Genomic DNA, 57671 nt, shown 5'->3' with positions numbered 1-57671 from the left:
ACGCCAATCTTCGCACTCTGCTCCTTTATACCCGCTTCCATGGCATTGAACCATGGAATTCCTCCGATTTTGACGACGATGCCAACCTTGCCTGCAGCATCCTGTGCCGTTGCCGCGAATACACCAGCAAACGATATTGATGCCACGAGCGCTGCAAATAGAATTTTCCTCATTGTTTCCTCCTCCAGCGTTCCAGATGGAACAATCCGGCGGGTCACGATGCGACCCGCATTGACCTGTCAGTATTCTTTGTCCGATGCTGAAATAACGCCTCCCAACGCCGTATCTTCGAGCACGCTATCAATCTGCGCAATCGATATTTCTTTCTTGCACAATCGATAGTGCAGTGGATAATGAACGCTTTTCGTATTTCGTCAAGAGTTTTTTGCGGCTAGGAGTTCGGCAGGAGAATTTGATGAAGAATCAACTCAGAAAAAAAGCGACCATTTACGATCTGTCTGTTCTTTCAGGGAGTTCGCCATCAACGGTCAGTGCGGTCCTGAACGGTACGTGGCAAAAGCGGCGCATCAAACAGAGCACAGCCGAACATATTCAGGGTCTTGCCAAGGAACACCAGTATACGGCCAACCTTCAGGCCCGTGGTCTTCGAAGTTCCCGCTCTGGCCTGGTCGGGCTGCTTTTGCCGGTACACGACAATCGCTATTTTTCCTCTATGGCCCAAACTTTCGAGGCGTATGTTCGCAGCAGGGGGCAATGTCCGGTTGTGGTCAGTGCACGTCGTGATCCGGAAGAAGAGCGCCAGACAGTCGAAACATTGATCGCCTACTCTATCGATGAACTGATCATTGCCGGTGCCACAGACCCGGACGGTATTCATACCGTTTGCGAAGCGGCCGGTCTTAAACACATCAATATCGACCTGCCTGGCAGCAAAGTGCCCTCAGTCATTAGTGACAATTATGAGGGGGCCCGAATGCTGACCACCGCCATTATCGATCGAGTGAGCCCGGACCGCCCTCTCAGGCCGGATGAGTTATGTCTTTTCGGCGGGCGCAATGATTTCGCCAGCCGCGAGCGCATACGCGGCTTTCGCTCGGTGAAGCAGGAGTTTATGGGAAAAGATCCCGCGCAATGCATTCAGCCGACAGGCTATTCGCCAACCATGACAGAGAAAGCTTTCGAAGCCTTTTACCAGCGGGAAGGGAAACTCCCCCGCGCCCTCTTTATCAACTCATCAATTAACTTCGAAGGCTTGTTACGCTTTATGGCCAAACACCCGGATGAACCGGTCTCGGACATTGTCGTCGGTTGCTATGATTACGATCCGTTCGGTTCGTTCATGTCGTTTCCGGTATTCATGATCAGACAGGATGTGGAAAGCATGATCGCCAAGGCATTCAGCCTTCTGGATGAAGGGCTTCACACACCTCAGGTGTATCTCGTGGCGCCAAAACTGGTACCTCCCCGCACCGCACTGGTCGGCCCACTGGATGCTATCAAGGATATCGAATAGTTTCCCTGGCCAGACTCAGAACACGGTTCAAAAAATTGAGACAGAACCAATTATGGCCGTTAGCAGTTCAAATGAACGCGCTGTGCTGCTGTTTATCGATAAACTTGTCAGAGCTGCATATGTCCTGCTGAACTCTTCGAGGTGCCCCTCCGGAAATCGAATTCTAATTCGGAAAGCAGATTAGCAAACCATTCCTTCTTGGACGCAGGTGGCCGTTTTATTGTCCGTTCCATTGATGCCGCAGCGTAATTGCATGCGCGGTCAGCTCACAGGGATAATGTCGATGGTTCTCTTCCGGTCACTTGTATGGGGTCTTGCCGCTATTGCTCTATCTATTTTTTCCACTGCATCCAACGCCGCTGAAATTTCTGAATTGCGCATAGACTGGGCCACTTACAATCCGGTTGGTCTTCTTCTCAAGAAGCAAGGTATTCTCGAAAAAGAGTTTGAAAAGGACGGGATTAAAATCCGTTGGGTTCAGTCAGCCGGTTCCAATAAGGCTCTGGAGTTCCTGAATGCGGGTTCCATTGACTTCGGCTCGACGGCCGGTGCCGCAGCACTTCTCGGCCGGATCAATAGCAATCCCGTGAAGTCCGTTTACGTCTATTCGAGGCCTGAATGGACAGCGCTGGTTACACGTCCCGATACCGGTATTGACAAAGTCGCTGATCTCAAGGGCAAGCGTATCGCGGTAACACGTGGCACAGATCCGCATATATTTCTCGAACGCGCTCTGGCAGACGCTGGCCTCACTGAAAAGGACGTTACGCTGGTACTTCTTCAGCATGCGGACGGCAGACTGGCACTTCAACGCGGCGATGTGGACGCCTGGGCCGGACTCGATCCACTGATGGCCGCAGCAGAGGTGGAAGACGGTGCAAAGCTCTTCTACCGGAAACCTGAGAATAACACTTGGGGCGTTTTGAATACCAGCGAAGATTTTGCAGCGGAGCATCCAGCAATCGTCAACCGCGTGATCGCTGCATATGAAAAGGCACGCGCTGAGGCAATTGCTCATCCCGATGAATTGAAGGCGGTGCTGATCGAAGCTACCAAGCTGCCCGAAGGTGTCATCGACAAACAGATCGAACGAACAGATATCAGCCACTCCCGCATCGGAAGCGAACAAAATGAAACAATCGTTTCTGCTGGGCTTGCTTTGCAGAAAGCTGGTGTCATCGCGGCGGATGTTGACGTAAAGGCCACCACCGACAAGCTGATCGATGTCAGTTTTGCGCCGGCAAGCCAATAACCAAAGACCGGCAATGATTGTAACGGACATCAGCTTGCGGGAGGATGCGAAACACCCACCCGGGATCGCATCTATTCCCAGATTACGTCTGCGGTCCATTTGGCTTGGCATTATTCTACCGCTTTTTCTGGCTCTCCTGTGGGAGGCGAGCGTTCGAGCCGGCCTAGTGGTGGGGCGGTTAATGCCACCGCCCTCGCGTATCATTACTACCCTTTGGAATCTCTGGCAAAGTGGCGAGCTTACAACGCACATTATCGCAACGACGTTACGTGTCCTGTCAGGTTTTGCACTGGGAGCAGTCATTGGGACATTGTTTGGAGCACTAACAGGCTATTCCCTGCTTGTGCGCCGCCTTCTCGATCCCTCATTACAAGCACTACGCGCAATTCCTTCCATCGCTTGGGTGCCGTTGTTCATTCTATGGCTCGGGATTTTCGAACAATCCAAGATCGCTCTCATCGCAGTTGGCGTCTTCTTTCCGGTCTATCTTGGAGTCAGTGGCGCGGTACTTTCGGTCGACCGCAAGATCGTCGAGGTAGGTCGCATATTCCGACTAAACGGCTTTGAGCTTGTGCGACGCATTCTTCTGCCGGCAGTACTGCCGAGCTATGTAATAGCACTGCGCTCAGGTTTGGGACTTGGTTGGATGTTCGTTGTGGCTGCCGAGTTCATGGGTGCTTCGGAAGGTCTGGGTTATCTGCTCGTGGATGGCCAGCAGCTTGGCAAGCCAGATCAAATTCTTGCTGCAATCATTACCTTCGCAGTTATCGGCAAATTGTCAGACAGTCTGCTTGCGTCCGCTGTTGCGCCCTTCCTGCGTTGGGAAGACCGTTTCGGGCGGGAGGTCTAGGCGTATGCTTCAGGTCAACACGATCGGCAAGATTTATCAAAATGGCACTCACGCGCTGGCTGACATAACGCTCCAGGTCGAAGACGGAGAAATTCTCGGCATTATTGGTGGGTCAGGCTGCGGCAAGAGCACTATCCTGCGGCTGATTTCCGGACTGGACCGTGCAACGCAAGGGACAATCAGCGTTGATGGCGTCACAATTGTCGAGCCACACCCCTATATCGGCCTGGTCTTTCAAGAGCCACGACTGCTCCCATGGTTAAGCGTCTCTGATAATATTGGATTTGGGTTGAACGAACCGGACAACGTACTGAAAAAGCAGCGAATCGACGAAGCACTCGAAAAGGTGGGGCTTTCACGCTATGGCACACGCTGGCCCAAGGAGCTGTCAGGCGGCCAGGCACAACGGGTAGCGCTCGCACGGGCGCTGGTAACACGCCCGCGTGTTCTTCTGCTGGACGAGCCATTTTCAGCGCTTGATGCCTTCACTCGCGCCGAGCTTCAGGAACACGTTCTTGACCTGTGGAACGAAAGCCGGCCAACACTTGTGCTCGTCACGCATGACATTGAAGAGGCACTTTTTCTCGCAGATCGCGTTGCAGTCATGCGCCCACACCCTGGCCGCATCGCGGAGACATTTGATATTGCGTTGCCGCGTCGGAGGGACCGAACCTCCCCCGAATTTGAAGAGGCGAAACGCAATATTCTTCGCTCACTCAATACCACGCTGACTTCGCACAAGATTGCTGCCCAATAGGATTATTATGACCATCACCATTTCAGACAAAATCAAAGTCCTGTGGTTTCTTCCCACGCATGGTGACAGCCGTTATCTCGGCACATCCGACGGCGGAAGAGCTGTAGACCTTCCTTATCTGCAGCAGGTTGCGCAAGCTGCGGATACACTGGGTTACTATGGTGTGCTGCTGCCCACGGGCCGCAGTTGTGAAGATAGCTGGGTCGTTGCCTCCGCATTGGCCCCGTTAACCAAACAGCTGCGCTTTCTGGTTGCTGTACGTCCCGGCTTGCAGTCACCCACTTTGGCCGCCCGCATGACGGCGACACTGGATCGCATATCCGAAGGCCGGCTGCTTATCAATGTCGTCACTGGCGGCGATCCTGTGGAGAACAAGGGTGACGGCATTTTTCTCTCTCACGATGAACGCTACGAAGTCACGCGTGAGTTTCTGGATATCTACAAGGCTGTTTTACGCGGCGAGACAGTGGAGTTCACGGGAAAACATTTCAAAATAGAGGACGGCCGTCTGCTGTTTCCTCCTCATCAGACACCGTATCCCCCACTTTATTTTGGAGGCTCATCCGAAGCCGCAAACACCGTTGCCGCCGAGCAGATTGACAAGTATCTCACCTGGGGAGAGCCACCAGCTGCGGTTGCCGAAAAGATCAGTAACGTTAATGCGCTGGCGGAAAAGGCCGGGCGCAACATCAGCTTCGGTATTCGCCTGCATGTGATCGTGAGGGAGACCAATGAAGAGGCATGGGCCGCAGCCGACAAGCTGATCAGCAAGCTTGACGACAACACTATTGCCGCGGCGCAAAAGGTGTTTGCCCGTATGGACTCCGTCGGTCAGTCACGCATGAGCCAACTGCACGGTGGTCGCCGCGATCAACTCGAAGTCAGCCCCAATCTGTGGGCTGGTGTGGGTCTTGTGCGCGGCGGAGCGGGAACCGCTTTGGTTGGCGATGCGGCGACGGTGGCAGAGCGCATCGATGAATATCGCCGCATTGGTATCGATACCTTTATTCTTTCAGGTTATCCTCATCTGGAAGAAGCATATCGCTTTGGAGAACTCGTGCTGCCAAACCTGCCGCTGGATCATGAGATCCGCACAAGCGCTACTTTGGTTAATATGGGACCGTTCGGTGAAACCGTCGCTGGAGATCATCGTCCAGCCAGCCTGCGGACAAATCAATCGTGATACCTCGGCCTGTCGTTGCAATTATTGGCGGAGGGTTCTCCGGAACGGCTATCGCATATCATCTGGCGAAACAGACTTCACCGAACGACATCGAGATTATCATTATCGAGCCAAGGGAAAGACTTGGCGGCGGTCTCGCTTACTCCAGTATTGATCCAGCGCATCGGATCAATGTACCTGCCTCCAAAATGACGATGGTATCGGCTGAGCCCGATCATTTTGCCCGTTGGCTTGCCATGGACGCAGCAAGCGCTGAAGATGCTCTGGCCCGAACCGCGACAGGCGACGCCTTCCCACAACGGTCAGTCTTTGGGCGGTACGTCTATGATCACATCGAGCCCTTTCTAAAATCCGGACAGATTCAGCACGTAAGGGACAAGGCAAGGGAAGCTATACTTGCGGGAGAACGCTATAGCATCGTTCTCGGTGACGGAACGACTCTGGATGCAGATATCATTGTCATTGCGACGACACATCCGCTGCCTGCCGTGCCAACTGCTTTGCAGCATCTCGCAGGCACTCCGCAATTTGTCGCAGATCCCTATGCGCCGAACGCGCTGGACACAATCAAACCCGAGCAAGAAGTTCTGATCGTCGGAACGGGCCTGACCGCAGCCGATATTATTGCTTCGCTGGACAGGCGCGGTCATCATGGCCGGATCACTGCCCTTTCGCGCCATGGCTATCGTTCCCGCGGGCATGCGTCAGCAGTAAATGACTCATTCGGATCATTCGGTAAAGACATCACCGCGCGGACACTTCTGCGAAACGTAAGGCAAACATTGGCGTGCGCCAAGAATGAAGGATTAAGCTGGCATCCAGTCCTCGACGCTTTACGCGATCAGGCACCATCCATCTGGGGCTCTTTGCCGGCGGCAGAACGGCGGCGACTGGTCCGGCATCTGCGTTCATTGTGGGATGTGCATCGTTTCCGGATTGCCCCGCAGGTGGAAGCAGTGCTGGACCAGCGTCTGCAAGAAGGCACCCTGTCCATTCTTTCCGCTTCTCTGCATTCAGCTTTCGTTGATAAAGACCGCTTTAACGTCAGCTACCGGCAACGTCGTGGCACTCACATTGAGACTGCAGACTTTGACGCTGTTGTCATCACGACTGGTCCTGCCCACGCGGCAATCGCCCGGGGAAGCCCATTGATTGCGTCCCTGTTCGAACAGGGTCTACTCAGTACCGACCCAATCGGTCTAGGGTTGCATACTGCTGGAACCGGTCAGGCTATTGGTATCAAAGACGAGACCGCTGAAACACTCTACGTCGGTGGTCCATTGGCACGCGGTACTTTTGGCGAATTGATGGGAGTGCCGGAAGTTACGCGCTATGCCGAGTTCCTTGCAGAAGCAATCAAGGGCCGGATTAGTCACCTGCTTTCACGACAGGACAGGCAGTCTGATAATCTCCAAACCGTCTGCACGGGTTGTCGCGCGCAGGGACCTGAAGCGCTTGGCATCAGGCGAGCAAAATCACTGTTGAAATAAACCATCGCTCCCAGGCGATTGCGGTCATGGTCGGGCATCACTATGTTGGTCGCCCGATCATGATTTATGGATAGCCCGTGACTGTTACCAATACTGCCCGCATCGCCCGCCTTATTGCCGCAGAAATCAATGCCCGCCCCGAACAAGCAACTGCAGCAATCGAATTATTGGACGGGGGTGCAACGGTACCCTTCATTGCACGATACCGCAAGGAAGTGACCGGCGGTCTTGATGATACTCAACTGCGCATTCTTGATGAGCGGTTGATTTATCTTCGTGAACTTGAAGCGCGCCGTGACACGATCATTAATGAAATAGGTAGCCAAGGGAAACTTACGCCCGAATTGGAAGGAAAGATTGCCGGAGCAATCACTAAAGCTGAATTGGAAGATATATACCTGCCATATAAGCCCAAAAGGCGGACAAAGGCAGAAATTGCACGCGAAAAAGGGCTCGGTCCTCTGGCGGAAGCAATCCTGTCAGACCGGCGGACAATTCCGCTTGAACTTGCAAAGAATTTCATCAGCGCAGAGGTCACGGACACGAAAGCGGCGCTGGATGGCGCGCGTGACATCCTCGTTGAAAAGTTTTCGGAGAATGGCGATCTTGTTGGTCGCTTGCGAAACTATATGAAAGATCGAGCCGTCCTGCGCGCTAAAGTCATAGACGGAAAGCAAGAGGCCGGCGCCAAGTTCTCAGATTATTTCAACCATTTCGAACGCTGGGCCACGACACCCAGCCATCGCGCACTTGCCATGTTGCGCGGCCGGAATGAAGAAATCCTCTCCCTTGATATCGAGATAGACGCCGATGACACGGCTGCGATCAAACCAGTCGAACGGATGATTGCGGAAGCATACTCGATTGCTGGAAATAGCGCCGCCGGCAGCTGGCTGATGGATGTCGTGCGTTGGACATGGCGTATCCGACTTTCCCTTAATCTGTCGGTCGATTTGATGACCGCATTGCGTGAACGTTCCGAGGAAGAAGCAATTCGCGTATTTGCCCGGAACCTCAAAGATCTGCTGCTGGCGGCACCTGCTGGCTCACGAGCAACGATGGGTCTTGACCCCGGCATCCGTACAGGCGTGAAAGTTGCTGTCATTGATGGCACCGGCAAGCTGCTCGATACGACAACCGTATATCCGTTTCCGCCACGTAACGACGTGAGAGGTACGCAAGCAGAACTGGCAAAGCTCATCGCAAAACATAAGGTCCAGCTGATTGCCATAGGCAACGGCACGGGCAGTCGTGAAACCGAAAAACTCGTTGCAGATATGCTTGGCGACATGCCAACGCCAAAGCCATTGAAAGTTATTGTAAGTGAGGCAGGCGCTTCCGTTTACTCAGCTTCCGCAACTGCAGCGGCCGAGTTTCCGACGCTTGATGTGTCATTGCGTGGAGCAGTATCTATTGCCCGACGTTTGCAGGATCCACTGGCCGAGCTGGTCAAAATCGAACCAAAGTCCATCGGTGTCGGCCAATACCAGCACGATGTCGATCAATATCGCCTTGCCCGTTCACTTGAAGGCGTCGTCGAAGATGCGGTGAACGCTGTCGGTGTTGACCTCAACACTGCATCCGCACCTTTGTTGGCACGTATCTCTGGTTTGGGGACATCTTTGGCAGAGGCCATTATTGCTCATCGCGACGAAATCGGCCCATTCAAAACGCGCCGCGAGCTATTGAAGTTGCCCGTCTCGGGCCTCGCGCTTTTGAACAATGCGCGGGATTTTTGCGTATAAGCGATGGGAGTGAGCCCCTTGACGCATCTGCAGTTCACCCTGAGGCTTATGGCGTTGCAAAGAAGATCGTTAGTGCTTGCGGGCGGGATGTACGTACGCTGATGAATGATAGTGCCGCTCTGAAAGCACTTGACCCACGGCTCTTTGTTGATGAACGGTTCGGCCTGCCGACAGTTCGCGATATCATTGCCGAGTTGGAAAAACCCGGACGCGACCCCAGACCAGAGTTTAAGACAGCTGCATTTGCGGATGGCATCGACAACATCAAGGACCTGAAACCTGGCATGTTGCTTGAAGGAACTGTCACCAATGTGGCTGCCTTTGGTGCGTTCGTTGATATTGGCGTGCACCAGGATGGTCTCGTTCACCTTTCTCAACTGGCGGATCGCTTTGTGAAAGATGCTCATGAGGTGGTCAAAGCCGGAGATGTTGTCAAAGTTCGCGTCGTTGAGGTTGATCCAAAACGCAATCGCATTAGTCTGACTATGCGTAAAGATGGCGGTGGTAATGATGCGCCTCGTCCCGCGCGCAGTGCAGAAAGTATGCCCCGACCGCGCGTACCATCGCCTGCTCCGAAGCCTGCGGCAACTGCGCCACAGGGGGCATTTGGAGCCGCTTTGGCGGATGCAATGCGCAAGAAATAGATCGGCGCAACCTCGAAACAGGGAGCGAGCAGTAATGCCTAAGCTCGACATTGACGCATTGCCTGTTCTGAAAGGAACCGGCTATCGTAAAGACACGGTAACGGCCACCACATGATAAATGAGTCTGACGTGACAGCCGTCTATCTGGAGGTAGGATCACGCAAGTCTCAGAATCTCATAACGTGCCCTGATATCGATATGATAAGCTCCAACGCCGACGGCCGTTTTGGGCACAAGGACGGCATACCCTATTAAATGTAATGACCTTGATCGTCATCCCCGGGCATTATCGATTGAAGGAGTGTTTCGCGCGCTGATTTTAAATGTGCGCGACAAGCCTTGTTCACCTTCGCCAGATCGCGCGAGCGTAAAGCCTCAATGTAAGCCAAATGTTCCTCAAGTGCACGCGTGTTGCGCTGTTGCGCATGCAGCTTGTTCCACTGATAATGATAATGAAACACAATCGCGATGACATCGTAAAAATCATCAACGAACCGGTTACGGGAAGCTGAATGGATCAATCTGTGAAATCGTTCATCCAGTTCCGAAAATTCAGTATAACGGCTGTCGATTTCTCTCAGGAGAGCCAGGTGCTCAACTTCCAGACTGTCCAGCTTCTCGCGTGCCGGATGGTCCTCTGGTAATTTGGTGAATGCAACCGCTGATTTGAGTTCGAATACCTCGCGAATTTCAAAAAGCTCAAGTGCAAATGCGCGGGTAAATCCTTTTAGTATCCAATGACTATTCTTACGCTTTTCAATTAAACCAAAACGACTGAATCGTATTAGAAATTCTCGAACGCTAGAGGTACCGACACCAATATCACGTGCCAGCTCCAGTTCATTTATTTGCATTCCCGGCTGCGCGCCGCCGGCAAGAATACGTTTCATGAAACTTCGTTCGATAATTTCGGCAAGAGAATCCGTTTGGTCTTCCGGGAAGTAATCTTTCTGCCTGGGATTACGAAGAACCTTCTTGCCCTGATTTCCGAGTTCGACAAGCCCTACCCCCGCCATTGTTTTCAAGATCGTTCTGACAGTCGTGCGGCTGATGCCCAATTTTGCACCTAGTTCAGCTTCGGACGGAAGAAACGCTCCACTCGTCAATAGACCGAGGCACTTATTGTAGCCTTCCTTGAAAACCGTATTTTGCTTTGACATCCCATTCCTTGGCGTGAATGTTTAGTGCTCCATGAACATTTACACACAAGAACAATTGACTGAAAAGGTTTTTTGTCGATAAAAGACTGGAGGACTTTGCGTATCTGGGAGGAGCGCTTTGGAAACCCGCAAAATAGGCACTACTCCGCTGGCTGTGACGCAATTTGGATTCGGCGGCGCAGCAATTGGCGGTCTTTATAGAGATTGCCCTCGTGATGATGCCATTGCAGTATTGCAGGCCGCATGGGATGCAGGGCTGCGCTATTTTGATACCGCCCCATTCTACGGTTTTGGCCTTTCTGAACGTCGCACAGGGGATTTTCTACGCTCGAAGCCTCGCGACACTTATGTTCTGTCGACTAAAGTTGGCCGTTTGTTGCGACCGGTACCCGACGACCAGATCCCTGATCATTCCTATGTCAATCCCCTGCCTTTCACGGTAGACTATGACTACAGCTATGACGGGATCATGCGGTCGTTTGAATTCAGTTTTGCCCGGCTTGGCCTGAATCGAATAGACATTCTCTACGTGCACGACATTGGGGCCTATACTCACGGTGCCGAGAAAAATGCTGTCTACCAGCGCCAACTCCTTGACAGTGGCCTGAAGGCACTGGACGAATTGAAATCGTCGGATGCTATCACCGCTTATGGTCTTGGAGTGAACGAAGTCGACGTATGCATGGATGTGATCGCCCATGGCGCGATAGATTGCATTCTTCTGGCAGGGCGATATTCCCTTTTAGACCGATCAGCAGAACGGGGCTTGCTTGAAGCATGCCGCAAAAAGCAAATCTCGCTGGTTATAGGTGGCGTGTTTAATTCCGGTATATTGGCAACTGGCCCCGTACCCAGTGCTAATTTTGACTACGGGCCTGCTTCGGAAGACATACTCCAGCGCGTGAGAGCCATGGAGGCTATTGCCAAATCGCACTCCATCCCTCTCGCTGCTGCAGCAATACAATTTCCTTTGCGCGAGCCGGCAGTTGCGAATGTTCTCATCGGGACAGCCAAAGCCGCCAGCCTTACCCGAAATATGGACCTTTTGAACGTGGCTGTTCCAGATGCTTTTTTTGCTGAAGTGGAACAGTTTACGATCAAATAGACCTTCTAAAAAGCGGGGTTGAGTGCGCCACAATCCAGCTGGAAACAAAACAAGAAAGGCGCTTGGAGAGGAACATGGAAATGATTTCTGTTGGAAAGTGCTTCAATCGTAGAATTTTGCTCGGTCTTGCCGGTGGCGCCATCATTGCTGGCGCAATCGGAGTTGCACCTGTACAGGCGCAGGAAGTAACCATCCCGATTATCGTCAAGGATACGACATCTTTTTATTGGCAGATTGTACTTGCCGGTGCACGAAAGGCGGGCAAAGATCTCGGCGTCAAGGTTCCAGAACTCGGCGCGCAAGCAGAGTCGGATATAAACGGACAAATTTCCATCCTGGAGAATGCAGTCTCTGGCGCACCTGCCGCAATCGTTATTTCACCGACGGAGTTCAAGGCACTTGGCAAACCCATTGATGAGGCCGCGAAATCGGTCAAGATCATTGGCATTGATTCCGCAGCGGACTCAACGGCGTTTACATCGTTCCTCACGACAGACAATGTTGAAGGAGGACGTGTTGCAGCCGATGGTCTGGCAGCAGCAATCACCGAAGAATATGGCAAGGCCGAGGGTGACGTTGCCATAATTACAGCTCTGCCCGGGGTGGGTTCACTCGACCAACGGGCCAAGGGCTTTAAAGAACAACTTGCTGCAAAATATCCCGGATTGAAACTGGTAGCGGATAAGGTGGCTGATGGTCAGGCTACGACCGGCCTGAATATCACGACAGATTTGATCACTGCCAATCCTGATCTTCGCGGCATCTTTGCTTCCAATCTGATTATGGGTCAGGGTGCCGGTCAGGCAATAGCCGAAAACAAGGCTCAGGACAAGATCAAGGTCATAGCCTTTGACAGTGATGAGAAACTGGTGAAATTCCTGAGTGACGGTGTGCTCTATGCCCTCGTCGTTCAGGATCCGTTTCGCATGGGTTATGATGGTGTGAAAACCGCGCTCGCTGCATCAAAGGGTGAAAACGTCGAGACAAATGTCGACACCGGTGCCAATCTGATTACGAAAGCGAACATGGGCGAGCCGCGTGCGCAGGAGTTGCTAAACCCGAAACTTGATTAATCGGGATTATGCCCTCAATCAAAGAGGCTGTCATGACCAATCAGGATCTTGCATCGCAATCCGGTAACTGGACAAATGCAACTGCTACGATCATGGCAGCCGACATGCCTATCCTTGAGCTCAAGGGGCTGGAAAAGCAGTACTTTGGTACCCATGCGCTCAAGCCGACTGAGCTTGCGTTCAAGTCTGGCGAAATTCACGCCATTGTTGGGGAAAATGGAGCGGGAAAGTCCACACTTATCAAGCTCCTGACAGGAGTGATCCCGCGAACAGGTGGCGATGTCTATTGGCGCGGCGAACCAGTCGCTTTAAGCACACCTGTCGAAGCAATAAAGCATGGCATCAATGCCGTGCATCAAGAGGTTGTGCTTTGCCCACATCTGAGCGTGGCGGCCAACATTTTTTTGGGGGAAGAGCATCTGCGTTTCGGCTTGCTGCGGCACCGCAATATGGTGCGGGAAGCGCAGAAGATACTCGACAACCTTGGCTTCGATCTTCCTGCTCATGCCATGCTTGGAGACCTGACGATTGGCCAACAGCAATTAATTGCAACGGCCCGCGCTGCGACGAGAGGAGCACGGTTTCTCATATTTGATGAACCAACCGCCTACCTCACCCGCAAAGAGGGTATGCAACTTTTTGCTCTGATCCGGCGCATGCAGGCCGATGGTGTGACGATCGTTTATATCAGCCATCGAATGGAAGAAGTCTTTGAACTGGCGGATCGAGTATCTGTCTTGAGAGACGGAACATTGGTGGGAACGCGAGAGATTGCAGAAACCGACGAGAACGAACTGATCGCGATGATGATCAACCGGTCGATTGAACAGATTTATCACAAGGATAAATTTGAGTTCGGCAAGCCAATTCTGGAAACCCGCAATTTATCTGGAGAAGGCTTCGAAAATATTTCGCTCACTGTGCGAGAGGGTGAGATTATCGGGCTTTACGGCTTGATCGGTGCCGGGCGCAGCGAGTTTGTTACCACTGTCTTTGGGCGGCATCCAAAGTCCTCCGGTTCTATTTTATGGAAAGGTGAGGAAATCAATATTCGTCGCGAGAATGATGCCATCAAACTCGGTATTGCGCTTGCGCCGGAGAGCCGCCGGGACCAAGGCCTTTGTCTGTCATTGCCCGTAAGCCTCAATCTCAATTTGCCGGTTTATTCGAAGCTTGGCCATGGCGGAATTATCTCAAAGTCCAAAGAATCGAGTCAAGCTGACCGCCAGATTGCCAACCTTCGGATAAAGACATCAACACGCAGTGCAACTGCCGCAAGTCTATCCGGCGGTAACCAGCAAAAAATTGTCATTGGCAAATGGCTCAATCACGGTGCCAAGCTTTTCATTTTTGACGAGCCAACAGTCGGCGTCGATGTTGGCACCAAGGCGGAGATATATCGCCTCTTCTCTTCGTTGCTATCAAAGGGCGCGGGGATCATTCTGATCTCGTCCTATCTGCCGGAAGTCTACGAGTTAGCCGACACTCTGCATGTTTTCCGGCGTGGTGAGATGGTAGCCACCCATCAATTTAAATCCGCGAGCCATGAAGACATTTTGACGAGAGCGTTAGGTTCGGCTCCGGCCAACCCAATTCAGCCGGAGAATCCAGACTATGAGTGAAACAAAGGAACCTGTCATTTCACCCAAGAAGCGTTACAATATTCTCTTCGGGCTGACATTGTTTGCACTCCTGCTTTTACTCTGGCTGATACTTGGTCTGTCGACGACAACATTCTGGACTGCAAACAACATTGCCAATTTATTGCGTCAAGGTGCAATGATTGCGATCCTCGCCGTTGGCCAAACCTTCGTTATCATCACTGGCGGTATAGATCTTTCCGTCGGAGCAATCGCGGGTTTCACCAGCACCATTGTTGCCCTGCTTTTAGCCAACGGGTTTCCAATCTGGGCGGCCATACTCATAACACTCGGCATTGGTCTTTGCATCGGCCTCTTCCATGGTTTTGGCATTGTAAAAATGGGGTTGCCGCCGTTTATCATCACACTGGCCACGCTTACCTCACTGCGCGGTATTGGCCTGTTGATTACGAATGGCGCAACCATTTCAATCAACAATGACGACTTCACCAATTTCTCGCGCAATGACTTTCTGGGCGTACCCAACCTGTTCTGGATGGTCATCCTCATCGGCATCCCTGCCTACATTCTGCTCCAGCACACACGTTGGGGCAGATACCTGTTTTCCGTGGGCTCAAATGCCGAAGCGTCCCGGCTCTCCGGTGTAAATGTGAACCGCACGATCTATCTCGCCTATACTCTCTCCGCGCTCTGCGCGTCCTTTGTTGGTATTTTGCTCGCCACACGTATTGGCGTCGGCAACCCGACGCAGGCCGAAGGCTGGGAGTTGCAGGCCATTGCATCCTCGGTAATTGGCGGCACAAGCCTCTTTGGAGCTGTCGGATCAGTCCAAGGACCTTTACTTGGAGCTTTCATCCTTGCAACCATCAACAATGGCGCGAATCTGCTTAATGTGAACTCGTTCTGGCAACGTGTGATTACGGGCGCACTCATCATTGTTATCGTTTATTTCGATCAGTTGCGCCGCCGAAGGAAATAAGGTCGATCCCGCCACATTCATCTGCTTGAATGCGAACACGGACGCATCAGGAGACGCTTATGCCTTACGAACTATATTACTGGGATGGATTGCAAGGACGTGGTGAGTTTATCCGCCTTGCACTGGAGGAAGCTGGGGCTGACTATGTCGACGTGGCTCGTTCAGATGATCCCGGACAGGGTATCAGCGCCATGATGAGGATACTAAAAAGCAAGAGCGAACCATATCCACCTTTTGCCCCGCCGTTTCTGAAAGATGGTGATCTGATCATATCGCACGTAGCGAACATCCTTTTTTATCTGGGACCCAAACTCAACCTTGCGCCCGAGGATGAAGCACTGCGTTTGATCGCCAATGGACTACAACTGACGATCACAGATTTCATTGCGGAAGTGCATGACACTCACCATCCCATTGCGACAACTCAGTATTACGAAGATCAGAAGGAGGCGGCAAAACTGCGCTCCAAAGACTTCATTGAGCACCGCATGCCAAAATTTCTGGATTATTTTGAACGCATCCTTCATCAAAAGCCCGATGGTTCCGCCCATGCAGTCGGCAGAACATTGAGCTATGTGGATCTATCACTGTTTCAGATTATCGAAGGCCTTCGCTACGCTTTCCCGCGTGCTACAGCAAATCTGGCCAAAGACTATCCCGCATTGCAGGCTGTACACGATACGGTGAAACATCGAGATAATATCAAAGCCTATCTCGCCTCGGATCGCAGGCTCGATTTCAACACATCGGGCATTTTCAGGCATTACCCCGAGCTTGATCAAGACGCGTAATAGCGTCCCTCTTACAGTTTCTTCTGATTTCCTCTGGACATGAGTGATCTAAGAGGCTCCATTAGCCTGATCAAATTCATCGGAGGAAATCATGGATCATTGTTTCATGAAGGCAGGTGTATTTGCCGCAACGCTCGGACTTCTTGTAACTCCGCCGGCAACCCTTTGGGCAGCATCCCCAGAGCCCGTTGCAGCAGAACACGGTATGGTTGTCACAACCCAGCATCTCGCATCAGAAGTTGGCATAGACGTACTGAAGAACGGCGGGAATGCAATCGATGCCGCGGTTGCGGTTGGATATGCATTGGCTGTTGTCTATCCCGCCGCGGGAAATATCGGTGGTGGGGGTTTTATGACAATCCGCCTCAAAGACGGCAAGACCACATTCCTTGATTTCCGCGAAAGAGCGCCACTTGCAGCAACCAGGACAATGTACCTCGACGATCAAGGCAATATTGTTAAAGGGCGGAGCACAGACGGCTATATGGCTGTCGGCGTACCTGGATCTGTAGCTGGCTTCGAAATGGCACGGGACAAGTATGGTACGAAATCTCGTGAAGAGCTCCTCAGTCCCGCTATACGCTTCGCCCGCGACGGGTTTGTGCTTGATCAAGGTGACGTTGCTTCGCTGCAGAACGGCACCAAAAAATTAGCCCAAGACCCGGCCGCGTCTGCGATATTCCTGAAACCGGATGCAAAACCTTATGCGATTGGCGAAACGCTGATTCAAGCTGATCTGGCTGCAGCGCTCAACGCGATTTCGGAAAAAGGCCCCGATGCATTCTATAAGGGCACAATTGCTGATGCCATCGTCAAGGCGAGCGAGACGGGCGGCGGTGTTCTGGCTAAGTCCGATTTCGAACAGTACAAAGCACGCGAACTTGAACCGGTAAAATGCAATTATCGCGGTTATGAAATTGTTTCTTCACCGCCGCCAAGTTCAGGTGGTGTGATTATATGTGAAATCCTGAATATTCTTGAAGGATACCCTCTCGGATACCTTGGCTATGGTTCCGCGGAAACGGTCCATGCAATGACAGAAGCAATGCGGTATGCCTATGTTGACCGCAATTCCGCACTCGGCGATCCGGATTTCGTCGATAATCCTGTGACCAAGCTGCTGGACAAGCAATACGCCAAAGATATCCGCGACAAGATAAGTCCCTACAAGGCCGGAGTATCGAAAGAACTGACGCCGAAGGGCTTCGGTGAAAGCACCGAGACAACACACTATTCAATTGTCGATGATGAAGGTAACGCCGTTGCAGTCACCTATACGCTGAATGGTTCATTCGGCGCCGGAGTGGTTGCCGCCGGTACGGGTATCCTGCTGAACAATGAGATGGATGATTTCACCTCAAAGCCCGGCGCTCCCAACCTTTACGGTCTGGTGCAAGGTGAAGCCAACGCGATACAACCGAAAAAGACACCACTTTCATCAATGAGCCCAACGATCGTTTCCAAAGACGGCAAGCCCTTTATGGTCATCGGGAGCCCGGGTGGCGCACGCATCATCACCATTACGCTTGAAGCGATCATCAACGTGATCGACCACGGAATGGACATTCAGGAAGCAATCGACGCGCCACGCATCCACCATCAGTGGATGCCCGACCGCATCTTTACCGAGCCCTATGCACTTTCCGGTGATACGATGAAAATTCTCACCGAAATGGGCCACGACGTTGGCATAGACAAGGATTGGCCTGTATGGGGTCAGGCTGCGGGTATTCTTGTCGGAGGCAAAAGTCTTGATGAGATTACGCAAGGTGGTGGTGCTCGATACAATGGCGCAATGGATAGTCGCTCGGGTTCCGGCCTAGCCAAGGGTTATTGAATCCGGCGACAGATTGAAACCGCCCAGACGCTCACGCAATTGGCTTATCGTTGTGATATCGGCATTTGCAAAAGCAAACCTCAGGAATGGGGTTTGCTCAACTCCGAAATATTCTCCGGGAATAGCAAGTACCCCTACTCGCTTTGCCAATTGTTCTGCCACCTCTGCCGAGACCCTACCCTCGAATGGATGCCTGACAAAGGCAAAGTATGCGCCGACTGACTCAAGCTTCCATCCGTTCAAGCCGTCCATGACTTGATGAAGAGCCTTTGCCCGTGCCTCAATCTCCAAACGGTTTCGGGCCCGCCATTCGGCCAGTTCCGGCAACGCGCGCGCAACAGCGGCTTGAGGCGCTCGCGGTGGACAAATTTGTAAATTATCCATGATCTTGGCAATTTCGTTGACCACCGCTTCACCTGCGGTTATCACGCCCAACCGGTGACCCGGAATGCACAAAGACTTGGAAAAGCTATAGAGCTGGATGAGATTGCCCTGCCAGTCCACATTTGAAAACAAACCATGTGGTGCGCCTGCACCGTCAGGCAAAAAATCACGATACGTCTCGTCAAGAATGAGCCAAATACCCAGTTCCCTGCATAGATCAAAAATCGATTGCAACCGGTTGGCGGGATAAATTGCACCGGTAGGATTATTTGGTGTGACCAATGCCAGTGCCCGGACATCCTGTGTCATCGCTGCATGGATCGCATCCGTTGTGGGAACAAAACCTTCCGAGGCATCGCATCTGACTGTTCGCGTGTTGATTCCGAGCATGGACAAAGTTGTCTCATGATTGAAATAGAATGGATCGGTCACAAGAACAGTACTGCCGGCGGCGGCTGTAACCATGGACGCACAGACGAACGCCTGATTGCACCCTGAAGTAATATGAACATTGCCAGTGCCGATTGCTGCATCGTACAACTCTGACACGTGCGCGGCATAAGTCTGGCGTAGAACTGTTTCACCCTCAATTGGCCCATAATTTGTGTAAGCCAGTGATGACGCAGCTTCGCCAAGCCACTGCAGCATGTTTACATGCGCCGGGTAGCCGGGTACCGCCTGTGACAAATCAATCAACTCACCCCGACTTCCATCGTAAGATTTTCCCCAAGCTTGGACCGCAGGTATCGGCGGAGATGCGAGGTTGGTTACGAGCGGATTAAGCGTGGCAGCAGTCATGGTTCAGGTCCTGTATCGCATCTTCGGGTCTATCAGTCTCTTAGTCGTCAATCGGATTGAAGTCATCTGTGACTATTTCGCATGACTTGTTCACAGAATGGCAATTGATTTCCCTGCCGCTTTAGGGTGTGCTGCAGCCCAACCATTGATATAAATATTCGGGAAGTAGCGTTATGCCATCGTGGGACAAGAACAAGCTGGACGAATTACGCGCCAAGTACGGTGAAGGCCATGGCGGCGAACTGTTCGACGCACGATTTCGAAAAGTAGCAGACAAGATATTCTCCAAAAGCGGCACCCGTCTTGCTCCTTATGCAGGGATACCGACTTTTCTCGCGGCCCCTTATATGCCGGTTGACCCAGCCAATCCGGACTTCGGCAATCTGCAGGTCGCCATTGTTGGCGTGCCAATGGACCTTGGCGTAACCAACCGCCCTGGCTCGCGTTTCGGTCCTCGCGCTGTTCGTACGATTGAACGTATCGGCCCTTATAATCATGTTTTGGATTGTGCGCCGGTGTTCGATCTGCGTGTTGCCGACATCGGCGACGTACCTTTTGCCAGCCGCTACAGGTTGGAGCAAAGCCACGACGATATTGAGCGACGGTTCAACCAGATAATCGATGCTGATGTTGTCCCGCTGGCAGTCGGCGGCGATCATTCGATCAGCCACCCCATCCTGAAAGCAGTTGGCAAAAACGGCCCCGTCGGCATGATCCACATTGATGCGCATTGCGATACCGGGGGAGCTTTCGACCAAACTAAATTCCATCACGGAGGCCCTTTCCGCAATGCTGTTCTGGACGGTGTTCTTGACCCAACGCGAACAATTCAGATCGGTATTCGTGGCTCCGCCGAATACTTATGGGAGTTTTCCTACGAGTCCGGCATGACGGTGATCCATGCGGAGGAGGTCACGGGCCTGGGTATTCCAGCGATCATCGAAAAAGCCAAGGCAGTTATCGGCGACGGCCCGGCATATCTGTCCTTTGACATCGACAGCCTTGATCCAAGCTTTGCTCCGGGCACCGGCACTCCGGAAGTTGGTGGACTGACAACCCGTGAGGTGCTTGAGCTTATTCGCGGCCTCAAAGGTATCAATCTCGTAGGGGGCGATGTGGTCGAAGTTGCGCCACAATATGACTCGACCACAAATACCGCCCATGCGGGCGCGCAAGTTCTATTCGAAATTCTCAGCCTCATGGTTTTCAGCCCGTTTGTGCAGGCGCAAGGAAATAAAAGAGCATAATGAACGAAACTATCGAGACTGATGTTCTCATCATCGGTGCGGGTATTGCCGGTGTGGGTGCCGCCGCCGCGTTGGCTGGTACCCACCGTGTTGTGATCGTCGAGCGGGAGAGCCAGCCGGGCTATCATTCGACTGGTCGTTCGGCTGCAATCTTTATTCCCAACTATGGAAATGATGTTATTCGTGGCCTCAATCGGGCTAGTGCGCCGATGTTTCACAACCGCGATACCAGTTTTTTTCCAGAGCCACTTCTAACGTTGCGTGGCTCTTTGACCGTCGCCGATGACGATGGCGTCGAGACCTGTGAAGAGTTCGTTCGCAATGGCACAGGTGTCGAGGCTATTTCCATCGATCAAGCTCTGTCCATGCTTCCCATTCTCAGTCGCGATTATGTAAAGGCGGCCGCCTATCAGGAAGACGCGCAAGACATCGATGTCAATGCGCTGCATCAAGGTTGGCTGCGCAAGGCCTCTTCGCAGGGCGTCAAACTTTTCACCAACACGGATGTAATCAGCGCCAAACGGATCGCCGGGGCCTGGCAGATCGAAACGTCCGGGAAGATTTTTAGCGCACGCATTGTCGTCAATGCCGCTGGCGCATGGGCTGATCAGACGGCGGCAATGTTTGGTGCGAAGCCGCTCGACCTGATACCACTACGCCGCTCGATTGCAGTGCTGCCCGCACCTGACGGCCATGACACCCGTAGCTGGCCACTCGTCGATGACATCAATGAGGCCTGGTACATGAAACCTGATGGCGGGCGAATGTTCGTTTCACCTGCCGATGAGATTCCTGTCGAACCACATGATGCCTATGTGGACGACATGATTCTTGCCGAAGGTCTTTATCGCTTTGAACAAGCCGTCACCATACCGGTTAATCGAGTGGAACGGAGTTGGGCTGGTTTGCGCACTTTTGCTCCCGACAGGACGCCCGTTGCCGGTTTTGATGGCGCGGTGGATGGCTTCTTCTGGCTTGCCGGACAAGGTGGCTATGGTATCCAGACTTCTCCTGCGCTGTCGGCGCTCGCGGCAGCCCTCATCAGTGGACGTAGCCCCGATCCTGCCGTTGAGCCCCTTCTCTCGCGGCTATCACCAGTTCGCTTTTCATGATCCATCAAGAAGTGGCTGGCCAGCAAAATTGGCAGCCTGACTTTCAAGCTCGGATTTAATGAAATTGCTCAACACCTTGATGCGCGGTGTACTGACGATATCCTCATGGCAAATCAGCCAGTAATCGCGATTGAGATGCAGCTCTTTTGGAAGAACCGCTCTCAGTTCCGGATAATTGCAGGCAATATAGTAGGGCAAGATGCAGAGGCCAAAACCGGTTCGAGCTGCGCTGAGTTGGGCAAAAATGCTGGAGCTTTGATAGGATGCGCGTAAGCCGGGAAGTATCTCCCGCATATAATCAAGGCCGGGTGTGAAAATCATATCTTCAATGTAGCCGACGAATCTGTGTTCCGAGAGATCTGCCTGTTTTTTGATCGCTGGATGTCGCGCCAGATAATCCGCTGAACCGTAGACAAAAAGCCGATAAGGCATGAGCTTCTCCTGATGATAGCGTCCTGTACGACTGGCATTAAGGGTTATTGATAAATCTGCTTCTCGCCTCGACAACGAGACGATCTGCTGAATTGTCACCATCTCCACCGAAAGGCCGGGATAGGATTGTGTCATTAGCGGCAGGCGATCAGCCAAAAAGAAGTTGGCGAACCCCTCCAATATACTCAATCGGACAACACCGCTGAGTGAGACTGTCCCCCCCGATGCTTCGTTTTGAAAACGCTCGGCCTCGCGTTCCATGACTTCCGCAGGCTCAATAAGTTTTTCCCCAAGCGCGGTAATGATATACCCACGAGGGTTCCTTTCGAATAAGCGTGCCGATAATGCCTCCTCCAATCGGTCAATCCTTCGTGAAACTGTCACGTGATTGGTGCGCAAACGCCGTGCTGCTGTGGTTAATTGACCGGTGCGGGCAACGGCGAGGAAGTACTGCAAATCGTCCCAGGTAAATTGCCGCATGGTTGATAATCCTTGAATGTACATTTTTGTACTTAATATGTGCAAAATTAGGTGCTTGTGTACTGATTTGTCAATGTTAGACTTTTTTAAACAACATGGTTGCCGGTCAGGAGAAACAGCGCGATCATGGGAAGAACAATGTTCAGCTGAGATAAAGCTGGATTGAGGGAGGAGACTAACACGCGAGAAGCGGATTCATCCGCTTGATCGCGATGGGCATCTATCAACTGCATCAATTTTATCAATGGCGGTTCATCGTCCGATGTTCAGCCAAGCGACTAATCTTTGGGAGGAGACACGAATGAAGCTTTTAAGCGTAGTAACCGCAGCTCTAATGGCTGCCACAGTAATCCCGGCAGCGAGTGCCGAGATTTCCGATGGCAAGGTCAAGATCGGCATCCTTAACGACCAGTCCGGCGTGTACGCAGACTTCGGCGGAAAGTGGTCGTTCGAGGCGGCTAAAATGGCAGCAGAAGACTTTGGCGGCAAAGTGCTTGATGCACCGATTGAGGTCATATCTGCTGATCACCAGAACAAACCGGATATCGCCTCCAATATTGCCCGTCAGTGGTATGACACAGAACAGGTCGATTCCATTATGGAGTTGACCACATCTTCGGTTGCGCTGGCTGTTCAGGGTATCTCCAAAGAAAAGAAGAAGATCGATCTTGTTACCGGCGCTGCAACTGCAGAACTGACAGGTAAACAGTGCTCACCCTATGGCTTCCATTGGGCATATGACACACATGCGTTGGCTGTTGGTACAGGCGGCGCACTCGTTGGCGCCGGCGGTGATACATGGTTCTTCCTGACTGCTGATTATGCGTTTGGCTACTCTTTGGAAGAGCAGACAAGCCAATATGTGACTTCCAGGGGCGGCAAGATCGTCGGCTCGGTTCGCCATCCGCTGGCAACCAGCGATTACTCATCATTCCTGTTACAGGCGCAGTCATCCGGAGCCAAGGTTATCGGGCTCGCCAATGCTGGCCTGGACACCGCAAACGCGATCAAGCAGGCTGCGGAGTTTGGCATTGTTGCTGGCGGCCAGCGCCTCGCAGCGCTGCTCTTTACCCTCGCCGAGGTTCATGGCCTTGGCCTTGAGGCAGCACAGGGACTAACCCTGACGGAAAGCTTTTACTGGGATCGCGACGATGAATCGCGCGCCTTCGGCAAGAAGTTTTTTGACCGCACAGGCCGCATGCCAAACATGATTCAGGCTGCGACCTATTCCGGCGTCACCCAGTATTTAAAAGCCATCCAGCAGGCTGGAACCGATGACACTGAAAAGGTCGCCGCGGCCATGCATGAAATGCCTGTAGATGACGTCTTCGGGCGAGGTGCAAAGGTTGGCGCCAACGGTCGTTTGATCAGCGATGTCTATCTGATGGAAGTCAAGAAGCCGGACGAAAGCAAGGCTCCCTGGGATTACTACAAGGTTCTTGCTACTGTTCCCGGTGAAGAAGCTTATATAAAGCCAGCTGATAGCGGCTGCGATCTGGTAAAGCAGTAAGCATGATCAGTCCGGGTGACACTGCGTTCGGGGGAGGAAAAACCTCTCCCGACACCACGACAGACAAGACAGGGCAAGTTGTCCTGTCTGCCCGTGGTCTACGCCGCGATTTCGGCGGCTTCGTCGCCGTCAATAATGTTGACCTTGATGTCCATCACGCCAAAGTCCACGCATTGATCGGACCCAATGGCGCGGGCAAGACCACGGTCTTCAATCTGTTGACAAAGTTTCTGCAGCCATCCAGTGGCACTATCACACTGCTTGATCAGGATATTACCAGGATTGATCCTGCACGTGTTGCGCGCATGGGGCTAGTGCGCTCCTTTCAGATATCGGCGGTTTTTCCGCATCTTACAGTGCTCGACAATGTCCGCGTAGCTCTTCAAAGACCAGGAAATCTTTCAACGCAGTTCTGGCTTCCCATGAGTGCGCTCAACCGCCTCAATGAACGCGCAGAGCAGTTGATAGAAACAGTCGGACTGCAGGACGCACGCAACAAGCTTGCTGCCGATCTTTCTTACGGCCGCAAACGCGTACTGGAAATAGCAACGACACTGGCGCTTGATCCGAAAGTGCTTCTGCTCGATGAGCCTATGGCCGGTATGGGGCACGAGGACGTTCATATCGTTTCGGACATCATTCGAGAGGTCGCAAGGGACCGTGCGATCCTGATGGTCGAGCATAATCTGAAGGTTGTGGCCGATCTTTGTGATCAAGTTACAGTTCTTCAGCGCGGCGAGATTTTGACTTCCGGCGATTACAAGACTGTCAGCCAGGATGAACGCGTTCGCGTCGCCTATATGGGAACCGAGCATGAGTGAGCCGCTTCTTTCAGTCCGCAATCTGAACGCCTGGTACGGTGAAGGTCATGCGCTGCATGGCATCGACCTTGACATTCATCAGGGCGAGACCGTTACGTTGCTCGGTCGGAACGGCGTAGGCAAGACGACCACTTTACGTTCGATCATGGGCATTATCCGCAAGCGTACAGGAACAATCATCTTTGACGGCAAAGACATGATGCGCGTACCGCTGCATCGTGCAGCGCAAGCAGGTATTGGCTTTGTGCCCGAAGAACGCGGTATCTTCGCAACACTTTCAGTTGACGAGAATCTCAATCTACCACCCGTCGTTGCCAAGGGCGGAATGTCGATCGAGGAGATTTACGATCTTTTTCCCAACCTGAAAGAGCGTCGCAATAGTCCTGGCACCAAGCTTTCCGGCGGTGAACAACAAATGTTGGCGATCGCGCGTATCCTTCGTACCGGTGTTAAACTGATCCTTTTGGACGAGCCCACCGAAGGTCTTGCGCCAGTTATCATCCAGCGGATTGGCGAAGTACTTATTGCGTTGAAAAAGCGGGGAATGACGGTTCTGCTGGTTGAGCAGAACTTCCGTTTTGCCAGCAAGGTAGCCGACCGTTTCTATGTGGTCGACCATGGCAAGATTATCGACAATTTCCCGGTTCACGAATTACCCGACCGCATGACCATGCTCAACGAAGCATTGGGGGTTTGAGAAATGACCATGATTTTTGGCGTTCCGCTACAAGCTTTTCTCGGGCAGTTATTGATTGGACTGATCAATGGCTCGTTTTATGCCATGCTCAGCTTGGGGCTAGCCATCATTTTCGGGCTTCTGCGCGTTATTAATTTTGCCCATGGCGCACAGTATATGATCGGCGCTTTTGTCGGGTACCTGCTTCTTGCAGAGCTTGGAATTGGTTATTGGCCGGCATTGATACTTGCTCCTTTGATTGTCGGGCTTGCCGGTGCTTTCATAGAGCGCGTTGCACTTTCGCGGCTTTACAATCTGGACCATCTATACGGTCTGCTATTCACCTTTGGCCTGGCACTCGTTCTCGAGGGTACGTTCCGCTACTATTACGGTGCCGCCGGACAGCCTTATGCAGTTCCTGGCGCCCTGGCGGGCGGTTATAATCTCGGTTTTATGTTCCTGCCGAAATATCGAGGTTTCGTCGTTCTCGCATCTCTCGTTGTTTGCCTCGGCACCTGGCTGTTGATTGAAAAGACAAGGCTTGGATCTCAGCTTCGGGCAGCAACAGAAAATCCAACCCTGGTCCGGGCCTTTGGCATCAACGTGCCGCTCCTGCTTACCTTTACCTACGGGCTTGGTGCGGGCCTTGCCGGCTTGGCCGGAATACTGGCAGCCCCTATTTATCAGGTCAGCCCGCTGATGGGATCAAACCTGATCATTATTGTATTCGCGGTTGTTGTCGTTGGCGGCATGGGCTCAATCCTCGGTGCCATCGTCACCGGATACATGCTCGGGATTCTCGAGGGGCTGACAAAGGTCTTCTACCCGGAGGCATCCAACATCGTCATCTTTGTAATCATGGCTATCGTTCTGCTTGTTCGTCCTGCAGGCCTGTTTGGAAAGGATGCGTGACATGGTGCAAGCGGATACAATAATCTCCTCAAAAAGAGGCATTCTCAATCTGGAACTGATGCTCATCCTTTCAGGGATACTGCTATTGGTACTGGCGCCGTTCTATTTCTACCCGGTCTTTCTCATGAAGGTCCTGTGTTTTGCGCTTTTCGCCTGTGCTTTCAATCTCCTTCTTGGCTATACGGGCATTCTTTCTTTCGGCCATGCGGCCTTCTTTGGCGGTGCGGCCTACTTCACCGCGCACTCGGTGAAGGAGTGGGGCCTTTCTCCGGAGCTCGGCATTCTTGTCGGTGTGGCAGGTGCGGCAGTTTTAGGACTTATCATCGGCTTCTTCGCCATTCGTCGACAGGGTATCTATTCGACGATGATCACTCTTGCGCTTTCGCAGATGTTTTTCTTCTTCTGCCTGCAGGCATCGTTCACTCACGGGGAAGATGGCATACAGGGAGTGCCGCGTGGCCATCTCTTCGGCTTCATCGACTTGAACCAGTCTTTGAACATGTATTTCTTTGTGTTGGCTGTGTTTTTGATCGGGATGTTCATCATCTGGCGTATTATCAATTCGCCATTCGGCATGATCCTGAAATCCGTCCGTGAAAATGAACCCCGCGCAATCTCCCTTGGCTATTCGGTAGCCCGATACAAGTTGGCGGCCTTTGTCATGTCGGCTGCTCTTACGGGACTTGCAGGCGGGGTAAAGGCGATCGTATTCCAGTTCGCAACGCTGACCGATGTCAGCTGGCAGATGTCCGGTGAAGTTGTCCTGATGACGCTGCTGGGAGGGATAGGTACGCTGGTTGGTCCGGTATTTGGCGCTGCCCTCATTTCAGCGCTTGAAAACTATCTGGCAACGTCCGAATTTCCCGTCACAGTCATAACCGGCATTATCTTCATGATCTGCGTGCTCGTTTTCCGCCGCGGAATTATCGGTGAGCTTTATGCTTCGCGTTTCGGCAAGAAGCTTGAAAGCACACCGGAAAGCTAATCATGAACGACGTCTATGACTACGTCATCGTCGGTGCAGGCACTGCGGGATGCACACTTGCGAACCGGCTATCGGAAAACAGGGATGTCTCCGTGCTGTTGCTGGAGGCTGGCGGGAAAGACAACTATCATTGGATCCATATTCCGGTAGGTTATCTCTACTGCATTTCCAATCCACGAACCGATTGGTGTTTTACAACCGAGGCGGAGGCAGGACTGAATGGTCGGGCGCTCGCCTATCCACGCGGCAAAGTGCTTGGCGGATGCTCATCCATCAACGGCATGATCTATATGCGCGGTCAGGCGCGGGACTACGATCTCTGGCGCCAGGACGGCTGCACAGGCTGGGGATGGGATGACGTTCTTCCCTACTTCAAAAAATCCGAAGATTATTATCTTGGTGCCGACGAGTTCCACGGCTCAGGCGGTGAATGGCGGGTGGAGGAAGCCCGTCTGCACTGGGATATTCTCGATGCATTCAGGGATGCTGCGGAAGCCGCAGGAATACCGCGCACCGATGATTTCAATCGAGGCGATAATGAAGGCTCCTCTTACTTCAAGGTCAATCAGAAGCGTGGGATTCGCTGGAATACCTCCAAGGCCTTTCTTCGACCAGCAAAGAACCGCCCTAACCTTACAATACAGACCGGAGCCCATGTTCGTAAGCTCGTTCTCGAAGGATTGAAGGTCAAAGGCGTCGAGCTGGATCAGACCGGATCTGTTCGCACGGTGCAGGCCCGGCGCGAAGTCATTCTCTCTGCTGGGTCGATTGGCTCTCCGCAAATCCTGGAACTATCCGGCATAGGGCGTGGTGATATCTTGCAAGCGGCAGGGATTAAACCTGTTTTGGAACGACGTAACGTCGGTGAAAACTTGCAGGATCATCTACAGCTTCGCTGCGCATACAAAGTAACAGGTATTCCCACCCTGAATGAGAAAGCCAATCGATTGATTGGCAAGGCATCGATTGCACTGGAATATCTCGTTCGCCAGTCGGGGCCCATGTCCATGGCGCCAAGTCAGCTTGGAGTCTTCACCCGTTCGGATCCCTCGTTTGCGACTGCCAATCTACAGTATCATGTTCAGCCGCTTTCACTGGAAAAATTCGGCGAAAACGTTCACGCGTTTCCTGCGTTTACTGCGAGCGTTTGCAATCTGCGCCCTGACAGTCGCGGCACGGTTCACATTAAATCGGCAGATCATCGAGCCCAGCCTGCGATACAGCCCAATTATCTGACCACAGAGAGCGACCGGCAGGTTGCTGCTGACTCTATCCGCATCACCCGCAACATCGTCGCACAGAAACCATTGCAGAAATACCGGCCCGAAGAGTTCAAGCCCGGACCGCAATACGAAACTGATGCAGAGCTTTTCGAGGCGGCGGGCGCCATTGGCACAACGATTTTTCATCCGGCAGGTACATGCCGTATGGGGGCTGATCCAGATTCTGTCGTTGACCCGCAACTGCGCGTGCGCGGCATTGAAGGTCTTCGGATTGCAGATGCTTCCATCATGCCTTCGATTACGTCAGGCAATACCAATTCGCCTACCATCATGATCGCGGAAAAGGCGGCCGATATGATCCTGCACGGCCAGGAACGCGCCTTAGCGTCCGCCCTTGCTCAGTAACCAGATCAGATAGGGCCCCGATATCAGCGACGCAAACAGCCCGAGCGGCAGCTGATAGGGAAATGCAACCATACGCGCGAGCCAATCTGAAAGGATCATCAGCCCCGCACCTATCAGCATGGCTCCGGCAAGCCCCGTCAATGGCCTGTGCAAGCCGATGAGGCGAGCCAGATGGGGAGCAATCAATCCCACGAAACTCAACGGACCGACAAAAAGTGACGCAACTGCGGTAAGGCAAGCGGAAAGCACGATCAATATGCCACGGCTTGCGCGGATCGGCAGGCCAGTCTCCAAACCAATCGGGCGGCCCAACGGCAGCATGTCCAGCCATCGTGTGGTGAGGATCAAGGGCAGCACGAGAACGACAAGTGCAACCAATGCCATCCACACTTCTTCCGGCAGTCGCTCATTTGCTGAACCGCTCACCCATGCCAGCAATATGAAAGCCTGCGTGGTTCCCGTTGCAATGATGGCCGTCAGGATCGCGCTGCACAACGCCCCCATGGCGATACCCGAGAGCAGAAGCCTTTCCGGCCCGAAACCGCTGCGAACAGACATTGCCAGCATGAACACCAATACAGTGATTGCGCCTGTCATCGCACCCGCCAGCAATACGGCCTGCCCCGGCGCCGGCAACAACATCAGCGGCACGGCAATGCCGACACCTGCACCTGTACCCACGCCGAGAATTTCAGGGCTCGCAAGCGGATTGGCGGTAACGCGCTGCATCACCTGCCCTGCCGCAGCAAGCATTGCACCGGCGGCAGCAGCGATAATCGTCCGCGGCCAGCGCCATTGCAGAAGATCCGCGAATAACTCTTGCCGGGCCAAAGTCCATCCGTCCGGACCACGTCCAAGGACAAGCGCTATCCAGACTGCGCAAAGCGTCAGTGCTGCCAACACAGCCAGCAACACGCGAGGCGAGCCTGCACGCGGTGATGGCGCAGGCTTGGCATTGAGTGAAGGCCATTCAAACATCCGCAGTCTCGGCAGCAGCCATAAAAGCAGTGGGCCACCGAGCAGGGCAGTTGCTGCACCTGTCGGAATACGCTCGCCCCCCGATCCGGCTGCAAGTTGTACGAAACCGTCAGCCAGCCACAGGAGGATGGCACCAATAACAGGAGCGGTGACGAGCATCTGGCTTTGCGTGCGAGCGCCTGTGAGTCTGGCCAGGGCCGGTGCCGCCAGACCAACAAAACCGATGATACCTATTTCGGCAGTTACGCTCGTTGCGAGCCATACCGCCAGACCTATCACCAGGAAGCGCGTTGCGTGCAGCGCCACACCGAGATTCTTTGCACTTGCATCGTCAAGACCAAGAATTGACAGGGGGCGTAGCAGTATGATCGACGCCAACGCGGCCAGAACCAGCTTCCAGCTGATACCCAAAACAGGTTCCCAACTTTGCTGCGCCAGCGATCCGCCACCCCAGATAAAGAGCGAAAACATATATTCGCCATTAGCGAGGATGAGCGCTGCGCTGGCTGCGGTTGCTGTCAGCGAAACCATCATACCTGCCAGCACAACCGAGACAGGTTCAAGTCCACGCTGCCATGTCAGTGACAAAATGAGAATCACAGCGACAAGACCGCCAGTCAGGGCAACGGCTTCGCGCCCATTGCCCATCAGTGCCGGAAAATACAGCATCGCGATCGCCATCGCCAATTGCGCACCGGCCGAGATTCCGAGGGTTGAGGGTTCGGCCAGGGGATTTCGCAGTACGCGTTGCAGCAGCAGGCCTGAAAACCCGAGAGCTGCTCCGCAAAAAATAGCCATTGCACTGCGTGGGAGTATGGAATCCATCAGGATGACGTGATGCAAACTTGCAAATTCAGGTGCGATGCCCGAAGCAAGCCCAATCTGATTGGATATCTGCCGGGCAAAGAGCAATGCCGCAACAAGCAGCAGCCCGGCCCAGAGCAGCAGACCCCGACTGATGACTCTGCCCTCAGCCATTACTGTCACCGCCTGAAAACAGTGGCGCTTCTGTCAACAGCCGGGCAAAGCGTCTTGCAGCCGGCAATCCGCCGAAATGATTGACCGGATCCAGCGTCGCAACCCTGCCCGCTTTTACGGCAGGCAATGCATTCCACAACGCGCTTTTTGACAGAACTTTTTCAGCTTCCGGTGGAACAGGACCGAGAATGACGACAGACGCCTCCGGGACACGCGCCAAAGCCTCCATACCAACCGGTGCAGCGGCAGAATAGCTGCTCTTGTCAGCCCAGGCATTGGTGAAACCAAGACGGATGGCGACATCCCCGAACATGCTGTCGTTTCCAAAAGCGCGAAAATGACGAGCGTCACCTATATTGATGATGAAGATCGGTCGCTCCGTATGAGATGCCGATCGCATGCGTAATTCGCCTAGCATTGTTGCTGTCTCCGCTACATAGGTCGCAGCTTGCGCAGAACGGCCGAGTCTGGCTCCCAGACCCAATGCAACCTGTTCCGCAAGACCGTATGGCGGGGTTCCCGGCTCGTAGACCGTCATGGAGAACACCGGCGCCACTCTTTCCAGACTTGCGCGCCGGTACTCGTAAAAATTGGAACTGAGAATGATATCAGGCGCTGCCATGCGCAACATTTCAAAATTTGGTGTGCCCCGCAGGCCAAGATCTGCGACGCTTTCAGGCACGTCCGGTTCTACCGCGATCAAGCGAAACTGAATGAGTTCTGTTGCCGCAACCGGAATAATTCCAATTGCGAGCGCTATTTCAAGCATTGCCCAATCCACAACAGCGACACGCTTTTCTTGCGCCCGCGCTGTTCCGGCTGGCAGCAAAGCTACCATGGACAGGGCGAGCGCTGTGCGTCGGTTAATATGGCGACAGTCGACAGTCATGAAAAAACGTTATCTGAAAACAGATCACCAGGTACCCGGTGATCTGGAGAAAATAGTTACGACAAAGCGCCTACCATGTGACATGAGCCTTGATGAGTGCCTTCCGACCTTCGCCATAAGAGCAGACGTTTACGCCCTGGCAGCCGGAAACGAATTCCTTGTTGAAGACATTGGTAACATTCAGGTCCACGCCCCAATTATCTTTCTTATAGCCCAATTTCAAATCCAACAGAGCCACATCGGGAACCTTGAGAGTATTTTTTGCATCGGCGTAGCTTGCACCAACATACCGCACGCCTGCACCAAGTGCCAAACCTTCAAGCTTTCCGGTTGGCACGGTGTATTGAGCGAATAGCGAAGCTTGAGTTTCGGGGAGAAGAAAAGGACGTTTCCCGACAATACTTTTGTCTTCGTCTTCCTTTACCTTGAGATCGTAAGCGGTAAAGGCCGCGGTTACTTTCCATGCTTCATTGATATTAGCCTGAGCCTCTATCTCAAATCCACGCGAATTGACTTCACCGATCTGCGTTTCCTGCAAAAAGCCCCCAGTTACAACATTCTTTTTTGTAAGATCAAAAAGCGATGCAGTAATAAGGCCGTCAAACCACTCAGGACGATACTTAACACCAACTTCATACTGTTCGCCCGTCTCCGGCTTCTGAAAACTCCTGTCTCCGTTAAACCCAAGCAGAGGACTGAAGAAGGTCGCAACACTGGCATATGGTGTCAGTCCATTGTCGAATTCGTAAGACACGCCTACACGTCCGCTAAAGCGACCATCACCCTCGTCAATAACTTCAGTACCTTTTGATTCAGTCTTCACATAATCATAGCGACCGTTCAGAGTTACCAGCCAGCCATCGCCAAAACGGAGCTGATCTTGTGCATAAATGCCTACTTGATGCTGCTTCAGTACCCGATCGGCGTATGGCGCACGCATCGGGACTTGCGGCTTGCCGTAAACCGGGTTGCCAGCGCTGATCGGAGTTCCATCCCCTGACTGCTGCACCTCATCGATATTAAAAAATTTATACTCTGCACCGAAAAGCAGCGTGTGATCGATTGCGCCTGTCGCAACCGTGCCTTCAAGTTGATTGTCGATCAGAAAGTTATCAACAACCGTATGATGTCTGAAATTGATGCGTGTCAGCTTATCACTCAAATCATCTGGCTGTGGATTATAGCCAGAGGTTCCCTCATCGTTGTCATTGTCCAGCCCATGAGTGTAGCCCGACGCGTAAAGTGAATGTTCGCGAACATCGGAATGACCGTAGCGGGCATTCTGACGAAACGTCCAGTCATTGTCGAATGTGTGTTCGAATTCGTAGCCGATTGCAGCTTGCTCGCGATCGTAGTCATCAATTGACGGCTCGGTAAAGTTGGATTTGCGGTCAATTTTACCGTATCCATTTGACTCGACTGTCCCGTAATAGGGCAGGAAGCTGCCGCCATCATGTGTTCCATCAAGATGGGTGTAGTTGGCGATAATCGTCAGCTTGGTCGCATCGTCCGGCTTCCAGGTGATGCTCGGATTGATAACACCTCGAAATTCATCCGAGAAATCAGTGTAATTGTCACCGCCGCCTATCTTGCCGTTAATACGATAATCGACAGCATCTGACGCCTTGTCGCCAATATCAAAGCCAAGATAACCGTTACCATAGCTGTTGACACCGGATTCGACATAACGCAGACGTTCACCATTCGGACGTTTGTTTATATAATTAACAATTCCACCAGGATTGCTGCCACCGTAAAGTACAGATGCCGGTCCTTTGAGGACTTCAATGCGTTCAATCCCGTAAGAGTCTATCAGGAACCCGCCGAAGCCGGTGCTGAAGTTCTGCAGACCATCAAGATAAGTTCCCTTCTGCGTGGCATCAAAGCCGCGAATATAAATCCAGTTGGTATCATTATCGACACCGAATGGCTGCGCGAAGACGCCGGCTGTATAGCGCAATGCTTCGTCGATCTTCTGTGCACCTTGCGCATCGATCTGGTCACGTCCGACGACTGAAACAGCCTGGGGTATGTCTTCGATCGGTGTACTCGTTTTGGAACCGGTCGCGGTACGCTCCGGTACAAAGCCTCTAACGGGTCCGGTCGCTGTTGCCTCGGCTCCACTGCCTTCAATGACAATTTCATTCAGGCGGATTGATGGGTCGGCGGTTTGCGCATTGACCGATGTCAGCGACATCAATGCTGCCGTGCTGCCGAGCAATAACAGAAATGTTGATCGATATGTCCCGCGCATGTAATTACCCCTTGCAACGCCCCGTCGAGCGCGACCCTGCAGGTGGGAGAACCATGCAATTGCCGCGCACTTTATAAGTTGAGTTCATATATCAACTTATAAACGCTGGATTGACGATTTCGGCTGTTTTTTGAACGATTTTGGTCTGTTATTCAGTTAGCGTGTTCGCGCTGCCACACTGCGGGAGTGACTCCGACTACCCGTTTGAACACACGTGTCAGATGCGCCTGATCTGAAAAGCCTGCTGTTGACGCGATTCTTGTCAGTGATGATCCGGATTTGCCGAGCAGCAGCTGTACTTTCCTGATGCGAGCGCTCATTTGCCACTGATGCGGCGCTACACCTGTTGACGCCTTGAATGCGTGGCTGAAATAAGACTGCGAAAGGCCAAGCAAATCAGCAAGTTCCTGCAACCGTATGTTCCGCAGACAATGCTCTTCAATATGGCTGGTAACAGTACGCAGTTGCCTGGGTGACAATTGGCTCCTGTGACGTTTCTTGACTTCGCCGATTTGAAAAAGCTCGACAAAAAGCGCCATCGCCAGACCATCTCCATAGAGGGCATGGAGCGGTCTTTCGCTGACGCATTCGTCTGCGATCAGACGGGCCATGGCGGCAATTTTCTCGTTGGAAAACATGACCCGTGGAATCGACAATCTGTCACCAATCAGCTCATCCGCAAAACTGCGGCGCAAGGTGGCAATATCAAAATGCAGATCGAGATGCCGAAGATATTGTACATTTTCCAGATGGCCCCAAATAGGCAGGCCCGCCGGGATATAACTCATTGAATGCGGCGTACAGGCGTGACTTGTCCAGCGTAGCGCCGGATCAAGCGACACGTTGAAATTCCCGGATCCTGCCTTGTCAAGGATTACGAAAAGGCGTGGATCCTCTGAAACATATTGACCATTTGCATCAGGGGCACATTTGACCGACCAGACATCGGCAATCACTCCATTCCAAGAGCGCCATTTCAGCTCTTCGATGAGTGAAACACCTTCAATCCTGCTTGTCATACGTGGATGGAATGTCATTCCGCTCCCCTTTACTCCTCTGCTACGCCCCGCCGCCAATAGGAGACGACCAAATGCTGCCTTCGCTCAAGTTTCAGATCCTTGCGCACATAGTTCCGGATAGCCTTGAACCCGTTAAACTCGCAACCTGACCACACAAATATCCGCTCGTCATTTGATGGGAACCGGACGGTTTTCACTGCATCTTGCAGCAAAGTAGTCGTTCCAGCCTCAGCGCCATTGCGATGCAACCATTGGAGGTCCAGGCTACATTGCGAATTAAAACTCTGTTCCTCTGCACGACTGTCGACCTCTATGCGGGCAACAACCTTCGCGTCGCGAGGCAGACGTTCGATGATGCGACCAATTGCGGGTAATGCCGTCTCATCACCTGCGAGCAGATACCACTCAGCTTCACCGGCATCGCCGCCACCCGGGCCTGTCATACCGACTATATCACCCTCGATAGCGCCCAGCGCCCATTCGGACCCCGGTGTGCCATGATGAGTCACCACGTCGATATCAACTTCCCCGGCTTCAGGATCGATCTTTCGAATGGTATAGACACGAGGCGTCAATTTCATTTCGCCCTGCGGCCAGATGGGACGGCCATCCTCACCGGTCACGGGCCATTGGGGTGCATCGATATCTGCTGGTGGAATAAGAATGCGAACATGCATGCCACCATAGGAAAATCTGTGCATATTCTTGCCGCGCAAACGCACCCGCCTCATGTTTGGCGAAATGTTTTCCGCCGAAAGAACGCGCATTTCCCGAAAATAGGGCAACAGGCTTCCCGCTGCTCCGTGCCCGGCCCAGATAATCTTTGGTTCCTCTTTGCGCGCAAATTCAATCACGTGATCAGCGATTGCGTACTTCATATACGCAAGTCCGGTCTCATCATCGCTTTCTGCACGAAGGAAAAGACACTTGTCATCAGCTTCGATTATAGCTGTGCCATAGCCGAGCTCGATCTGACCCGTACGTTCCGTCCGCACAACGTCGCCATGCTCGGCAAAATGATCTGCCAACTTGTTGAAATAATGCAGCGGCGTCGAAAGGTCGACGCGGGCCGTTGCACTCAACCGGGTATACTGCATTATAGCTCCTGCCTGGGACCCGGGATTGAAGGCCATTCACGGGATATACGTAACTAACCCATAATAATATGACATATCAAGTCATATTATATACACCATTCTTCTACCCCGAACCGGGTATTCTGGTCACTCTTGCACGGTTTCACATTTCTTGAAATGTGCCGGGCCGTTAGCCGGGAGAAACGAGGATATAAATTATTTTAATCTTGAAACTTCATGCTTGAAATAATTGACGGCTGTGTCATGCTGCTTGTTATTAAGGTGAAAAATTGCGGTCGCCGATAGCAGACCAACGCATATCCGGAATCTCTGTCACCCTTAGGAGAGGTAAAGCAATGCACGATATGCCTCTATCCCAAATCGCCTCGTACGCAGGCAGCAAAGAACGATTGCGTTTGTGGATTCGACTCTTGCGCGTGTCGAGAACAATAGAGAACGAGCTTCGCCTGCGGCTGAAATCTGAATTCGACATGACCCTGCCTCGCTTCGACGTGATGGCCGCACTCAATCGCAAGCCGGACGGGCTGCTGATGAGTGATCTTTCCCGCTTCCTGTTGGTTTCCAATGGCAACGTTACTGTGATCGTCGACAGGCTGGTGACAGATGGCCTGGTGGTCAGATCGAGCCGCGAGGGTGATCGCCGCACATCGATAGTTACACTGACCGATGCGGGCATGACCTTGTTCCGGCAGATCGCGACAGAACATGAAAAATGGGTGAATGAGTTGCTTGGCAGTATCGGTGACGAAGAGGCGCGTCACCTGGCAGGCATGCTCAAATCCTTTCGCAGCAACTGGGAAACATAAACAGGCAGAATGTCCGGACAAAGAAGAAGCCAGGGCATGACCGAAAGCAGGCAGGGGAAGTCGCAGAATGTTAGGACCGACAGCACATATCGATACATTTACACGGGATAATCTCCCGCCGCCGGACCAATGGCCGCAATTCTGTCTCGATGGATTCGACTATCCCGATTATCTCAATGCGGCGGTCGAACTGACCGACCGCATGGTGGAAAAAGGTTTTGGCGATCGCACTGCCCTTATCGGCAATGGTCGCCGCCGTAGTTACAGGGAACTCTCCGAGTGGACGAGCCAGCTCGCCCATGCGCTGGTGTCCAGCTATGGCATTAAACCGGGAAACCGGGTGCTGATCCGTTCTGCCAATAACCCGGCCATGGTTGCTTGCTGGCTGGCGGCAACGAAGGCGGGCGCGGTCGTCGTTAATACGATGCCGATGCTGCGTTCCGGTGAATTGACAAAGATCATCGACAAGGCGGAAATCTCGCTGGCTCTTTGCGACACGAGGCTGATGGACGACATGATCGCCTGTGCCAAGGACAGTGCATTTCTCAAACAGGTCATCGGCTTTGACGGCACGGCGAGCCACGACGCGGAACTGGACCGTGCTGCGCTTGGCAAACCCCATGAGTTCACAGCTGTAAACACCGGCCGGGACGATGTCGCGCTGCTTGGATTCACATCAGGCACCACTGGCGTACCCAAGGCAACGATGCATTTTCATCGCGATCTTCTCATCATCGCCGATGCCTATGCCAAAGAAGTTTTGAACGTTACGCCGGATGATGTTTTTGTCGGCTCACCGCCTCTCGCTTTCACGTTCGGTCTTGGCGGGCTTGCTATTTTTCCACTGCGATTCGGAGCTGCCGCAACTTTACTGGAAAGCGCAACACCTCCCAACATGATCGAGATCATCGAGACCTACAAGGCGACAGTCAGCTTCACAGCGCCGACTGCCTATCGCGCGATGCTGAAAGCCATGGATGAAGGTGCGGACCTTTCATCATTGCGGGTAGCCGTTTCTGCGGGGGAAAGCCTTCCCGGCCCGGTTTTCGAAGAATGGATGGCCAAGACAGGCAGACCAATTCTCGACGGCATCGGCGCAACGGAAATGCTGCATATTTTCATATCCAATCGTTTTGACGATCTGATGCCGTCTTCCACCGGAAAGCCGATTGGCGGATATATGGCCCGGGTTGTCGACGATGAAATGCGCGAAGTGCCTCACGGCACGATTGGCCGGCTTGCAGTGCGCGGTCCAACGGGATGCCGGTATATGGCCGACCACCGGCAAGCGGAATATGTTCGGGATGGCTGGAATTTGACCGGTGATGCCTTTTATCAGGATGAGGCAGGTTTCTTCCACTTTGCTGCTCGCTCAGACGATATCATCGTAACCGCCGGGTACAATGTGGCTGGCCCGGAAGTGGAAGCGGCGCTGCTTTCACATCCCGAAATCCTTGAATGCGCCGTCGTGGGGAAACCGGATTCCGAGCGCGGGCAAATAGTCGAAGCATTCGTGGTTCTGACCGAGGGAACAGAGCGGGATGATGCCACGATCAAGCGTTTGCAGAACTACGTAAAAACTCTGATCGCGCCCTACAAATACCCGCGTTCGGTTAAGTTTATCGACAGTCTGCCAAAGACCCAGACCGGGAAAGTCCAGCGGTTCAGGCTTCGAACGGGAGAGACCTTGTAAGTGTGAAAAAAGGGCTGTTATCAGAGGTTGAACTATACCGGGAATTCTGGAAAGTTCGCACCCTGCTCCGGGACCAAAGAATAACAAAGAACGGGAACATCCATAAAGGGGAATGACATGAAGAGAATTCTGGCGACCAGTATATTAAGCCTCGCACTGGCAACCACTGCCTACGCTGAACCGGTAAAGATCGGTGTCATCACCACCTTGTCCGGTGGGGGGGCTGGACTGGGCATCGACATGCGGGATGCCTTCGCTCTGGCGATGAAACAATCCGGTAACAAGGATATTGAACTCGTTGTCGAAGACGATGCGCAGAAGCCGGAAATTGCCGTGCAGCTGGCAGAAAAGATGATCCAGAGCGACAAGGTCGACCTGCTGACAGGCATCATCTGGTCCAATCTTGCCATGGCCGTCGTACCCAATACCGTGGCTCAAGATATCATTTATCTATCGCCGAATGCCGGCCCCTCGGCACTGGCGGGTGCAAACTGCAATGCCAATTATTTCAACGTGGCCTATCAGAATGACAATTTTCACGAGGCGATGGGGCAATACGCCAACAAGGATTACAGGAAGTCCTTCATCCTTGCCCCGAATTATCCTGCAGGCAAGGACGCGCTGACCGGCTTCAAACGCTTCTATAAGGGCGAGTTGGCTGGCGAAGTCTATACGCAAGTCGGCCAGACTGATTATGCCGCTGAAATAGCGCAGATCCGCGATTCTGGTGCCGATTCCGTATTCTTCTTCCTGCCCGGCGGCATGGGTATTTCGTTCATGAAGCAGTATGCCCAGTCGGGCATCGCCACGCCTGTCATGGGCCCGGGTTTCTCGTTCGATCAGGATGTGCTCGGCGCTATAGGCGATGCAGCACTTGGCGTGAAGAATTCGGCGACGTGGTCGAAAGACCTCGACAATGAGGCCAACAAAAAGTTCGTCGAGGCGTTCAAGACAGAATACAAGCGTCTGCCATCCATTTATGCGGCACAGAGCTGGGATACGGCAAACCTCATTTTGGCTGCGCTGTCCAAAGCCAGTGTGAAGGACAAGGATGCCTTCAGGGCAGCACTCAAAGCTGCTGATTTCCAGTCGGTGCGCGGCACGTTTGTGTTCAACAACAACAATCATCCGATCCAGAACGTCTATGTGCGTGAAGTGGTGAAGGAGGATGGCGTCCTGACAAACAAGATCGTGGCGACTGCCTTTGAAGATCATAAGGATGCCTACGCAGACGAGTGCAAGATGTAATCTGCATCTTCAGGCCCGCCGCATTGCGGCGGGTCCCATGGCTGCTTGTCCTTGCGCTGAATACGGAACCACCGCCTTGTCCACTGCACTCCTCATCGAACAGCTTCTGAACGGACTTCAGCTCGGGGTGATGCTGTTCCTCATGGCGGCGGGTCTGACACTGATCTTCGGCGTGATGGGTCTTATCAATCTTGCCCACGGTTCGCTCTACATGATCGGAGCCTTCGCCTGTGCGGTCACAGCTTCGGCAACGGGCTCTTTCTGGCTTGGGCTTATCGCCAGCCTGATTGCCGCCGCGGCTGCGGGAGCCATAGTGGAAGTAGTAGTGATCAGAAGGCTCTATGATCGGGATCACCTCGATCAGGTCCTGGCGACTTTCGCACTCATCCTCATATTTTCCGAAGGATCACGCTGGTTCTTCGGGTCATTTCCGCTCTATCTCGACATTCCCGCAGCATTGCAAGGCGCAGTTCCATTGCCCGGCGGCGGGCGATATCAGCTCTATCGCCTTGCAATTATCGGTGTCGGTATTGCCGTGGCGCTCGGGCTTTATCTTTTGATCTCCCGCACGAGACTGGGCATGCGTATCAGGGCCGGTGAGTCCGATCGTGAAATGATTGCAGCACTCGGCATCGATATCCAGAGCCTCTATACGATCGTTTTTGCGCTCGGGGCAGCTTTGGCGGGTCTTGCCGGTGCGCTGGTCGGCGCTCTGCAGTCCGTGCAGGTGGGTATGGGTGAACCTGTCCTCATCCTCGCCTTTGTGGTCATCGTCATTGGAGGTATCGGATCAATAAAAGGTGCCCTCACAGGGGCAATCCTTGTTGGTCTGATAGATACAATGGGCCGCTTTCTTTTACCCAAGACCCTCGCGCTGATACTGCCCGCGTCACAAGCGGGGATGATCGGCGGCGCGCTCGCATCCATGCTGATTTACATCGTCATGGCCCTGATCCTTGCTTTCAGGCCGCGTGGCCTGTTCGCCGCTTGAGGACCGGAAGGCCATGATCACCCGCGAAACGATCGTGAATGCAGTTATCGCCCTGTTATTGCTTGCAATACCGCTCGTCGCGATGACGCTGGGCGAGCCATTTTATGTTACCCTTGCAACACGCATCACCATCCTCGCACTTGCTGCTGTCGGGCTGAATATCGCGCTTGGGCTGGGAGGGCTGGTGTCGTTCGGACACGCCGCCTTCTTTGGCATAGGCGGATATGCCGCCGGAATTTTAGCTACCCATGCCTTCAACGCCGAACCACTGTTCCTCGGCATTGAAGGTACGACATCCATGCCATGGATATGGCTTGTGGCAATCGCCGTATGCGGTCTGGTAGCACTCCCGATTGGCGCGATCAGCCTGCGCACAACCGGTGTCTACTTCATCATGATTACGCTCGCCTTTGCGCAGATGATTTATTACTTCGCAATCTCATGGCCTGCCTATGGCGGGGAGGACGGGCTGTCCCTTTCCGTACGCAATCTTTTCCCGTTTGTCAGCACCGCAAAGCCCCTGCCCTTCTTTCTCATTTGCTATGGGGCACTCATGCTGGCGATAATACTGTTTTTGCTCCTGCGCGGATCGCGGTTCGGTGCGGCGCTGCAAACGGCCAGGCAAAACGAGACGCGACTGGCTGCGATTGGCATTGCGCCATTTAATATCAGGCTCGTTGCCTTCGTGTTATCCGCAATGGTGACCGGTCTGGCTGGTGCGCTCTTTGCCGATCTCAATCGCTTTGCCAGCCCTTCGATGTTTTCGTGGCATATGTCCGGCGAATTGATCGTGCTCATAATTCTGGGCGGTAAAGGCAGGCTGTTTGGTCCGCTTGCCGGTGCCATGCTCTATGTCCTGATCGAACATGTGCTCGGTGGCATCACTGAAAGATGGCAGTTGTTCCTCGGGCTCATTCTGCTGGGCGTGGTTCTCTTCGCTCGCGGCGGCCTGCTTGGGCTCCTGGCGGGAAAGGCACGTCATGGTTGAGCCTGTTCTCGAAATTTTCGAACTGCGCAAGAGCTTCGGCGCCCTGAAAGCCACTGACGGTGTCAGCCTGGATCTGCGCCCTGGAGAGATCCATGCCTTGATTGGCCCAAACGGCGCGGGCAAGAGCACGCTTATCCATCAGATATCCGGTTCCATACGTCAGGACAGCGGGACTATCCGGTTTCTGGGCGAGGATATGTCAGGTCTTGGTGTGCCGCAGCGTGCCCATCGTGGCCTTGGCCGCAGTTTTCAGATATCGTCGCTTGCACCGGAGTTCTCGGCTCTGCGCAATGTTATGCTGGCGGTACAGGCTCGGCAAGGCTCAAGCTTTCGCTTCTTTCGTCCGGTAATGGGCGACAGGAGCTTGAAGGAACCGGCCATGGCAGTGCTGGAACGTGTTGGCCTGGCCAAGCGGGCGCATCTGCCTGCTGCCGAGCTGTCCCATGGCGAGCGTCGGCAACTCGAAATTGCAATGGCACTCGCACTGGGATCGAAGGCATTCCTTTTCGATGAACCGATGGCAGGCATGGGCCCGGAGGGTTCGAAAGCGCTGACCAAATTTCTTGATGGCCTGCGTAACGAGGCACCAATCCTGCTTGTCGAGCACGATATGGATGCGGTGTTTGCACTTGCAGATCGTATATCGGTGCTGGTTTACGGCCGCATCATAGCGACGGGAAAAGTCGAAGATATCCGCGATGATCCGCAAGTGCGCCGCGCCTATCTCGGAGACGCTTTATGACACTACTCAGCATCAAAGGCCTTGAGACGTTCTACGGTGCTTCGCAAGCTCTGTTCGGCGTTGATCTGGATATAGAAGAAGGCGAAGTGGTTGCGCTCATGGGACGCAATGGAATGGGGAAAACGACAACTATCAACTCGATCTTCGGCCTTGTGCGTGCACGCTCCGGTACTATCGGCTTTGCCGGAAAACAGGTGGCAAGCATGCGACCCCACAAAATAGCCCGGCTTGGGCTGGGCCTTGTCCCTGAGGGCCGTCGCTGCTTTCCGAACCTGACTGTTCTTGAAAACCTGCTGGCGGCAGCACGGGGTAATGAGTGGACTGTACAGAAAGTCGGTGAACTCTTTCCACGCCTTGCTGAGCGACGCGATCAGTTTGCCAATACATTATCGGGCGGCGAACAACAGATGCTGGCTATTGGTCGCGCACTCATGACCAACCCGGGTCTGTTGGTGCTGGACGAAGCAACCGAAGGCCTCGCGCCTGTCATCCGGCAGGACATATGGACCGCCATCCGAAAGCTCAAAGCCGGTGGTCAATCGATCCTTGTGGTCGATAAAACACTGGCGGAACTGCTGCCTGTCGCCGACCGGTGTTTCGTTCTGGAAAAAGGAGCGACCGTTTTTGCGGGCGCACCCGAATTGCTTACTCCCGAACTCCAGGATCGATATCTGGGCGTTTGAAGTGACCCACGAAAAGCGGTCAAACGAAACTGACCCATGCAAATATATTTTAAGCTTGAAATTTATTTGCAACCGGTTCATTTTGATTTCTGACGGTTGAAGAGATGCGAAACCCTGGCGAAGCGCGCATCCTCTCACCGATTGGAGGAACAAACATGCGGATTGTCTGTATTGGCGGCGGCCCTGCCGGCCTCTATTTTGCGCTTCTCATGAAACGCCAGCATCCCGGACATCACGTTACCGTTGTAGAACGCAACCGTGCGTTTGATACGTTTGGCTGGGGCGTTGTTTTCTCCGATGCGACCATGCAGTCAATGCGCCAATGGGACCTGCAGACCGCCGAAACAATCGAGGTCGCCTTCAATCATTGGGACGACATAGAACTGGTGTTCAAGGGCCGCAAAATCCGCACGAGCGGTCATGGCTTTGTTGGCATCGGTCGCAAGAAAATGCTGAATATCCTGCAGGACCGCTGCCTAGAGCTCGGCGTTGAACTTGTCTTTGAAAAGGACGTGACCGGGGACGAGGAATTCCCTGACGCAGATTTGATCGTTGCCTCTGATGGGGTCAATTCGCGGATTCGTACGAAGTACACCGATGTCTTCAGGCCTGATATGATGGTTCGGCCCAACCGGTTTGTCTGGCTTGGAACGAACAAACGTTTCGATGCGTTCACTTTTGATTTTCAGAAAACTGAACATGGGTGGTTTCAGGCGCACATCTATCGCTTTGATGAGAACACATCGACGTTCATTGTTGAAACGACTGATGAAGTTTTCAAGGCGCACGGCCTGGACAAGATGGATCAGGATCAGTCGATTGCCTTCTGCGAAAACCTGTTTGCAGAAACGCTGGGTGGTCATAAACTGATGACCAATGCCCGCCATATGCGTGGTTCCGCCTGGCTCAATTTCGGCCGGTTGATCTGTGAGAAATGGAGCCATTTCAACGGGAATAGCCATGTTGTCCTGATGGGCGACAGTGCTCATACCGCGCACTTCGCTATTGGGTCGGGTACGAAACTTGCCATTGACGACGCCATTGAACTTACCCGCCAGTTCGACATTGCGGGTCACGACAAAGCCAATATTCCCGCAGTTCTGGCTGCCTATGAGGAAGTGCGGCGCATTGACGTTGCGCGGATCCAGAATGCTGCACGCAATGCAATGGAGTGGTTCGAGGTTGTCGGCACACGCTATGCGGATACGCTTGAACCTGAACAGTTCATGTACTCAATGCTGACCCGGTCGCAACGCATCAGCCACGAAAATCTGCGGTTGCGTGACAAGGATTGGCTGGAAGGTTTCGAACGCTGGTTCGCCAGTCGCGCCGGGGTCGACCCGGCACCCAACGGTTCCGTGCCTCCCCCCATGTTCACGCCATTTAAAATTCGCGGTCTGACCTTGCATAATCGCATCATAGTGTCGCCTATGGCCATGTATTCTGCGGTTGATGGGCTGCCGAATGATTTTCATCTCGTGCATCTCGGAGCCCGCGCCATGGGTGGTGCAGCGCTGGTTTTCCCGGAAATGACCTGCGTTTCTGCCGATGCGCGTATTACGCCCGGCTGTCTTGGCCTTTGGAATGACGAGCAGGAATCAGCATGGAAACGCATTGTTGATTTCGTGCATCGGCAGACACCCGCAAAGATCGGTATCCAGCTTGGTCATGCAGGACGCAAGGGTTCAACGAAGGTTGCGTGGGAGGGAATAGACCAGCCCGTCACACAAGGGGGGTGGCCATTGCTCTCCGCGTCTGCCCTGCCCTACATGCAAAACTCCGATACGCCGCGCGCCATGACCCGGGACGATATGGATCATGTAAAGGCAGATTTTGTGCGGGCCACCGAACGGGCACGCGATCTTGGCTTCGATATTCTCGAATTGCATGCCGCCCATGGCTATCTGCTGTCGAGTTTTCTCTCGCCGCTGACCAATCATCGGGATGATGAGTATGGCGGCGATCATCATGGCCGGGCAGGTTTTCCGCTGGAAGTGTTCCATGCTATCCGGCAAGTCTGGCCCAAGGACAAGCCGATCTCTGTACGCCTGTCGACCAATGACTGGTTCGAGGGCGGCAATACACCGGAAGATGCCGCGATCTTCGCGCAAATCTTCAAGGACGCCGGAGCAGATTTGATCGACTGTTCATCCGGACAGGTGGTCAAAGAAGAACAGCCGGTTTACGGCCGCCTGTTCCAGACGCCTTTCTCTGATAAAATACGCAATGAGATTCAAATACCGACGATAGCAGTGGGAGCGATTTCCGAGGCTGATCATGCCAATTCCATCATTGCCGCCGGTCGCGCCGATCTGTGTGCCATTGCCCGTCCGCATCTGGCTGATCCGTCTTTTGTCATGCATGAGGCAGCAAGGATCGGTTATGCCGAGCAGGTATGGCCAAGGCAATATTATTCAGCCAGGTCGCAATATGTGAACAATCTGGCGCGCGCGGCTAAAACATGAACGTTGCAAAAAGACATGCTTTCGTCACTGGTGCAGGGACAGGCATAGGCAAAGCCATTGCGCTGGCGCTGGCTGCAAAAGGCATGCATGTAACCCTGGCTGGACGGCGGAATGCTCCCCTTGCAGAGGTCAAAGAGCTGATCTCCGGTGCCGGCGGCGTGGCTTATGTCCTGGACGGCTTCGATGTCACGGATGCTGCTGTTGTCGGACAGGGAATTGGATGGGCAATCGAAACGGCCGGAGAAATTTCGATCCTTGTGAACTGTGCCGGAGAAGCGCCGTCGGCTCCCTTTGAAAAGACGGAAACCGAGCTTTGGAACAGGGTTCTCGGTATAAATCTCACTGGCACTTTTCTTGTAACCCATGCGGCCCTGGCTTCCATTCGGCTGGCGGGCAATGGCCGCATCATCAATATAGCAAGCACGGCAGGCCTTACCGGTTATGCCTATGTTTCGGCCTATTGCGCAGCCAAACACGGGGTAATCGGACTGACACGCTCACTCGCCCTTGAGTTGGCACGCTCCGACGTAACGGTCAATGCCGTCTGCCCCGGCTTTACCGATACGCCGTTGCTGGACAATGCGGTGGAAACCATCAGTGGCAAGACCGGACGCTCACACGATGAAGCGCGTGCAAGCCTCGCCCGGGCTAACCCGCAAGGCCGATTGGTTATGCCTCGGGAGGTCGCCGATACTGTGCTCTGGCTGGCATCTGAAAAATCAAGCGCGATTACCGGCCAGGCGATACCCGTTGCCGGCGGCGAAGTCATGGGAGGGTAGAACTTCATGAGCAATCCGATGCAAGACAAGAAGCGTCCGTTTAAAGATCACAAAGCCAGGCATTTCCTTTTCGAAGCTGATGAAGATGGCCGCGTTGCAACGATCACGCTCAATCGTCCGGAAAAGAAAAACCCGCTCACCTTTGAAAGCTACGAGGAACTAACCGAACTGTTTCGCTCACTTGCCCGGGCCAGTGATGTGCGTGCAATCGTTTTGACAGGCGCTGACAATAATTTCTCTTCTGGCGGCGATGTCTTCGACATTATTGAACCGCTGACGCGCATGGCCATGCCCGATCTTCTGGATTTCACGCGGATGACCGGTGACCTGGTGCGCCAGATCCGTGCCTGCCCGCAGCCGGTCATCGCAGCAGTGGATGGTATTTGTGCAGGAGCAGGTGCAATCCTTGCCATGGCCGCGGATTTTCGTGTTGCCACGCCGGAAACCAGAACGGCCTTCCTGTTCACGCGCGTCGGACTGGCCGGTGCGGATATGGGTGCCTGCGGGATTCTTCCACGTATCATCGGACAAGGCCGTGCCGGCGAACTGCTCTTCACCGGCCGTGCCATGACTGCAGCCGAGGGACACGCATGGGGATTCTATAATGCCCTGCATGAACGCGAGGCTTTGCTGGGTGAAGGCCAGCGTTTTGCCCGCACCGTTGCTGATGGACCGTGGTTTGCCCATGCCATGACCAAGAAAATGCTCGATCAGGAATGGGCCATGGGTATCGACCAACTCATTGAATCGGAAGCACAGGCACAGGCAATCTGTATGGCGACCGGCGACTTCCGCCGTGCTTTCGACGCCTTCGCTGCAAAGACCAGGCCCCGGTTCGAGGGAAACTAGAATATGGCTTTGCAGCAGGCAGGAACCTTGACGCGCGAGCATCTTCAATGGCCTTTCTTCGACGGGAGTGCGCGTGCGCTGGCAACCATACTTGACGGCCTCCTGACCAGCGGGGGACTGGGGGAGATTGACCACGGCGATGCCGATACGACATGCCGGACGCTGGTTAAAAAACTCGGTGAAGCAGGAATATTGCGTCATTGCGTTCCAAAGGAATTCGGTGGGTTTTCGGAAGAGATTGACAGCCGTTCTTTGTGCATTGTACGGGAGACGCTGGCCTATGCCGATGGGCTGGCTGACTTCGCTTTTGCCATGCAGGGACTGGGAACCGGCGCGATAAGCCTGGCTGGCTCGCAGGAGTTGAAGCAAAGCATACTGCCGAGGATTGCACAGGGTGGGCTGATATCAGCCTTCGCCTTGTCAGAACCGGATGCGGGATCGGATGTTGCGGCCCTCGATTGTGCTGCCCGTCGCGATGGCGACCATTTTGTTCTCGACGGTGAAAAGACCTGGATTTCGAATGGCGGGATTGCTGATGTCTACACGGTTTTTGCCCGCAGCGGCGAAGCACCGGGCACGCGTGGCATTTCCGCTTTTGTTGTATTTGCCCATACACCCGGCTTTTCCATTGTTGAACGCATTGAAACCATTGCACCGCATCCGTTGGCCCGCATTCGCTTCGACAATTGCCGGATACCTGCATCGCAGCTTCTGGGAAGCTCCGGCGAAGGGTTCAAGATTGCCATGCGCACGCTCGATATCTTCCGTCCATCCGTGGCTGCCGCCGCTATCGGATTTGCACGTCGTGCATTTGACGAGGCCGTTGCTCATGCCAAAAGTCGCAAGATGTTTGGCGCCACCCTTTCCGATCTTCCCACGGCACAGAGCACACTGGGAGAGATGGCAACGGCAATCGACTCTGCTGCCCTTCTTACATACCGCACCGCGTGGCGCCGAGACGTGCAGAAACTTCCAACAACAAGCGAGGCGGCCATGGCCAAGCTGACGGCAACGGAAAACGCTCAATGGGTCATCGATCAGGCATTGCAACTCTTTGGCGGGCGTGGAGTGCGCGTCGGTGAAATAACGGAGCGGCTTTACCGGGAGATCCGGGCGCTGCGTATTTATGAGGGTGCCACCGAAGTTCAAAAACTCATCATTGGCCGCGAGTTGATGAAGAATACCGGCAAGAAGACAGGATGATCACATGCATGGTTCCAAAGCATATTACGACTGGCAGGACCCGTTCAATCTGGATGCACAACTGAGCGAAGAAGAACGGATGGTGCGTGATAGTGCACGTGCCTATGCTGAAGACAAGCTTCTGCCACGCATACAGGAAGCCTTCCGCCACGAAAGAACCGATCCGTCCATATTCGCCGAAATGGGGGCACTTGGCCTGCTGGGACCGACAATACCTGAAGAGTATGGCGGTGCGGGGCTGAATTACGTTTCCTATGGCCTGATTGCACGCGAGATCGAACGTATCGACAGCGGCTATCGATCGATGATGAGTGTGCAGTCCTCGCTGGTCATAATACCCATCCATACTTTTGGCAGTGAAGAACAGAAGCATAAATATCTTCCCGGACTGATCGCCGGAACAAAAATAGGCTGCTTTGGCCTGACCGAGCCGGACCATGGTTCGGATCCGGGTTCCATGGCAAGCCGTGCGCGCCGGACCGATGGCGGCTACGTGCTGAATGGCTCCAAGACATGGATCTCCAATTCGCCGATTGCTGACGTATTTGTTGTTTGGGCCAGGACGGAGGACGGGCTGATCCGCGGGTTTATTCTGGAGAAAGGATGGAAAGGGCTTTCCGCTCCCGCCATCCACGGCAAGGTCGGCTTGCGCGCCTCCATAACCGGGCAGATTGTCATGGATGATGTGTTGGTGCCGGAAGTAAACATGCTGCCTCATGTCACCGGTCTGAAGGGTCCCTTTACCTGTCTTAATTCGGCTCGGTTCGGTATCGCATGGGGTGCACTTGGCGCTGCAGAATCCTGTTACCAGACCGCACGCGACTATGTGATCGATCGCAAGCAATTCGGCCGGCCACTCGCAGCCAATCAACTGATTCAAAAGAAGCTGGCCGATATGGCAACCGAGATTGCCCTTGGCCTGCAAGGTTACCTGCGTCTCGGACGTATGAAAGGCCACCCGCCGTTCGAACTGACATCCATCCTGAAACGCAACTCCTGCGGCAAAGCATTGGAAATTGCGCGCAATGCCCGCGATATGCTGGGCGGCAACGGCATTTCCGACGAGTTCCCGATTGCGAGGCATCTCGTCAATCTAGAGGTCGTCAATACCTACGAAGGTACGCACGATATTCACGCCCTGATCATCGGCCGCGCCATTACCGGCATTGCCGCATTCTCCAATTGAGCGGAAGCAGCAAGAGCATGACCAAATCTGCGGAAATAACAAATATGCCAACGCCGCATCGGGCCTTGCAGCCGGAGGGCTGGGCCCGACCAATCGGTTATTCCAATGGAATGGAAGCCCGGGGCCGGACGGTCTTTGTCGGTGGTCAGATCGGCTGGAATGGTCAGTGCAAGTTCGAAGCGAAGGATTTGCCGGGCCAGATCCGGCAGACGCTGGAGAATATCGTTGCCATTCTTCGTGAAGCAGGTGCAGGCCCCGAGCACGTTACTACCATGACCTGGTACGTACTCGACAAGAAGCAGTATTCCGCATCCTTGAAAGAAATAGGCGCTGCTTACAAGGCCACCATGGGGCGGCATTTCCCGGCCATGGCGGTGGTACAGGTTTCCGGCCTCGTTGAGGACGAGGCGCTGGTCGAGATCCAGGCTACCGCAGTCGTACCGGATTGATCATGACTGTCAGTTGGGATCGCAAAGGTAATATTGCCCTTATCTGGATTGATAACCCGCCGGTAAACGCAACCTCACATGCGGTGCGCGAAGGATTGGTGGCAGCGCTCACTGATGTAGATTCCGACCTCGATATTCACGCTATTGTCATTGCCTGTAAGGGCAAGACTTTTGTAGCTGGGGCGGATGTAAAGGAGTTCGGCACGCCGCCGAGACCTCCGTTTCTGACTGATCTTGTCCAGCTTATCGAGGATTCTGCAAAGCCTGTAGTGGCAGCAATCCATGGAACTGCCCTCGGGGGCGGACTTGAGATTGCGCTCGCCAGCCATGCCCGGATTGCAGCGCATGACGCTCAACTCGGTTTGCCCGAGGTGAAACTCGGCTTGATCCCCGGCGCCGGCGGCACGCAGAGATTACCCCGCCTGATTGGAATGCCTGAAGCAATCGACATGGTTGCAACCGGCAAACGCGTTTCGGCGGCACAGGCCCTCGATCTTGGACTTATAGACCGCATATCGCAAAAAGACCTGATTGCGGATGCGCTGGAATTTGCAGAAATGCTTGCGGGTAAAGAACCACGCAGGACCGGACGGTTGCCAGTGCGTGAATTCGATCAGCAGGAGGTAGTGGCACAGATTGCTTCGGTTGATCGCAAGGCGCGCGGGCAGACCTCGCCGAGTGAAGCTGCACGTGCCGTACGCTTTGCTGGCGATGTTCCACTTGAGCAGGGCCTGAAACTCGAACGGGATAAATTCCTTGAGCTTGTGAGCTCCAGACAAGCCCTTGCCCTTCGCCATGTGTTTGCTGCGGAGCGCCTTGCCACAAAGATTGACGGACTTGAGGGCGTCTTGCCTCGCCCTGTCCGGAGTGTCGGGATTGCCGGTGCCGGGCTTATGGGCGCCGGTATAGCCGTCGCCTTTGCAGATTCGTCCTATGAAGTCACGGTGGTGGAGCGTGACCAACAGTCCTTGATTGAGGGCCGCAAGCGGATCGAAGCAGTTTGCGATCGTATGGTAAAATCCGGACGGATTGACGAGGCTGGTCGGGAAGAACGGCTTTCCCGCATGCGTTTTCATTTTAACCGAACGGCTTTTGCCGGATGCGATCTGGTTCTTGAAGCGGTCTTCGATGATCTTTCTGTGAAGCAGGAACTGTTCGCTTCACTCTCCTCGATTGTCCGGCCGGATACCATCCTTGCTACCAACACGAGCTATCTCGATCCCGGTGCGATCGCTACGGTGATAAAAGAGCCGAGCCGGTTCATTGGGCTCCACTTTTTTTCGCCCGCCAATGTGATGCGTCTTGTTGAAGTGGTCAGGACTGAAGGCATTGCTCCAGATGTTCTGGCATCAGGGCTGGCTGTTACGAAACGCCTTGGCAAGCTTGGCGTTGTCAGCGGTGTCTGCGAAGGTTTCATAGGCAATCGCTTGTTTACAGCTTACCGGCAGCAATGCGACTTCATGCTTGAAGACGGCGCTTTACCCCATGAGATAGATGCTGCGGTCGAGGGTTACGGCTTTCCTATGGGACCTTATGCAGTTACCGATCTCGCGGGGCTGGACATCTCTTGGGCACGGCGGAAGCGCGACGCGGGCAAGCGGGATCCTGCCGCACGCTATGTAGCTGTTGCCGACCGCTTGTGCGAAGCTGGGCGCTTCGGCCGCAAGTCAGGGAAAGGCTACTACAGATATGGTGGCGGCAAGAAATCCATAGATCCCGATGTGACGGAAATGATTGAGTCCATCTCGCTTGAAAAGGAAATTGTACGTCGCCCATTTGAGCCGGACGAGATCATGGCAAGGATTATCGCCGGGCTCGTCAGTGAAGGCGACAGGATACTGTCGGAGGGTGTTGCCTTGCGTCCATCCGACATCGATCTCGTGCTTGTCAACGGTTATGGTTATCCCGCATGGCGCGGCGGTCCCATGTTTCAAAACGGAAGACGCTGAGCTCTGTTACTGACACTGCATTATCGTGTAATTTTATCTGGCGTTCACAGGGTTGTCCTGAACGCGTGCGTATTGTTATGCTTCAGGACTACGCAGTGTACGGCTATGTTGGAGGTTGGTATGACATTGGAACCCGGCAGGACAGACAGTGAGGCTTATGAGTTGGCAAGCCAGACAGCTGATGCACAACGCGCAAAGCTTCACGACTGGCAGCGAGCCCAAATTAGCGACAGGGACATGCAAACGGGCGAAACCTGGTTTTTATGGGGTTTTTATAGCGCCATGACCAATGATGTAGAATACCGGAAGCGTCTGCTCGTTGCCCATCTGGATAATCGATACGGATCATCCGCAGACAATGAACAGCAAGTTGCAGAAATTGCCAGAATGGCCGACGAGGAAAATCGCCTGTTCGATGCAATAGCTGCGGCAGGCCGCCAAGCCTACCACGAGGGCGGCGATGGTCACCTGGCCAACATCGCCACAATTTTCCTGAATGTCATTCGAAACCACTAGAACCATCAAACTTTAACCGGTGATGAATCGGGAACGTGGCCACCTTTGAATACCTTTCGGGTGGCCACGAATAGCAAGGGAATGAAGAGCACGCCAAGTATGGTGGCAGAAATCATTCCCCCCATCACGGCTATACCGATCGAGTTCTGACTTTTCGAACCTGCTCCACTTGCGACAGCAAGGGGAAGTACGCCAAGAATAAAGGCAAACGATGTCATGAGAATGGGTCGCAGACGCTGTCGTGCTGCCTCCAGAGTTGCGGTCACCAGATCTCGTCCCGCCCTTTGCCGTTCGATTGCGAATTCTACAATCAAGATGGCATTCTTCGCGGACAGACCGATTGTAGTCAGCAATCCAACCTTGAAGAATACGTCGTTGGACTGACCAAAAATCGTTGCTCCGGCCAATGCACCAAAGATACCTATGGGAACCGACAACATAACGGCAAGCGGTATGGACCAGCTTTCATAAAGTGCTGCTAATGCCAGGAAAACAACCAGAACCGATATGGCATAAAGGGCCGTAGCCTGACTGCCTGAAAGTTTTTCCTGAGCGGAAACAGAAGTCCACTCGTGCGTGAAACCGGCGGGAAGCTGTGTCATAAGCGCGTCAATTTCATTCATTGCATCACCGGAACTGATGCCCGGAGCAGCAGCGCCCTGGATCTGCACGGCGGCAGCTCCGTTGTAGCGTTCAAGCCGGGGCGATCCATAGACCCATGACCCGCTGGCAAAGGCCGAGAACGGCACCATCGCGCCATCGGAATTTCGGACAAACCAGCGATCAAAATCATCCGGCTGCATGCGGAAGTTCTCATCGCCCTGCACGTACACAGGTTTGATCCGCCCGCGATCAATGAAGTCGTTGACGTAGGTTCCGCCCCAGGCTGTGGAAAGCGTCGTATCAACATCAGACAGATTGAGATTGAATGCGCTTGCCTTTTCCTGATCTACGGAGACCGAATATTGCGGCGTGTCTTCCTGACCGTTCGGCCGGGTCCCGGACAACAGCAGGCTCTTTCCTGCAAGGCCGAGAAGCCGGTTGCGGGCCTGCATCAGGGCATCGTGGCCCGCTCCCTGTTCATCCTTGACAAACAGATCGAAACCGGCGGAATTGCCAAACCCCTGGATAGCGGGTGGCGCAAGCGCGATAACTCTCCCATCCTTGATTTTCGAGAAGGCACCCATCGCACGACGGGCTATTGCTTGTGCCGTGGCATTCTCGTTCTCACGCAGGCTGAAGTCCTTGAGGTTGATGAAGAGCATGCCGACATTTTGTCCCTGACCGCTGAAGTTGAATCCAACTGTCCCGAACACGCCTTCGACATAGTCCTTTTCGTTGGTCAGATAGTAATTTGTAACCTGATCAAGCACTGCCTGGGTGCGATCGGCTGTTGCACCCGGTGGCAGCTGGATGGATGTCAGCAATCGGCCCTGATCTTCTTCCGGGAGAAACGAGCCGGGAAGCCGGTTAAACAGCCAACCTGCCGTGATGCCGATCAACAGAAACACAGCGAGAAATGCAAAGGGGCGGCGGAGTATTGTACCAACGCCGGAACCATATCTGTTAACGCTGCGATCAAAATTACGATTGAACCAGCCAAAGAAGCCCTTCCTGACGGTAGCGTGTTGCGGCTTGCGCAGAATGGTCGCGCAAAGTGCCGGAGTGAGTATCAGCGCAACAACAACCGACAGGACCATTGCCGAAACGATGGTCACCGAAAACTGCCTGTAGATTACGCCGACCGATCCGGAAAAGAACGCCATGGGCACAAAGACCGCCGAAAGAACCGTCGCAATGCCAACCAGGGCGCCGGTAATTTCGGTCATGGATTTGATCGTAGCTTCCCGCGGAGAAAGCCCTTCTTCCTCCATGACTCTCTCGACATTCTCGACCACCACAATGGCATCATCGACCAGCAGGCCAATAGCCAACACCATTCCGAACATGGTCAGTGTGTTTATGGAATAACCGAATATCGAGAGAACCCCGAACGTGCCGAGCAGAACCACAGGTACGGCCAACGTTGGAATAAGAGTTGCACGGATATTCTGCAGAAAAATAAACATGACAATGAAGACAAGTATTATGGCTTCGACGAGAGTTCTCACGACATCTTCGATCGATAGCTTCACGAAGGGCGTGGTGTCGTAGGGGTACACAACCTCAACGTTTGACGGAAGAGTCTGCTGCAAGCCGGCAATTGTCGATTGCACTGCTTCCGCCGTCTCGATTGCATTTGCGCCTGTAGCGAGATTTATACCAAGACCTGCTGCGTTGTTACCGTTGTAGACAGCAGTTCTCGTATAGCTTTCGGCACCCAGCTCAACCCTGGCCACATCGCCAAGTCGTACAATGGCACCAGCCTGTTGGCTTTTCAGAATGATGTTCCTGAACTGCTCCGGCGTTTGCAGGCGGCTTTTTGCAGTAACAGTGGCATTAAGCTGTTGCCCCCGTTGTTGAGGCAATCCGCCAAGCTCACCGGCGGAAATCTGAGAGTTTTGCGACTGGATCGCTGCTGTGACATCGCTGATATTGAGCTGATACTGTGCCAGTTTGTCGGGATCCACCCATATGCGCATGGCATAGCCTGCGCCGAAAATCTGCGTGTCTCCGACACCGGCAACACGCTTCAGAGTGTCGTTCAGTGTCGTATCAATATAATCGGCCAGATCAGTCGTGCTCAATTTGTTGTCTTTTGAGACGAACCCGATGATCATAAAGAAACTGGACGTAGATTTCGTAACAGTTATGCCCGTGCTTTGAACAATCTGCGGCAATTGCGCTGTGATCAATTGCAGTTTGTTTTGAACCTGCATCTGCGCCACATCGGGATTGGCTGCACTCGTGAAAGTCAGGGTGGTGGAAGCCTGACCGGTCGAGGTTGACGTCGAGGTCATGTAATCGAGATTATCAATCCCGGTCATGCCCTGTTCGACCACCTTGGTAACCGAATTCTCGACCGTTTGCGCATCGGCGCCCGGATAATTGGCGGTGATCCGTACGGTCGTGGGTGCGATCTGCGGGTATTGCGAGATTGAAAGCGTCGTGATCGAGAGCAAGCCACCGAGCATGATGACAATCGCGATAACCCAGGCGAAAATGGGACGGTCAATGAAAAAGCGGGACATGTGCTGAACTCATTCCACTGCAGCAGTAACGGAGCTCTTGTCAGCCCGGACGAGTTCGGCAGGTGACGTCCCGTTCGGCAGCGCTGCCTGACGCAGATCGCCGGTGGCATCGTCAATCGTCACCACGCTCACATTAACGTCCTGTCCGGGGGCGATACTCTGACTGCCCTCGACGATCACACGATCACCTTGCCTGACGCCTTCGCTCACCAGCCAATTATTGCCAATCGCACGCTGCACGGGCAGTATCCTGTCCTCGACTTTTCCGTCCGCAGTAACAAATTTTGCCATCGCTTCTCCCTTGGGATTGCGGGTAACCGCGCGTTGGGGAACGAGGTAACTATTCTCTGCAACGCCTTCTTCAATGGTCGCACGGACATACATCCCCGGCAATAAAAGCCTGTCAGGATTGGGGAAGGTCGCTCTTACATTTATTGTACCGACAGACTCGGCAACGGTCGCTTCGGAGAACTCAAGTGTACCGGACTGTTTGTATATGGAACCATCTTCAAGGGTCAGGCTCACCGAAATATTGCTTCCATCGCGTTTCAGGCGGCCCTCGTCGACAGCATGGCGAAGTCTCAGAAAGCTGACACTGGATTGCGTGACATCAACATTGATCGGATCGAGTTTGCGTATGGTTGCCAGGGCCGCAGTCTGACTTGCCGTAACAAGTGCACCGACCGTTACCGTAGAGGCGTCTATCCGTCCATCAATGGGTGCCCGGATTTTCGTATAATCGAGATTGATCCGGGCAGTTTCGAGTGCAGCGGTTGCTGCAGCGACATCTGCTTGCGCCTGCGCGTAGGTCGATTGTGAATCGTCGAGATCCTGCTGACTGATTACATTTGTCTTGTTGAGATTGGCATACCGGTCAAACCTTGCTTTCGCCGTAGGCAAAGCACCCCTTGCACGCTCGAGTGCAGCGTTCGCATTGTCATAAGCTGCCTGATAGAATGAAGGATCGATCTCGTAAAGCACGTCTCCCTGTTTTACATCGCTGCCCTCTCTAAAATTGCGGCTACGAATTATCCCGCCGACTTGCGGCCTGACCTCGGCGACAACACTTGCCGATGTTCTTCCCGGCAGTTCGGCCGTGACAGAGACAGGTTGCGGATCAAGGGTGACTGCGCTCACTTCCGGTCTGGTGGCGGGAGGAGGCGTGGTTTTTTCCTGACTGCAAGCTGCAAGCAGGGTCAGCAGAGGGACGGCAAGAAGAACAGATTGCCAGGACCAATATTGCACGGCAGTCTTGTTCGACGGGAGTTCAGTGAGGTTCAAGATCAGCACCCTTGTAAGAATCCAAGTCACGATGTGCGAACGATCTCCCCACCTCCGACAACGCATTGTTGATACGTTGCCGAAATCTGTGCACGGGTGCCAGGCTATGGGAAACTTGTCGCACAGATGTGCCAGCATGGAGTAAAATTGTAACGAGTTGTCGCAAACCCGGACTGGCGCGCCATGTCACTGACGGGCTGGTAAACTTTGATACACTTTTTCAAGTGCTGTATTTCAGAGATGCTCTATATACTTGGGCAAGTTTTGAATCCTGTCAGGTTTAATTATGCAATCGATGCCGCATATTGCTGTTGTAGACGACCATCGCGATATTCGCGATCTTGTCGGCAAGTATCTTGCACAGCACGGTTATAGAATAAGTGTCGCCGGAAGCGGCAATGCTCTCAGGCGAATACTGGAACATGGCGCACCGGATCTCATCATACTCGATATCATGATGCCAGGCGAAGATGGTCTTTCTGTCTGCCGACAATTGCGAACTACAAGCCAGGTGCCTGTAATTTTCCTGACCGCAATGGCTGATGACACCGACAGGATTATCGGATTGGAA

47 protein-coding genes and 2 pseudogenes (2 of these 49 running past the window's edge) are annotated in these 57671 nt (G+C 53.6%); 38 read left to right on the top strand and 11 right to left on the bottom strand.

Annotated elements, in window-relative coordinates:
• Window positions 1-173: the 5' portion of an autoinducer 2 ABC transporter substrate-binding protein gene (locus ABKW30_RS23065; RefSeq protein ID WP_348601275.1), read on the bottom strand. It extends 820 nt beyond the left edge of the window; the window shows 173 of its 993 coding nt (coding positions 1-173); the start codon lies at window positions 171-173; the stop codon falls past the left edge of the window.
• A gap of 242 nt (window positions 174-415) precedes the next feature.
• Here ABKW30_RS23065 and ABKW30_RS23060 point away from each other — a divergent pair, with 242 nt between their 5' ends.
• From ABKW30_RS23060 to ABKW30_RS23025, 8 genes and pseudogenes are all read left to right on the top strand, one after another.
• On the top strand, window positions 416-1474 hold the full coding sequence (locus ABKW30_RS23060; protein WP_348601274.1) for a LacI family DNA-binding transcriptional regulator: 1059 nt from the start codon (window positions 416-418) through the stop codon (window positions 1472-1474).
• A gap of 283 nt (window positions 1475-1757) precedes the next feature.
• On the top strand, window positions 1758-2726 hold the full coding sequence (locus ABKW30_RS23055) for an aliphatic sulfonate ABC transporter substrate-binding protein (protein ID WP_348601272.1): 969 nt from the start codon (window positions 1758-1760) through the stop codon (window positions 2724-2726).
• Window positions 2727-2739: 13 nt separating this feature from the next.
• Entirely contained in the window at window positions 2740-3576 is an 837-nt protein-coding gene (locus ABKW30_RS23050) for an ABC transporter permease (RefSeq protein WP_348601271.1), read from the top strand.
• Window positions 3577-3580: 4 nt separating this feature from the next.
• Complete coding sequence (locus tag ABKW30_RS23045) at window positions 3581-4333, top strand: ABC transporter ATP-binding protein (RefSeq protein ID WP_348601270.1); 753 nt, start codon at window positions 3581-3583, stop codon at window positions 4331-4333.
• A 7-nt stretch (window positions 4334-4340) separates the two neighbouring features.
• Window positions 4341-5516 carry an FMNH2-dependent alkanesulfonate monooxygenase gene (gene ssuD / locus ABKW30_RS23040; protein ID WP_348601269.1) on the top strand — a complete coding sequence of 392 codons (1176 nt, stop codon included), beginning with the start codon at window positions 4341-4343 and terminating at the stop codon, window positions 5514-5516.
• Window positions 5513-7006, top strand: coding sequence for an FAD/NAD(P)-binding protein (locus ABKW30_RS23035; RefSeq protein WP_348601268.1), 1494 nt, complete (start codon window positions 5513-5515; stop codon window positions 7004-7006). The genes ssuD and ABKW30_RS23035 overlap by 4 nt, the downstream gene beginning before the upstream one ends.
• Window positions 7007-7083: 77 nt before the next feature.
• Window positions 7084-9395: pseudogene (locus ABKW30_RS23030) on the top strand (Tex family protein).
• Between the two features lie 96 nt (window positions 9396-9491).
• Window positions 9492-9650, top strand: a pseudogene (locus ABKW30_RS23025) (transcriptional regulator); the annotation flags it as partial.
• Here the strand turns inward: ABKW30_RS23025 and ABKW30_RS23020 are convergent.
• Window positions 9647-10555 (bottom strand): GntR family transcriptional regulator, encoded by a 909-nt coding sequence (locus ABKW30_RS23020; RefSeq protein WP_348601267.1) that lies wholly within the window; start codon window positions 10553-10555, stop codon window positions 9647-9649. The pseudogene ABKW30_RS23025 and the gene ABKW30_RS23020 overlap by 4 nt on opposite strands.
• Window positions 10556-10673: 118 nt before the next feature.
• Here ABKW30_RS23020 and ABKW30_RS23015 point away from each other — a divergent pair, with 118 nt between their 5' ends.
• From ABKW30_RS23015 to ggt, 6 genes are all read left to right on the top strand, one after another.
• On the top strand, window positions 10674-11660 hold the full coding sequence (locus tag ABKW30_RS23015) for an aldo/keto reductase (RefSeq protein WP_348601266.1): 987 nt from the start codon (window positions 10674-10676) through the stop codon (window positions 11658-11660).
• A gap of 80 nt (window positions 11661-11740) precedes the next feature.
• Window positions 11741-12733 (top strand): ABC transporter substrate-binding protein, encoded by a 993-nt coding sequence (locus ABKW30_RS23010; RefSeq protein WP_348601349.1) that lies wholly within the window; start codon window positions 11741-11743, stop codon window positions 12731-12733.
• Between the two features lie 92 nt (window positions 12734-12825).
• Window positions 12826-14355 (top strand): sugar ABC transporter ATP-binding protein, encoded by a 1530-nt coding sequence (locus tag ABKW30_RS23005; protein WP_348601348.1) that lies wholly within the window; start codon window positions 12826-12828, stop codon window positions 14353-14355.
• The gene (locus ABKW30_RS23000) at window positions 14348-15313 is read left to right on the top strand and encodes an ABC transporter permease (protein WP_348601265.1); all 966 of its coding nucleotides are present in this window, start codon (window positions 14348-14350) and stop codon (window positions 15311-15313) included. Before ABKW30_RS23005 ends, ABKW30_RS23000 begins: the two co-directional genes overlap by 8 nt.
• A 59-nt stretch (window positions 15314-15372) precedes the next feature.
• On the top strand, window positions 15373-16104 hold the full coding sequence (locus tag ABKW30_RS22995; RefSeq protein WP_348601264.1) for a glutathione S-transferase: 732 nt from the start codon (window positions 15373-15375) through the stop codon (window positions 16102-16104).
• Window positions 16105-16210: 106 nt separating this feature from the next.
• Window positions 16211-17941, top strand: coding sequence for a gamma-glutamyltransferase (gene ggt / locus ABKW30_RS22990; protein ID WP_348601347.1), 1731 nt, complete (start codon window positions 16211-16213; stop codon window positions 17939-17941).
• Here the strand turns inward: ggt and ABKW30_RS22985 are convergent.
• The gene (locus ABKW30_RS22985) at window positions 17924-19123 is read right to left on the bottom strand and encodes an aminotransferase (RefSeq protein WP_348601263.1); all 1200 of its coding nucleotides are present in this window, start codon (window positions 19121-19123) and stop codon (window positions 17924-17926) included. The genes ggt and ABKW30_RS22985 overlap by 18 nt on opposite strands.
• A 173-nt stretch (window positions 19124-19296) precedes the next feature.
• On the opposite strand from ABKW30_RS22985, the gene speB reads away from it, so the two are divergent.
• Both speB and ABKW30_RS22975 read left to right on the top strand, forming a co-directional pair.
• Window positions 19297-20370, top strand: coding sequence for an agmatinase (gene speB / locus ABKW30_RS22980; RefSeq protein WP_348601262.1), 1074 nt, complete (start codon window positions 19297-19299; stop codon window positions 20368-20370).
• The gene (locus ABKW30_RS22975; protein WP_348601261.1) at window positions 20370-21482 is read left to right on the top strand and encodes an FAD-dependent oxidoreductase; all 1113 of its coding nucleotides are present in this window, start codon (window positions 20370-20372) and stop codon (window positions 21480-21482) included. The genes speB and ABKW30_RS22975 overlap by 1 nt, the downstream gene beginning before the upstream one ends.
• Here the strand turns inward: ABKW30_RS22975 and ABKW30_RS22970 are convergent.
• Window positions 21477-22394 (bottom strand): LysR family transcriptional regulator, encoded by a 918-nt coding sequence (locus tag ABKW30_RS22970; RefSeq protein ID WP_348601260.1) that lies wholly within the window; start codon window positions 22392-22394, stop codon window positions 21477-21479. The two genes, ABKW30_RS22975 and ABKW30_RS22970, sit on opposite strands and share 6 nt — an antisense overlap.
• Window positions 22395-22695: 301 nt before the next feature.
• Here ABKW30_RS22970 and ABKW30_RS22965 point away from each other — a divergent pair, with 301 nt between their 5' ends.
• The 6 genes from ABKW30_RS22965 (at window position 22696) to ABKW30_RS22940 (ending at window position 28926) form a co-directional block, all read left to right on the top strand.
• On the top strand, window positions 22696-23904 hold the full coding sequence (locus ABKW30_RS22965) for an ABC transporter substrate-binding protein (protein WP_348601259.1): 1209 nt from the start codon (window positions 22696-22698) through the stop codon (window positions 23902-23904).
• A gap of 83 nt (window positions 23905-23987) precedes the next feature.
• The gene (locus ABKW30_RS22960) at window positions 23988-24725 is read left to right on the top strand and encodes an ABC transporter ATP-binding protein (protein WP_348601346.1); all 738 of its coding nucleotides are present in this window, start codon (window positions 23988-23990) and stop codon (window positions 24723-24725) included.
• Window positions 24718-25422 carry an ABC transporter ATP-binding protein gene (locus tag ABKW30_RS22955; protein ID WP_348601258.1) on the top strand — a complete coding sequence of 235 codons (705 nt, stop codon included), beginning with the start codon at window positions 24718-24720 and terminating at the stop codon, window positions 25420-25422. The genes ABKW30_RS22960 and ABKW30_RS22955 overlap by 8 nt, the downstream gene beginning before the upstream one ends.
• Window positions 25423-25425: 3 nt before the next feature.
• Window positions 25426-26313, top strand: a complete 888-nt coding sequence (locus ABKW30_RS22950; protein WP_348601257.1) for a branched-chain amino acid ABC transporter permease — start codon at window positions 25426-25428, stop codon at window positions 26311-26313.
• On the top strand, window positions 26306-27298 hold the full coding sequence (locus ABKW30_RS22945) for a branched-chain amino acid ABC transporter permease (protein ID WP_348601256.1): 993 nt from the start codon (window positions 26306-26308) through the stop codon (window positions 27296-27298). The genes ABKW30_RS22950 and ABKW30_RS22945 overlap by 8 nt, the downstream gene beginning before the upstream one ends.
• Window positions 27299-27300: 2 nt before the next feature.
• The gene (locus ABKW30_RS22940) at window positions 27301-28926 is read left to right on the top strand and encodes a GMC family oxidoreductase N-terminal domain-containing protein (RefSeq protein WP_348601255.1); all 1626 of its coding nucleotides are present in this window, start codon (window positions 27301-27303) and stop codon (window positions 28924-28926) included.
• Here ABKW30_RS22940 and fhuB read toward each other — a convergent pair.
• The 5 genes from fhuB to ABKW30_RS22915 all read right to left on the bottom strand — a co-directional run bounded on the left by fhuB (window position 28903) and on the right by ABKW30_RS22915 (window position 36141).
• Entirely contained in the window at window positions 28903-30882 is a 1980-nt protein-coding gene (gene fhuB / locus ABKW30_RS22935; protein ID WP_348601254.1) for a Fe(3+)-hydroxamate ABC transporter permease FhuB, read from the bottom strand. The genes ABKW30_RS22940 and fhuB overlap by 24 nt on opposite strands.
• Complete coding sequence (locus ABKW30_RS22930; protein ID WP_348601253.1) at window positions 30875-31771, bottom strand: ABC transporter substrate-binding protein; 897 nt, start codon at window positions 31769-31771, stop codon at window positions 30875-30877. Before ABKW30_RS22930 ends, fhuB begins: the two co-directional genes overlap by 8 nt.
• A 70-nt stretch (window positions 31772-31841) precedes the next feature.
• Window positions 31842-34025 carry a TonB-dependent siderophore receptor gene (locus tag ABKW30_RS22925; RefSeq protein ID WP_348601252.1) on the bottom strand — a complete coding sequence of 728 codons (2184 nt, stop codon included), beginning with the start codon at window positions 34023-34025 and terminating at the stop codon, window positions 31842-31844.
• Window positions 34026-34177: 152 nt separating this feature from the next.
• The gene (locus tag ABKW30_RS22920; RefSeq protein ID WP_348601251.1) at window positions 34178-35062 is read right to left on the bottom strand and encodes an AraC family transcriptional regulator; all 885 of its coding nucleotides are present in this window, start codon (window positions 35060-35062) and stop codon (window positions 34178-34180) included.
• 11 nt (window positions 35063-35073) lie between these two features.
• Complete coding sequence (locus tag ABKW30_RS22915) at window positions 35074-36141, bottom strand: siderophore-interacting protein (RefSeq protein WP_348601250.1); 1068 nt, start codon at window positions 36139-36141, stop codon at window positions 35074-35076.
• A gap of 335 nt (window positions 36142-36476) precedes the next feature.
• Between ABKW30_RS22915 and ABKW30_RS22910 the strand changes: the two genes are divergently transcribed.
• From ABKW30_RS22910 to ABKW30_RS22840, 15 genes are all read left to right on the top strand, one after another.
• The gene (locus ABKW30_RS22910) at window positions 36477-36947 is read left to right on the top strand and encodes a MarR family transcriptional regulator (protein ID WP_348601249.1); all 471 of its coding nucleotides are present in this window, start codon (window positions 36477-36479) and stop codon (window positions 36945-36947) included.
• 67 nt (window positions 36948-37014) lie between these two features.
• Entirely contained in the window at window positions 37015-38640 is a 1626-nt protein-coding gene (locus ABKW30_RS22905) for an AMP-binding protein (protein ID WP_348601248.1), read from the top strand.
• Window positions 38641-38757: 117 nt separating this feature from the next.
• Complete coding sequence (locus ABKW30_RS22900; RefSeq protein WP_348601247.1) at window positions 38758-39888, top strand: ABC transporter substrate-binding protein; 1131 nt, start codon at window positions 38758-38760, stop codon at window positions 39886-39888.
• 76 nt (window positions 39889-39964) lie between these two features.
• Entirely contained in the window at window positions 39965-40879 is a 915-nt protein-coding gene (locus ABKW30_RS22895) for a branched-chain amino acid ABC transporter permease (protein ID WP_348601246.1), read from the top strand.
• Window positions 40880-40892: 13 nt separating this feature from the next.
• Window positions 40893-41867: a branched-chain amino acid ABC transporter permease gene (locus ABKW30_RS22890; RefSeq protein WP_348601245.1), complete on the top strand. Its 975-nt coding sequence runs from the start codon at window positions 40893-40895 to the stop codon at window positions 41865-41867.
• Window positions 41860-42609: an ABC transporter ATP-binding protein gene (locus ABKW30_RS22885; protein WP_348601244.1), complete on the top strand. Its 750-nt coding sequence runs from the start codon at window positions 41860-41862 to the stop codon at window positions 42607-42609. The genes ABKW30_RS22890 and ABKW30_RS22885 overlap by 8 nt, the downstream gene beginning before the upstream one ends.
• Window positions 42606-43292 (top strand): ABC transporter ATP-binding protein, encoded by a 687-nt coding sequence (locus tag ABKW30_RS22880; protein ID WP_348601243.1) that lies wholly within the window; start codon window positions 42606-42608, stop codon window positions 43290-43292. The genes ABKW30_RS22885 and ABKW30_RS22880 overlap by 4 nt, the downstream gene beginning before the upstream one ends.
• A gap of 155 nt (window positions 43293-43447) precedes the next feature.
• The gene (locus ABKW30_RS22875) at window positions 43448-45757 is read left to right on the top strand and encodes a bifunctional salicylyl-CoA 5-hydroxylase/oxidoreductase (RefSeq protein WP_348601242.1); all 2310 of its coding nucleotides are present in this window, start codon (window positions 43448-43450) and stop codon (window positions 45755-45757) included.
• Window positions 45754-46536 (top strand): SDR family NAD(P)-dependent oxidoreductase, encoded by a 783-nt coding sequence (locus ABKW30_RS22870; protein ID WP_348601241.1) that lies wholly within the window; start codon window positions 45754-45756, stop codon window positions 46534-46536. The genes ABKW30_RS22875 and ABKW30_RS22870 overlap by 4 nt, the downstream gene beginning before the upstream one ends.
• A 6-nt stretch (window positions 46537-46542) precedes the next feature.
• Complete coding sequence (locus ABKW30_RS22865) at window positions 46543-47385, top strand: enoyl-CoA hydratase family protein (RefSeq protein ID WP_348601240.1); 843 nt, start codon at window positions 46543-46545, stop codon at window positions 47383-47385.
• A gap of 3 nt (window positions 47386-47388) precedes the next feature.
• Window positions 47389-48588 (top strand): acyl-CoA dehydrogenase family protein, encoded by a 1200-nt coding sequence (locus tag ABKW30_RS22860; RefSeq protein WP_348601239.1) that lies wholly within the window; start codon window positions 47389-47391, stop codon window positions 48586-48588.
• Window positions 48589-48592: 4 nt separating this feature from the next.
• The gene (locus ABKW30_RS22855; RefSeq protein ID WP_348601238.1) at window positions 48593-49774 is read left to right on the top strand and encodes an acyl-CoA dehydrogenase; all 1182 of its coding nucleotides are present in this window, start codon (window positions 48593-48595) and stop codon (window positions 49772-49774) included.
• 17 nt (window positions 49775-49791) lie between these two features.
• The gene (locus ABKW30_RS22850; RefSeq protein WP_348601237.1) at window positions 49792-50223 is read left to right on the top strand and encodes a RidA family protein; all 432 of its coding nucleotides are present in this window, start codon (window positions 49792-49794) and stop codon (window positions 50221-50223) included.
• Window positions 50224-50225: 2 nt separating this feature from the next.
• The gene (locus ABKW30_RS22845) at window positions 50226-52172 is read left to right on the top strand and encodes a 3-hydroxyacyl-CoA dehydrogenase NAD-binding domain-containing protein (RefSeq protein WP_348601236.1); all 1947 of its coding nucleotides are present in this window, start codon (window positions 50226-50228) and stop codon (window positions 52170-52172) included.
• Window positions 52173-52292: 120 nt separating this feature from the next.
• Window positions 52293-52688: a hypothetical protein gene (locus ABKW30_RS22840; protein ID WP_348601235.1), complete on the top strand. Its 396-nt coding sequence runs from the start codon at window positions 52293-52295 to the stop codon at window positions 52686-52688.
• A 5-nt stretch (window positions 52689-52693) separates the two neighbouring features.
• On the opposite strand, the gene ABKW30_RS22835 is transcribed toward ABKW30_RS22840, so the two are convergent.
• Together ABKW30_RS22835 and ABKW30_RS22830 are read right to left on the bottom strand one after the other, a co-directional pair.
• Window positions 52694-55819 (bottom strand): efflux RND transporter permease subunit, encoded by a 3126-nt coding sequence (locus ABKW30_RS22835; RefSeq protein WP_348601233.1) that lies wholly within the window; start codon window positions 55817-55819, stop codon window positions 52694-52696.
• A 9-nt stretch (window positions 55820-55828) separates the two neighbouring features.
• Window positions 55829-57064 (bottom strand): efflux RND transporter periplasmic adaptor subunit, encoded by a 1236-nt coding sequence (locus ABKW30_RS22830; RefSeq protein ID WP_348601344.1) that lies wholly within the window; start codon window positions 57062-57064, stop codon window positions 55829-55831.
• A 322-nt stretch (window positions 57065-57386) separates the two neighbouring features.
• On the opposite strand from ABKW30_RS22830, the gene ABKW30_RS22825 reads away from it, so the two are divergent.
• A protein-coding gene (locus tag ABKW30_RS22825; RefSeq protein ID WP_348601232.1) for a response regulator crosses the window boundary here: on the top strand, window positions 57387-57671 show its 5' end (the start). The gene runs 435 nt beyond the window's last position; 285 of the gene's 720 nt are visible here — the first part of the coding sequence; its start codon is at window positions 57387-57389; the stop codon falls past the right edge of the window.

Source organism: Phyllobacterium sp. SB3 (assembly GCF_040009165.1).
GTDB lineage: Bacteria > Pseudomonadota > Alphaproteobacteria > Rhizobiales > Rhizobiaceae > Phyllobacterium.
Note: the sequence above shows the minus strand (reverse complement) of the source record. Positions and strands in the feature narration are given on the sequence as shown.

What these genes read in the sequence shown, in the direction of transcription:
- ABKW30_RS23060 (WP_348601274.1), top strand. Translation starts at nt 416, where the DNA reads ATGAAGAATCAACTCAGAAAAAAAGCGACCATTTACGATCTGTCTGTT.
- ABKW30_RS23055 (WP_348601272.1), top strand. Translation starts at nt 1,758, where the DNA reads ATGGTTCTCTTCCGGTCACTTGTATGGGGTCTTGCCGCTATTGCTCTA.
- ABKW30_RS23050 (WP_348601271.1), top strand. Translation starts at nt 2,740, where the DNA reads ATGATTGTAACGGACATCAGCTTGCGGGAGGATGCGAAACACCCACCC.
- ABKW30_RS23045 (WP_348601270.1), top strand. Translation starts at nt 3,581, where the DNA reads ATGCTTCAGGTCAACACGATCGGCAAGATTTATCAAAATGGCACTCAC.
- ssuD (WP_348601269.1), top strand. Translation starts at nt 4,341, where the DNA reads ATGACCATCACCATTTCAGACAAAATCAAAGTCCTGTGGTTTCTTCCC.
- ABKW30_RS23020 (WP_348601267.1), bottom strand. Translation starts at nt 10,555, where the DNA reads ATGTCAAAGCAAAATACGGTTTTCAAGGAAGGCTACAATAAGTGCCTC.
- ABKW30_RS23010 (WP_348601349.1), top strand. Translation starts at nt 11,741, where the DNA reads ATGATTTCTGTTGGAAAGTGCTTCAATCGTAGAATTTTGCTCGGTCTT.
- ABKW30_RS23005 (WP_348601348.1), top strand. Translation starts at nt 12,826, where the DNA reads ATGGCAGCCGACATGCCTATCCTTGAGCTCAAGGGGCTGGAAAAGCAG.
- ABKW30_RS23000 (WP_348601265.1), top strand. Translation starts at nt 14,348, where the DNA reads ATGAGTGAAACAAAGGAACCTGTCATTTCACCCAAGAAGCGTTACAAT.
- ABKW30_RS22995 (WP_348601264.1), top strand. Translation starts at nt 15,373, where the DNA reads ATGCCTTACGAACTATATTACTGGGATGGATTGCAAGGACGTGGTGAG.
- ggt (WP_348601347.1), top strand. Translation starts at nt 16,211, where the DNA reads ATGAAGGCAGGTGTATTTGCCGCAACGCTCGGACTTCTTGTAACTCCG.
- ABKW30_RS22985 (WP_348601263.1), bottom strand. Translation starts at nt 19,123, where the DNA reads ATGACTGCTGCCACGCTTAATCCGCTCGTAACCAACCTCGCATCTCCG.
- speB (WP_348601262.1), top strand. Translation starts at nt 19,297, where the DNA reads ATGCCATCGTGGGACAAGAACAAGCTGGACGAATTACGCGCCAAGTAC.
- ABKW30_RS22975 (WP_348601261.1), top strand. Translation starts at nt 20,370, where the DNA reads ATGAACGAAACTATCGAGACTGATGTTCTCATCATCGGTGCGGGTATT.
- ABKW30_RS22970 (WP_348601260.1), bottom strand. Translation starts at nt 22,394, where the DNA reads ATGCGGCAATTTACCTGGGACGATTTGCAGTACTTCCTCGCCGTTGCC.
- ABKW30_RS22965 (WP_348601259.1), top strand. Translation starts at nt 22,696, where the DNA reads ATGAAGCTTTTAAGCGTAGTAACCGCAGCTCTAATGGCTGCCACAGTA.
- ABKW30_RS22955 (WP_348601258.1), top strand. Translation starts at nt 24,718, where the DNA reads ATGAGTGAGCCGCTTCTTTCAGTCCGCAATCTGAACGCCTGGTACGGT.
- ABKW30_RS22950 (WP_348601257.1), top strand. Translation starts at nt 25,426, where the DNA reads ATGACCATGATTTTTGGCGTTCCGCTACAAGCTTTTCTCGGGCAGTTA.
- ABKW30_RS22945 (WP_348601256.1), top strand. Translation starts at nt 26,306, where the DNA reads ATGCGTGACATGGTGCAAGCGGATACAATAATCTCCTCAAAAAGAGGC.
- ABKW30_RS22940 (WP_348601255.1), top strand. Translation starts at nt 27,301, where the DNA reads ATGAACGACGTCTATGACTACGTCATCGTCGGTGCAGGCACTGCGGGA.
- fhuB (WP_348601254.1), bottom strand. Translation starts at nt 30,882, where the DNA reads ATGGCTGAGGGCAGAGTCATCAGTCGGGGTCTGCTGCTCTGGGCCGGG.
- ABKW30_RS22930 (WP_348601253.1), bottom strand. Translation starts at nt 31,771, where the DNA reads ATGACTGTCGACTGTCGCCATATTAACCGACGCACAGCGCTCGCCCTG.
- ABKW30_RS22925 (WP_348601252.1), bottom strand. Translation starts at nt 34,025, where the DNA reads ATGCGCGGGACATATCGATCAACATTTCTGTTATTGCTCGGCAGCACG.
- ABKW30_RS22920 (WP_348601251.1), bottom strand. Translation starts at nt 35,062, where the DNA reads ATGACATTCCATCCACGTATGACAAGCAGGATTGAAGGTGTTTCACTC.
- ABKW30_RS22915 (WP_348601250.1), bottom strand. Translation starts at nt 36,141, where the DNA reads ATGCAGTATACCCGGTTGAGTGCAACGGCCCGCGTCGACCTTTCGACG.
- ABKW30_RS22910 (WP_348601249.1), top strand. Translation starts at nt 36,477, where the DNA reads ATGCACGATATGCCTCTATCCCAAATCGCCTCGTACGCAGGCAGCAAA.
- ABKW30_RS22905 (WP_348601248.1), top strand. Translation starts at nt 37,015, where the DNA reads ATGTTAGGACCGACAGCACATATCGATACATTTACACGGGATAATCTC.
- ABKW30_RS22900 (WP_348601247.1), top strand. Translation starts at nt 38,758, where the DNA reads ATGAAGAGAATTCTGGCGACCAGTATATTAAGCCTCGCACTGGCAACC.
- ABKW30_RS22890 (WP_348601245.1), top strand. Translation starts at nt 40,893, where the DNA reads ATGATCACCCGCGAAACGATCGTGAATGCAGTTATCGCCCTGTTATTG.
- ABKW30_RS22885 (WP_348601244.1), top strand. Translation starts at nt 41,860, where the DNA reads ATGGTTGAGCCTGTTCTCGAAATTTTCGAACTGCGCAAGAGCTTCGGC.
- ABKW30_RS22880 (WP_348601243.1), top strand. Translation starts at nt 42,606, where the DNA reads ATGACACTACTCAGCATCAAAGGCCTTGAGACGTTCTACGGTGCTTCG.
- ABKW30_RS22875 (WP_348601242.1), top strand. Translation starts at nt 43,448, where the DNA reads ATGCGGATTGTCTGTATTGGCGGCGGCCCTGCCGGCCTCTATTTTGCG.
- ABKW30_RS22870 (WP_348601241.1), top strand. Translation starts at nt 45,754, where the DNA reads ATGAACGTTGCAAAAAGACATGCTTTCGTCACTGGTGCAGGGACAGGC.
- ABKW30_RS22865 (WP_348601240.1), top strand. Translation starts at nt 46,543, where the DNA reads ATGAGCAATCCGATGCAAGACAAGAAGCGTCCGTTTAAAGATCACAAA.
- ABKW30_RS22860 (WP_348601239.1), top strand. Translation starts at nt 47,389, where the DNA reads ATGGCTTTGCAGCAGGCAGGAACCTTGACGCGCGAGCATCTTCAATGG.
- ABKW30_RS22855 (WP_348601238.1), top strand. Translation starts at nt 48,593, where the DNA reads ATGCATGGTTCCAAAGCATATTACGACTGGCAGGACCCGTTCAATCTG.
- ABKW30_RS22850 (WP_348601237.1), top strand. Translation starts at nt 49,792, where the DNA reads ATGACCAAATCTGCGGAAATAACAAATATGCCAACGCCGCATCGGGCC.
- ABKW30_RS22845 (WP_348601236.1), top strand. Translation starts at nt 50,226, where the DNA reads ATGACTGTCAGTTGGGATCGCAAAGGTAATATTGCCCTTATCTGGATT.
- ABKW30_RS22840 (WP_348601235.1), top strand. Translation starts at nt 52,293, where the DNA reads ATGACATTGGAACCCGGCAGGACAGACAGTGAGGCTTATGAGTTGGCA.
- ABKW30_RS22835 (WP_348601233.1), bottom strand. Translation starts at nt 55,819, where the DNA reads ATGTCCCGCTTTTTCATTGACCGTCCCATTTTCGCCTGGGTTATCGCG.